Source organism: Streptomyces sp. B3I8 (genome assembly GCF_030816915.1).
GTDB lineage: Bacteria > Actinomycetota > Actinomycetes > Streptomycetales > Streptomycetaceae > Streptomyces.
In genome coordinates this window covers 5145783-5203453 of sequence record NZ_JAUSYN010000002.1, presented here as the reverse complement: position 1 = coordinate 5203453, position 57671 = coordinate 5145783, and the positions used below count along the sequence as shown (strand labels likewise).

Here is a 57671-nt window from a genome sequence, read left to right as displayed (position 1 = left end):
AGACGCCCTGGATCTGGCAGGCCTGCGGGGTGGCGGCGCCGATCTCGGCCTTGAAGACGACCTTGCCGTCCTGGTCGAGCCGGGCGAAGGAGCGGCCGGAGCCCACGAGTTCGGCGACCCGGGCCTGGTAGAGCAGTCCGCCGTCACCGGCCAGCGGGGAGACGCCGACTTCCTCGGTGAACATCGCCACGCACGCCGGGAGAATCGTTTCCATCTCGTCCTTGCGGACGCGGCGGACGAAGGGGTCGGGGGTGACGTCGGCGGGCAACCGGTCGGTGACCATGAGGGGCTGGTGGGCGCGGACCTCGCGGGCCGGGCCCCAGCTCGGCTCCAGCAGCCTCCAGAGCTGGGCGGTGGCCCCGGCGGGGCCCACGAGCGAGGAGCAGCGGCGGCCGGAGCGGCGGGCGCGGTCGGCGAAGGCGCGGACGGCCCTGGGGGTGGCACACAGGGGCACCAGGTTGGCGCCCGCGTAGCAGAGGGAGGTGAGCATGCCGCCCTCGTACCAGCCCCACATCTCGCCACCGAGCCGCCAGGGGTCGAGCCCGGCGACCTGCACGCGGGAGGTCACGAAGGCGTTCGCGACCGGCTCGCGGTCGAGGACGGCGAGCGCGGCGTCCAGGTCTTTCGGTTCGAGGACGCGGGTGGTCGTCTGCGTCAACACGTGCCGATGCCCTCACCCTTGGATCTGCTGATTTTCGCACTTTACCTGGCGGGCATGTGCGACGCCGCCCGGTGGTGGCTGCCTCCGGGCGGCGTGCGGTGAACCGCGTATGGTGCCGGATCGACCGGCGTCGACGACGGATCAGCCGGCGACGGAGACGGAGGGCTCCCCGGAGGCGGCCCCGGCGGCCTCCATCTGCTCGGCCAGCTTCATGGCCTCGTCGATGAGGGTCTCCACGATCTTCGACTCCGGGACGGTCTTGATGACCTCGCCCTTGACGAAGATCTGTCCCTTGCCGTTGCCGGAGGCCACGCCGAGGTCGGCCTCGCGGGCCTCACCGGGACCGTTGACGACACAGCCCATGACCGCCACCCGCAGCGGCACCTCCATGCCCTCCAGCCCGGCGGTGACCTCCTCGGCCAGCTTGTACACATCCACCTGGGCACGACCGCAGGACGGGCAGGACACGATCTCCAGACCGCGCTCCTTCAGGCCGAGGGACTCCAGGATCTGCAACCCGACCTTCACCTCCTCCGCCGGCGGAGCCGACAGCGAGACGCGGATGGTGTCACCGATGCCCTGCGAGAGCAGCGCACCGAACGCGACCGCCGACTTGATCGTCCCCTGGAACGCCGGCCCCGCCTCCGTCACCCCGAGGTGCAGCGGGTACTCGCACGCCTCCGCGAGCTGCCGGTACGCCTCGATCATCACGACCGGGTCGTTGTGCTTGACCGAGATCTTGATGTCCCGGAAGCCGTGCTCCTCGAACAGCGACGCCTCCCACAACGCCGACTCCACAAGGGCCTCCGGCGTCGCCCTGCCGTACTTCTGCAGCAGACGACGGTCCAGCGAACCCGCGTTCACACCGATGCGGATCGGCGTGCCGTGATCCCCGGCCGCCCTCGCGATCTCCCGCACCTTGTCGTCGAACTGCTTGATGTTGCCCGGATTCACCCGCACCGCCGCACACCCGGCCTCGATCGCGGCGAACACGTACTTCGGCTGGAAATGGATGTCCGCGATCACCGGGATCTGCGACTTCCGCGCGATCGTCGCCAGCGCGTCCGCGTCGTCCTGCGTCGGACACGCCACCCGCACGATCTGACAGCCCGACGCGGTCAGCTCCGCGATCTGCTGCAACGTGGCACCGATGTCGGAGGTCCGGGTCGTCGTCATCGACTGCACGGAGACGGGCGCGTCCCCGCCGACCGGCACGGTTCCGACCTGGATCTGCCGGCTCTTGCGGCGTTCGGCGAGTTTGGTCGGAACGGACGGCATGCCGAGTGAAATCGCAGTCATCTGCTGTGCAACCCCAAGTCGTGGACCACCAAGGTGCGGATCCGCGCCGAGGGCGGGGCCGGTCCTGTCCGTGCCGGACCGGTCACATCCGATCCGGTACGGTCCCTTCCGGTCCCGGAACGACGCGATCCAAACCCCGAGATTACGGCACGGCCGGGGGCGCGGGCACATCAGCGTCGGCAAACCCACCGTTCGGATGGTGGCCGGGCACCCGGGGTGCCCGGCCGTCCCCAACGGGAAGTGACTAGGAGATTTTCACCGGGTTGACGACATCCGCCACGAGGACCAGCGCGGTGAAGCAGAGGAAGATCCCCGCCACCACGTACGCCACCGGCATCAGCTTGGCCACGTCGAACGGGCCCGGGTCGGGGCGGCGCAGGACCCGTGCCACATTGCGGCGCAGCGACTCCCACAGGGCGCCCGCGATGTGCCCGCCGTCGAGCGGGAGCAGCGGGAGCATGTTGAACAGGAACAGCGACATGTTGAACCCGGCCACGAGCAGCAGCATCATCGCGATCTGCTGAGAGGGCGGGATGTCCAGGGTGAACACCTCGCCGCCGACCCGGGCGGCACCGACCACACCCATCGGGGAGTCCGGTTCGCGCGGTCCGTCGCCGAAGGCGGCGTCCCACAGGGCCGGGACCTTGCCGGGCAGCGCGACCAGCGACTCGACGCCGTTCCGCATCATGTCGCCCATGCGGTCGACGGACTGGCCGAACGACTGCTTGACGATGCCGGTGGCGGGGGTGAAGCCGAGGAAGCCGGCGTACACGTACTCGCCCTGGACGTAGCCGCCGTTCCCGTCGGTCTTGCTGACCTGGTTCCTGATGAGGTGGGCGTGCAGGTCGACCTGTCGGCCGCCGCGCTCGACGAGGAGGGTGACGTCCTCGCCGGGGTGGTCGCGGATGTCGTTCTGGAGGACCGACCAGTCCGTGACCCGGGTGCCGTTGAAGCCGACGATCTTGTCACCGGGCTGGAGACCGGCCGCCTTCGCGGGGGCGGCGGGGTCGTCCGTGGCGCACTTGGTGCGGTTCTCGCTCTGCTGGATGACGCAGTCGGAGATCTTGCTGACCGATGTCGTCTGGTCCTGGACGCCGAAGGTCATCATCACGCCGAGGAACACCACGACCGCGAGGATCAGGTTCATGAACGGGCCCGCGAACATCACGACGACCCGCTTCCACGGGGCGCGGGTGTAGAACAGCCGCTTCTCGTCGCCGGGCCGCAGTTCCTCGAAGGACTGTTCGCGGGCGTCCTCGATCATGCCGCGCCACGGGGAGGTGGAACGGGCCTCGACCCGGCCGTCGGGTCCGGGCGGGAACATGCCGATCATGCGGATGTAGCCGCCGAGCGGGACGGCCTTGACGCCGTACTCGGTGTCGCCCTTCTTCCGCGACCAGATGGTCGGGCCGAAGCCGACCATGTACTGCGGGACGCGGATGCCGAACATCTTGGCCGTCGACAGGTGGCCCAGTTCGTGCCAGGCGATGGAGATGAGCAACCCGACCGCGAAGACGACTATGCCGAGAATCATCATCAGTGTCGTCATGCACGGGCCTCCGCGGTCGCCGCCGTATGTGCTGTCAGTTCCCTGGCCCGGGCGCGTGCCCAGGTCTCCGCATCGAGGACGTCCGCGACGGTCAGGGAAGTTCCCGTACGCGGTGTGCCGTGCTCCTCGACCACCCTTGTGACCGTCTCCATGATGGCGTTGAACGGCAGGGTGCCGGCGAGAAACGCGTCGACGCACTCCTCGTTCGCGGCATTGAACACCGCCGGAGCCGTGCCCGCGAGTTCACCGACGTGCCGGGCCAGCCCGACGGAGGGAAAGGCCTCGGTGTCCAGCGGGAAGAATTCCCAGGTCGAGGCCTTGCTCCAGTCGAAGGCGGGCGCCGCGTCCGGCACCCGTTCGGGCCAGCCCAGACCGATGGCGATCGGCCCCCGCATGTCGGGGGGCGTCGCCTGCGCGAGCGTGGAGCCGTCCGTGAACTCGACCATCGAGTGAACATACGACTGGGGATGCACGACCACCTCAATCCGAGCGAAGGGAATGTCGTAGAGGAGGTGCGCCTCGATCACCTCCAGCCCCTTGTTGACGAGTGTCGCCGAGTTGACGGTGATGACCGGTCCCATCGCCCAGGTGGGGTGGGCGAGCGCCTCGGCCGGGGTGACGTCGGCCAGTTCCGCCTTCGTACGGCCGCGGAAGGGGCCCCCGGAGGCGGTGACGACGAGCCTGCGCACATCGGCGCGCGTGCCGGCGGCGAGCGCCTGGAAGAGCGCCGCGTGCTCCGAGTCGACCGGGATGATCTGCCCGGGCCTGGCGAGCGCCTTCACCAGCGGGCCGCCCACGATGAGCGACTCCTTGTTGGCGAGCGCGAGAGTGCGGCCCGCCTCCAGGGCGGCGAGGGTCGGGGCGAGCCCGATGGACCCGGTGATGCCGTTCAGCACGGTGTGGCAGTCGGAGCGGGCGAGTTCGGTGGCCGCGTCCGGTCCGGCGAGCAGCTCGGGCAACGGCTCCCCCGCCCCGTACTCGGCCGCCAGCGCCTCGCGCAGCGCGGGGACGACGTCCTCGCGGGCGACGGCGACGGTGCGCACCTTGAGGCGGCGGGCCTGCTCGGCGAGCAGGCCGACCCGCCCGCCGGCGGCGGAGAGCGCGGTCACCCGGAAGCGGTCGGGGTGGCGCAGCACGAGGTCGATGGCCTGGGTGCCGATCGAACCGGTGGAACCGAGGATCACGACATCCCGAACGCCGTCGACGGGGTCGAAGACGAGATGCGGATCGGCGAGGGGGGCTGGACTGTCGCTCATCCCCCCATTGTGGCCGCAAGGGGCCGAGCGGGGGGACCGCGCCCCCGAAGGGACGAAGGGCCACGGCACCGCGGCGCGTACGCGCCCGCCGCGAGGGGCCGATGGGGCGGGGCGGCCGACGGTCCTTCGGCGGGCCGGGGGCCACCAGCGGGGCCGGTGGTCCACCGGCAGGGGGCCGACGGACCTGCGACGGCCGACGGTCCCACGGCGCGAGCCGGTGGGCTCGGACGTGGGGCCCGGCCCCGCGGCGGGTCGCCGGCCGTCCTGCGGCGCGGCCGGTCAGCGGATCGGCCGGTCAGCGGATCGGCCGGCGCACGTTCTCCCTCCGCGACGGACCCGGTGTGGCGTCCGCGATCCACGCCCCCTCCCCCGAGGGGTCGACGACGCCCTCCTCCAGCCACTCGTACGCCCCGGACAGCACCTGCTTCACCACGCGCCGGTCCAGCTCGTCCGTGTTGGCCCACAGGCGGCCGAACAGTTCCTCGACGCGCAGCCGGGCCTGCCGGCAGAACGCGTCGGCGAGTTGGTACGCCTCGCGGCCGTGGTCGCCGTCCGCGCGCAGCCACTCCGCGCGGACGCACGCCGCGCTCATCGCGAAGAGTTCCGCGCCGATGTCCACGATCCGCCCGAGGAAGCCCTGCTTGGTCTCCATGCGGCCCTGCCAGCGGGACATCGCGTAGAACGTGGAGCGGGCGAGCTTGCGTGCGCTGCGCTCGACGTAGCGCAGGTGCGCGGACAGGTCGAGGTGGCCGGCCGGGTGGAACTCGGCGTAGGAGCGCGGCAGTTGGCCGGGGCCGGCGACCAGCTTGGGCAGCCACTTGGCGTAGAAGACACCGGCGTTCGCGCCCGCCCGCGCCTTGTCGGACAGGGACTTGTCCGGATCGATGAGGTCGCCGGCGACCGACAGGTGCGCGTCCACGGCCTCACGGGCGATCAGCAGGTGCATGATCTCGGTCGAGCCCTCGAAGATGCGGTTGATGCGCAGGTCGCGCAGCATCTGCTCGGCGGGCACGCCGCGTTCGCCGCGGGCCCGCAGCGATTCGGCGGTCTCGAAGCCCCGGCCGCCGCGGATCTGGACCAGCTCGTCGGCCATCAGACAGGCCATCTCGGAGCCGTACAGCTTGGCGAGGGCGGCCTCGATGCGGATGTCGTTGCGGTCCTCGTCGGCCATCTGGCCGGCCAGGTCGACGACGGCCTCCAGGGCGAAGCCGGTCGCCGCGATGAAGGAGATCTTCGCGCCGACCGCCTCGTGGTACCCCACCGGCCGGCCCCACTGCTCGCGGACGGACGACCACTCGCGGGCGATCTTCAGGCACCACTTTCCGGCGCCCGCGCACATGGCGGGCAGCGACAACCGGCCGGTGTTGAGGGTGGTCAGCGCGATCCTGAGGCCGGCGCCCTCGGGGCCGATGCGGTTGGCGGCGGGCACCCGGACCCGGTGGAAGCGGGTGACCCCGTTCTCCAGTCCGCGCAGGCCCATGAAGGCGTTGCGGTGCTCGACGGTGACGCCCTCGGAGTCCGCCTCCACGACGAACGCGGAGATGCCTCCCTTGTGGCCCTCGGAGGCGGGCACCCGGGCCATCACCACGAGCAGGTCGGCGACGACACCGTTGGTGGTCCACAGTTTCACGCCGTCGAGGACGTAGTCGTCGCCGTCCGGGACCGCGCGGGTGGCCAGGCGTGCCGGGTCGGAGCCGACGTCGGGTTCGGTCAGCAGGAAGGCGGAGATGTCGGTACGGGCGCAGCGCGGGAGGAAGCGTTCCTTCTGCTCGTCGGTGCCGAACATCTTCAGCGGCTGGGGCACGCCGATCGACTGGTGCGCGGAGAGCAGCGCGCCGATCGCCGGGCTCGCCGAACCGGCCAGGGCGAGCGCCTTGTTGTAGTACACCTGGGTGAGGCCCAGGCCCCCGTACTTGGTGTCGATCTTCATGCCGAGGGCGCCGAGCTCCTTGAGTCCGCGCACGGTCTCGTCGGGGATGCGCGCCTCGCGTTCGATGCGGGCGGAGTCGACCTCGGTCTCGCAGAAGGCGCGGAGGCGGGCGAGGAACTCCTCGCCGCGTGCGGTGGCCTCGGGTGTGGGGGTGGGGTGCGGGTGGATGAGGTCGAGGCGGAAGCGGCCGAGGAAGAGTTCCTTGGCGAAGCTGGGCTTGTGCCAGTCCTGTTCACGGGCGGCCTCCGCCACGCGGCGGGCCTCGGCTTCGGTGACGGTGGGGGTTCGGGGGGTGGGGGTCTGGGGGGTGGTGGGTGCTGCGGACATGAGGGTCACCTCGCCGCGGAGTGGGGGGGGGTGGGATGGGGTGGGGCACGGGGTCGAGCGGTGTGGGGTTACTCGATCGTATGTACCCGGTTTGTCGGAGTGTCACCAGTGGGCGCGGGCCGGTGGGGTGGGTATCGGGGGTTTCCGCCCCCCGTCGTCCCTGTCCTTCCCGGCCCATGGAAACCGCGCCCCCGGGCCCCGAAAGGAGTGCGCGGTACCCGCACCCCCCGGAAGAGTCGAAGCGCTTCGACTCGTATGGACACCGGAGATCCGGGGAGTTATGGTCGGGCCACATCACCTGCCACCGCACACCTGTACGCGCTGTCGAAGCGCTTCGCCTCACTGGAGGACCGGATGGTCACCCTCGCCGAGGTCGCCCAGCACGCCGGAGTGTCGGCGAGCACGGTGAGCTACGTCCTCAGTGGCAAGCGGTCGATCTCCGCCGGGACCCGGCAGCGGGTCGAGGAGTCCATCCGCGAGCTGGGCTACCACCCCCACGCGGGCGCCCGGGCACTGGCGAGCAGCAGGTCGAACGTCATCGCGCTGATGGTCCCGCTGCGTACCGACATGTACGTGCCGGTGATGATGGAGATCGCCATCGCGGTCGCCACCACCGCCCGCGCCCACGGTTACGACGTGCTGCTGCTGACCGGCGAGGAGGGCCCGGACGCGGTGCGGCGGGTCACCGGCAGCGGACTCGCCGACGCCATGATCCTCATGGACGTCGAACTGGACGACGAACGGCTGCCGCTGCTGCGCGAGTACGGCCAGCCGTCCGTGCTCATCGGCCTGCCCGCCGACGCCACCGGACTGACCTGTGTCGACCTGGACTTCACCGCCACGGGCGCGCTGTGCGTGGAGCACCTCGCGATGCTCGGGCACCGCGACATCGCGGTCGTCGGCGAGGCGGCGGCCGTCTACGAACGGCACACCGGCTTCGCGGAGCGCACCCTCGACGGACTGCGCACCCGGGCGGGCGAGTTGGGGCTGCGACTGCTGCACCGGCCGTGCGAGGGCGGGTACGACGCGATGGCCGTGACCCTGGCGCGGATCTTCGACGAGCGGCCGGACACCACGGGGTTCGTGGTGCAGAACGAGTCCGCGGTGGAGCCGCTGCTGGCCCTGCTGCGCGCGCAGGGCCGGGCCGTGCCGGAGGACGTCTCGGTGATCGCCGTCTGCCCGGACCAGGTCGCCGTGCAGGCGTCGGTGCGGCTGACGGCCGTCGCCATTCCGGCGCAGGAGATGGGCCGCCGGGCGGTGGACCGCCTGGTCGCCAAGCTGGAGGGGCGGGACGAGGACGAGGTGGTGCTGCTGGCACCGGAGCTGTCGGTACGGGCCAGCACCGGTCCGGCGCCGTCCGCCACCCGGCGCTGATCCCTCCGGCGCCGTCCGCCACCTGACAAGAACCGGGCCGGCGCTGTATGCCGACGGCACGGGTCGGTCCGGCATGTGTGGCGGGGGGACGGCCGAGGGCCCGGCGTGCGGTTGCCGGGCCCTCGTGGTGCGCCGCATCTCGGCGGGGTGTACTCGGAGGCCGGGTGTGCTCAGAGGGCGAGGCCGGTGAGGACCAGGACCCGCTCGTAGGTGTAGTCCTCCATCGCGAACCGCACGCCCTCGCGGCCGACGCCGGACTGCTTGACGCCGCCGTACGGCATCTGGTCGGCGCGGTAGGACGGCACGTCGCCGATGACCACGCCGCCCACCTCCAACGCACGGTGGGCGCGGAACGCGGCCTGGAGGTCGTGGGTGAACACGCCCGCCTGGAGGCCGTACTTGGAGTCGTTGACGGCGGCGAACGCCTCGGCCTCGCCGTCCACCCTCTGCACGGTGAGGACCGGCCCGAAGACCTCCTCGTGGGCGAGCGTGGCGGTGGCGGGCACGCCGGTGAGGACGGCAGGAGCGTACGAGGCGCCCTCGCGTTTGCCGCCGGTGTGCAGGGTGGCGCCGCCCTCGACGGCCTCCTCGACCCACGTCTCGACGCGCTTGGCCGCGTCCTCGCTGACCAGCGGGCCGACATCGGTCGCGTCGTCGGCCGGGTCGCCGGTGACCTGGGCCTCGACGGCGGCGACGAGGCGCGGCAGCAGCCGGTCGTACACGGCGGCGTCGGCGATCACGCGCTGCACGGAGATGCAGGACTGGCCGCCCTGGTAGTTGGAGAAGGTGGCGATGCGCCGCGCGGCCAGGTCGAGGTCCGCGTCGCTCGCCCAGTCGGCGAGGACGACGGCCGCGCCGTTGCCGCCGAGCTCCAGGGTGCAGTGTTTGCGCGGCACCGAGTCCATGATCGCGTAGCCGACCTTGTCGGAGCCGGTGAAGGAGATGACCGGCAGCCGCTCGTCCTGGACGAGGGCGGGCATGCGGTCGTTGGGCACCGGCAGGACGCTCCAGGAGCCGGCGGGCAGCTCGGTCTCGGCGAGCAGTTCGCCGAGGATCAGCGCGGAGAGGGGGGTGGCCGGGGCCGGCTTGAGGACGATCGGGGCGCCTGCGGCGATGGCCGGGGCGACCTTGTGGGCGCACAGGTTGAGCGGGAAGTTGAACGGGGCGATGCCGAGGACGGCGCCCTTGGGGAAGCGGCGGGTCAGGGCGAGGCGGCCCTGGCCGCCGGCGTCGGTGTCGAGGCGCTGGGCCTCGCCGCCGTTGAAGCGGCGGGCCTCCTCGGCGGCGAAGCGGAAGACGGAGACCGCGCGGCCGACCTCGCCGCGGGCCCACTTGACGGGCTTGCCGTTCTCGCCGGAGATCAGTGCGGCGATCTCCTCGGCGCGGTCGCCGAGGCGGCGGGCGACGTGGTCGAGGGCGGCGGCGCGTACGTGGGCGGGGGTGGCGGCGAACTCGTCCCGGACGGCGTGGGCGGCGGAAACGGCCTCCTCGACCTGGGCGTCGGTCGGCAGGGAGACGGTGCCGACGAGCCGGCCGTCCCAGGGGGAGGTGACGTCGAGGGTGTGCTCGCCGGTGGCCTGGCGGCCGGCGAGCCAGAAGGCGTGGGTGGAGGTCATGGGCGGGGCGCCTGCCTTCCGGGGGACTGGGGTGGGTGTGGGACCACGGTAGGGCGCGGCGGGCCGGGGGTCGTTTGTCCACGGTGGCGGGGTCGGGGGGCACGGTACGCCGGATCGGCGGGGCGCTTTTCCCTCGCCCCCGCCGCCCCTGCCCTTCCCGTCCCATGAGAAGGGCTCCGCCCCTTCGACCCCGGGAGCTCGGGTGGCCGGGGCCGTGGGAGGAGTGCGGCCGGGTGGTGGCTTCTCGCGCGGTTCCCCGCGCCCCTTACGGCGGCGCGGCGGTAGCCGCGCATCGGCACGGGCCCGCGTTCCTGAAGACGGGGCGCGGCCCCGGCCTCGATGGGCGCGGGGAACTGCGCGACCAGCCACGACGCACCCGCGCATGTCCCGCCCACCCGTGCCCCGGCCGGTTTTCTCCCCCGGGGAGGGGGGAAGGGGCGGAGCCCCCTGTGGGAAAGGGAAGGGCAGGGGCGGCGGGGGCGAGGAGAAGGCGCCTCAGTCGGCCGTCGCCGATGTCGCCTTCAGGGCGAGCCACAGTTCCATGCGGACATCGGGGTCGTCCAGGGAGCGCCCCAGGATCTCCTCCACCCTGCGCATCCGGTAGCGCAGGGTGTGCCGGTGCACACCGAGATCCGCCGCCGCCGCGTCCCACTGCCCGTGCCGCGACAACCACGCCCTGAGCGAGGCCACCAGATCCCCCCGCCCCGTCGCGTCGTGCTCGCGCAGCGCCCGCAGGAGCCCGTCCGCGAACGCCCGCACCGCGTCGTCCGCGAGCAGCGGAAGCACGGAACCCGTGGCCATCCGGTCGTGCTCCACGAGCACCCGCCCCCGCCGGCGCGCGACCGCCAGCGCCTGTTCGGCCTGCCGGTAGGCGCCGCCCGCCGCGGTCGGCCCGGCGGGTCCGGACAGCCCCATCACCAGGTCCTCGCCGGCTCCCGCTCCGGCCGCCGGCTCCCGCGCGGCGGCGTACTCCGCGCCTGCCCGCCCCGCCGCCCCGCCGTCCACGGTCAGGACGACCAGCCGCCGCCCCTCGGCGCCCTCCGGCACCGCGAGCACCGGCTCGCCGGCCCGCGCGGCGGCCGACTCGACCGACTCGGCGAGGCCGCCCAGCGGATCGTCGTCGCCGGGGGCGGCGTCCCCGGGCGCCTCGGCGAGGAGCAGCCGGAACGGGGCGTCGAGCAGGTCGCCGTAGAGGTCCCCGGCGACCGCCCGCGCGTGGTCCGGCTCCCCGGCGAGCAGCATGCGCAGCACGGCCGCGCCGATGCGCTGCTCGGCCGGGTGCAGTGAGCGGGAGCGCTCGGTGAGGAGGGTGAGCAGGGCGACCGCGGAGTGCACGGCGTAGCGCTCCGCGGTGCCGGGGGCGGCGGCGGTGCCCACGGCGAGCGCGGCGCGCGGGCGGCGTCCGGTGCCGAGGCTGTGCAGTTCGACGCGGTCCTCGCCGCCGCCCTGGCCGCCGGTGACGACGGAACTGGCCGGCGCGGGCCGCTCGCGCAGCCGTTCGACGTCGGCGGTGAGCCGTGCCGCGCGCCGTCCCGCCCACTCGGGCGCGGCGGCGACGACGGCGCCGGAGGCGTCGTACAGGGCGGCCCATCCGTCGACCTGGCCGGCGAGTGCGATGAGCAGGCCCTCGGGGCCGGTGCCGAGCGCCTGCCTGGTCAGCTCGCGCTGGGCGGCGAAGCCGGCGGTGACGGCGCGGTACTGGTCGGCGGCGATGGCCGCGGAGACGGCCTTGCTGATGGCGAGGAAGGGGGTGCGGCGGGGCACTTCGAGGAGCGGCAGTCCGGCCTCGCGGGCGGCGTCGACCAGGGCCTCGGGGGTGTTCTCGTAGTTGACCCCGACCGCGAAGCCGAGGCCCACGACGCCGGCGCCGACCAGCCGTCCGACGTACCGGCGCATCGTCTCGGGGTCCTCCGCGTCCAGCTTGAGCGCGGTGATCAGCAGCAGTTCGCCGCCCTCCATGTAGGGGACGGGGTCGGCGAGTTCGCTGACGTGCGCCCATCGCACGGGGACGTCGAGCCGGTCCTCCCCCGCGCGCACGGTCAGCTTGAGCGCGGAATGGTGGACGAGCGAGGCGAGCGTGGGCGGCATGGGGCCTTCCGTCGGGTCTGCGGGCGGCAGGCTGAGGGGGCGGGGAGAGGCGCACGCGGGACGGTGCGCGAAGGTGGCCGTACTGTATGAACGGCCACCTTCGATTCTGCCTCACCGTAGGAGTGCCGGGTGGCCGAACATACGTTCCTCCGACCGGCGGGGCGGGCTCAGCTCCGCAGGTCCACCAGGAGCGGCGGCGTGTGCCGGCCCTCGACGTCGATCAGGGAGAGCACCGCGTGCCCGGGCGGCACCGCCTGCGTCAGTTCCGACGCCGACCACCGCTCGCGTTCGACCTGGCGCACGGTGACCGCGTCCGTCGTCACCGCCTTGCCCGTCATCAGCTTGCGCACCTTGTGGATGGCCCGGGTCATCGGCTGGTCGGCGAAGACCGTGTGCTTGGCGACCTCCGTGGTCTCCACCCACTCGGTGCCCCAGGTCTGCGCGAACCGGCTGCCGTCCCAGGTGGTGACGCCGCAGAAGGCCATGCGGCAGCCGACCGCCCCGTAGAGCGGACCGTGCAGGGCCTCGGGGACGTCACCGACGGTGCGCAGGGTGAGCAGGACACCCGCGTGCTGCGAGCGCAGCCGCTGGATGCGGCGCACCGATTCCGTGGTGACCGTGCCCGTGGCGTCGTCCAGGACCAGGCAGGCGAAGTGCGGACGCCGGGTGCGGACGACGGTGTGGAACTGGGCGAGGACGAGGCGGGTGATCAGCCGGCCGGCCTCCTCGTGGCCGCGCTCGGGCAGATCGATCCGTACCCGCAGGGGGTGGTGGGCGATCGCGCGGAGGGAGAAGGGGCGGCCGGGTCCGCCGCCGCCGAAGAAGTCGGCGAACAACGGCCGGTTCAGCAGCGAGAGCCGGTCGGCGAGGGCCCGCCCCGGGTCGCCGGGCATCCCCGTCTGCCGCAGGCGGGCGTCGAGTTCGCGGCGCATGAGGTCGTTCCCGCTCGCGGCGAGCGCCTCCCGCAGCCCGGTCAGCGCGTTCTCCTCCCCCTCCAGCAGTTCGCGCAGCTCCGGCAGGGCGGGGAAGCGGCCGTGCACCGCGCGGAAGGGACCGAGGAGCTGGGCCAGCGCGGTGGCGGCGCTCTGGGCGCTCACCACCTCCAGGTCGCCCACCAGCGCCTCGGCGAGGATCCCGGCCGCCTCGTCCGGGTCGTCGGTCTCGGCGTACGGGTCGAGGTCGTGCACGGAGGAGGGGTCACCGATGCGGACGATCACGTCGAAGGAGTCGTCCGCGCCGAGCGGACTCCCGGCCGCGGAGACCGCGACGACGGCGCAGGACCCGGTGAGCGCCTGCAGCGCGAGCGACTCGGTGACCGGTTCGACGAGGGTGCGGGTCTTGCCGGACCCGGAGGGGCCGACGGCGAGGAGCGAGGTGCCGAGCACGTCCGGGCCGAGGGCCGCGCCGGCCTCCCGGTAGGAGTGCGGGGTGCGTTCGGACTCCGCCCAGCGGCCGATCCGCACCTGGCCGGTGAGCAGGTCGTGCCGGGCGGTGCGGCGCGGCAGGTCCCGGGCGCCGGAGGGGTGTGTCGCGGCGGCGCCGCCCCGGCGCAGCACGCTGTCGCGGAACGCGCCCAGCCCGGCGTCGCGCCGGGCGGTCTCGAAGGCGTGTTCGACGCGGACGCAGTCGACGTCGTTCATCCGCCCGCCGGCGACCTCGGCGGTGAGCAGGTCGGCGATGTCGTACTGGCCCGCGTCGCGCAGCAGGGGCCAGTGGGAGCGGGGGCGGACGACGGGGAGGGCGCCGGGGGCGCTGTCCGGCCCCGGCCGGGCGAGCAGCTCGCGCGCGTAGTCCCGCCAGTTCCCCAGGCGGGCGAACGGCCACACCACGAGCAGCGTGATGACCGTGTACAGCGTGTACGTGAACAGGGCCGAGGCCATGAGCTCGTAGCCGTCGGTGAGCAGTACGAAGAGGGACAGCAGCGGGTCGACGACCGGCACGGCGGACCATCCGACGCCGGGGAACGCCTCGGGGAAGACGAGGCTGAGGGCCACGAGGGCGAGTCCGGCGGAGGCGAGGACGCGTACCGGCGGGGAGAGACGGTCCATGTAGTGGCGGAGGATGGCGCGCCAGCTCCCGAGCATGGCCACGGCGCACACCAGCAGGCCGAAGAAGACCCCGTCGGCGACCACCAGGTAGTGCTCGCCGGGGAGGACTCCCGGGTTCCAGCCCTCGACCGGCCGGGGCGAGGACACCGTGAGCGGCCACCACCAGTCGTTCGGCGAGAACATCCGCAGGATGGTGCCCTTGTACGGCAGGTAGCCGCGCTCCCACATCGACCAGACGCCGATCGCGGCGACGAGCGGGATCAGCAGGCCCGCCACGGTGACCGGAGCGAGCCGTTCCCGGACCTCCTTGGTGCGGTGTCCGAACCGCCAGATCCCGGGCCGCGCGGCCGGCCTGTCCTCGTCGAGCCAGGCGGCGACGGTGGAGGGGGCGCCGGAAGCCTGAGCGGGAACGGGCGGAACACCGGGCGCCGCGCCGGGGTACGGGGACGCACCGGGCGCCGCGCCGGGATACGAGGACGCGACCGGCCCCGTACCGGAGTAAGGGGACGCGCCCGGCCCTGGCCCCGTGCCGGGGTGCGGGGGCACCGCCGGTGCCCGGCTCGGCCGCGGGGGCGTGCCGGGCGGGCCTGCCGGGCGCGGCACGGGGTGGGCCTCCGTGCCCCGCGCGTCCTGGGTACCGTCGCTGTCCATGGCCGTTGCCCCCTGGGTTGCCGCTCCATCCACCATCAGCACGTCAATCTAACGCCCCGCCAGGCGCGGGCCACCGCTCACACCGCCGGGCCCGCGGCCATGTCCACCACGGACAACGGCCGGCGCGGAAAACGCCCACATGGAGCATGCCCACCTCCCGGCCCCGGACCTAGCCTGCGGAAGAAAGAAGCCGCACGTCCGCACACCGCCCGTCGGAGCACGACCACCCTGGAGCCCCCCATGACCGCACTTCCGCAGGAGCGCCACCTCGCCACGGCCATTCCGGGCCCGAAGTCGCAGGAGCTGCAGGCCCGCCGCACGGCCGCGGTGGCCCGGGGCGTGGGCTCGACCCTGCCCGTCTTCGTCACCCGGGCCGGCGGCGGCATCATCGAGGACGTCGACGGCAACCGTCTGATCGACTTCGGCTCCGGCATCGCGGTCACCAGCGTCGGCGCCTCCGCGGAGGCCGTCGTGCGCCGGGCGTCCGCGCAGCTCGCCGACTTCACCCACACCTGTTTCATGGTCACGCCGTACGAGGGGTACGTCGCCGTCGCCGAGGCGCTGGCCGAGCTGACCCCGGGCGACCACGCCAAGAAGTCGGCGCTGTTCAACTCGGGCGCCGAGGCCGTCGAGAACGCCGTGAAGATCGCGCGGGCGTACACCAAGCGGCAGGCCGTCGTCGTCTTCGACCACGGCTACCACGGCCGCACCAACCTCACCATGGCGCTGACCGCGAAGAACATGCCGTACAAGCACGGCTTCGGCCCGTTCGCCCCCGAGGTGTACCGGGTGCCGGTGGCCTACGGCTACCGCTGGCCGACCGGCCCGGAGAACGCGGGCCCCGAGGCCGCCGCGCAGGCGATCGACGAGATCAGCAAGCAGGTGGGCGCGGACAACGTGGCCGCGATCATCATCGAGCCGGTGCTCGGCGAGGGCGGCTTCATCGAGCCGGCCAAGGGCTTCCTGCCCGCGATCCGGCAGTTCGCCGCGGACAACGGCATCGTCTTCGTCGCCGACGAGATCCAGTCCGGCTTCTGCCGCACGGGCCAGTGGTTCGCCTGCGAGGACGAGGGCATCGTCCCGGACCTGATCACCACCGCCAAGGGCATCGCGGGCGGTCTCCCGCTCGCCGCCGTCACCGGCCGTGCCGAGATCATGGACGCCGCGCACGCGGGCGGCCTCGGCGGCACCTACGGCGGCAACCCGGTCGCCTGCGCGGGCGCGCTGGGCGCGATCGAGACCATGAAGGAGCAGGACCTCAACGCGCGGGCCAAGAGAATCGAGGCGGTCATGAAGCCGCGCCTCACCGCGATGGCCGAGAAGTACGAGGTCATCGGCGACGTCCGCGGCCGGGGCGCGATGATCGCGATCGAACTGGTCAAGGACCGCGCCACCAAGGAGCCGGACCCCGAGGCGACCGCCGCGCTGGCCAAGGCCTGCCACGCCGAGGGTCTACTGGTCCTGACCTGTGGCACCTACGGCAACGTGCTGCGCTTCCTGCCGCCGCTCGTCATCGGCGAGGAACTGCTCACCGAGGGCCTCGACATCATCGAGCAGGCGTTCGCGCGCATCTGATCCATGCTCCGCACGTCTGTCGAACCCGTGTCCACGCACGTGAAGAACGTGTGCAAGGTGCATGGCGTCCCGGCTTTCCGGGTGCCACGAGCCCCCCGGCTGCCGTAGGTTCTCCCCAGATGAGAGATACACCCCGTCCACAGGGCACTGTGGACGAGTCCCGGCCGTGGCCTTCCCGGCTTCGACCTGGTCGTGCCCTCGCGCACACACCCGGGGCCCCCGGCCCCGGATCTCCTCACCGATCGGATGGCCGCTCGTCCCACACCCCCCGGGGCGGGCGGCACACCGGTCCGGACGGCCGGCCCGGAACCTCCCCCCCCTGTTCCGGGTCGGCCGGCCTCTTTCCCCCCTCCCTCTCCACCCCTCGGTTCGTCGCGCTGCTCGCCGTCCCGGCCCTGCTGTTCACCCTTCTGACCTGGCAGGTTCTGGTCGACGGCCCCTTGTTGCGCGCCGACGCGCGGCTCAGCCGGACGCTGGTCCACCCCGACCGCCTCTCCGAGCTCCTCTCCGATCTCGGCAATGTCCAGGTCGCCGTTCCGGTGCTCGTGCTGTGCGCGGGGTGGGCCGCGTGGCGGCTCCGCGCCACTGGTACAGACCGGTGGTGGCTGCGGCCCTGTGCCGCGCTGCTGCTGATGGCGGCGGTGCCGGCGGTCGTCGTCCCGTTCAAGAACTGGACGGAGCGGCCCGGTACGCCCGCGGTCCCGGCGGGGACGGGCTACTACCCGTCCGGGCACACGGCGACGGCGATGGTGGCGTACGGGGCGGTGGCCCTGCTGCTCGTCCCACTCCTCACCGCGCGATGGGCACGCCGGGCGACTCTCACCGTGTGCACCGCGCTGACGCTCGGCGTCTCCTACGGGTTGGTGCGCCGGGGGTACCACTGGCCGGTGGACGTGGCGGCGAGCTGGTGTGTGGGGGCGGTACTTCTGATCGGCTTCGCGCGGGTGATCGACGGCCGGTCGCGCCCACGCAGCCCTACGGAGCAAGGGGGCACCCCCAGCCTTCAGGGGCGCGGGGAACCGCGCGAGGAGCCCCACCGGCCGGCGGCCGACAACACACCCCGGGGGTCAGGGGGCGCAGCCCCCGAGGGGCTCGGCGGCCGGCGCTAGGGACTTTCGTCCGGATCAGGCCGGCTGGGAGGCGCGGTGCGTCTTCGACCGACCCGAGCGGGGTCCGGTGCGTGCGGCTGCGAGGCGGAGGAGGGCGCCAGGGCGGAGCCCCGGCAACCGACGACAACGCCGCACAGGCGCGTACCGGCCCCCGCGACGCCGGAATGATCCGAACGAGAGGCCCTAGTAGTGCTTCGTCAGGTTCTGGGCTGTCTGCGGCGGGTTCGTGGGCTGGGCAGGGGTCGTCCGCAGGTGGTGCAGGTACCGGTCCAGCACCTCAGCAGGTCCTGAAGAACGTCGAGGACTTGGTAGAGGGTCAGGCCGGTGTGTGGGCTTTTGGGTCGTGCCGCCGGAGGGTGAGGAAGGCCTGGGCGGCGGTGACGAGGGTGACGTGGTGGTGCCAGCCGCGCCAGGTGCGGCCCTCGAAGTGGTCCAGGCCCAGGCCGTGCTTGAGCTCGCGGTAGTCGTGCTCGATCCGCCGGCGCATCTTCGCCCACCGCACCAGGTCGGTGACGGGTGTGGTGGCGGGCAGGTTCGATATCCAGTAGTCCGTCGGGGTGTCCTGGCCGTCCGGCCACTCGATGAGGAGCGTCTGGACGGGCAGGACGCCGTCCCACCGGTTGCGGCCGCCGCCGGCCTCCTGAGCCGCGGCCAGGGACTGCTTGCCCGCGGGCCGTACTGTCAGGACCGCGAACCGTGAGGTCATCGCGTCTTTGCTGCCCTGCCTCCAGGCCACCTCGGTGAACCGCTCCGCACCCGCCTGTGCGGCGAGGACGCAGACGGCTTGTGGTGGGGTGCGGTAACGGGGAAGGGTGGGTGGTCCGAGCCCGCCATAAGCAGGCTGGTGCGGCACGGCATCCTCGGGGTGGGCGACTTCCTTCCCGTTCAGGGCCAGGACATAGGACAGCCCTCGCGTCTGGAGGCCGAGCCGGAACAGGGTGCTGACGCCGTAGCCGGCGTCGGCGACCACGACCGGAGCCTTCAGCCGCCACTGGGCGAGCGTGTCCAGCAGGCCGAGCGCCAGACGCCACTTCTCCCGGTGCACCACCTCGTCGGGGACTCCTGCCCTGCGGCACCGGTCCGGCTCGTCCGTCCACTCACGCGGCAGATACAACTGCCACTCCAACGGGCACGAGGCGGTGTCGGTGGCGGCATGGACACTGACCGCGACCTGGCAGTTCGCCCGCTTGCCGACCGCTCCGCAGTACTGGCGGGCCACCCCGACCGACGCCTTGCCGCACTTGGGGAACGACACGTCGTCGATCACCCACACCTCAGGGCGGATGGCCTCGCACAACCACTCGGCGATCCGCCGCCTGACCGGTAACGGATCCCACGGCGACTGGTTCACGAACTGCTGCAGGGCCTGCATGTTCCCGTCCGGCAGACGCTCGGCCATCGGCTGGATGGACTTGCGCCGGCCGTCGAGCATCAAGCCTCGCAGATAGCACTCGCCCCACCGCCGCTGATCCCGCCGCGGAAACGACCCGAACACATCGGCAACGAACTCCGCCAACTCGCCCCGGAGCCGTTCCACCTCCCCCAACCTCACTCCAGGAAGCTGCCCACGATCAGCCGAGATCACTCCACGTAACGAAGCACTACTAGCTGTCGAACCCCAGCCCCAGCCGGTCCAGCACCCGCAGCCACCCGTTCCGACGCCCCCCACCCGCGTCCGCCCGTGCCAGCGACCACTTCGTCAACGTGATCCCCGCCCAGGCGAACGGCTCGGGCGGGAACGGCACGGGCCTCCTCCGCACCATCTCCAGTTCCGTCCGCTCCGTCCGCTCCCCCGCCAGCAGGTCCAGCATCACCTGCGCCCCGAACCGGGTCGCGCCCACGCCGAGCCCGGTGTACCCGGCGGCGTACGCCACCCGTCCCCCGTGCGCGGTGCCGAAGAACGCCGAGAAGCGGGAGCACGTGTCGATCGCGCCTCCCCACGCGTGGGTGAAGCGGACGCCCTCGAGCTGCGGGAAGCAGGTGAAGAAGTGCCGGGCGAGTCTGGCGTACGTCGGCGGCCGGTGGTCGTACTCGGCGCGCACCCGGCCGCCGTACGGGTAGACCGCGTCGTAGCCGCCCCACAGGATCCGGTTGTCGGCGGTGAGCCGGAAGTAGTGGAACCGGTTGGCGCTGTCTCCGAGCCCCTGGCGTCCGGTCCAGCCGATCGAGGCGAGCCGGGTGGGATCGAGCGGTTCGGTCATCAGGGCGTAGTCGTAGACCGGCACGGTGTACGGCCGCACCCGGCGCACGAGGCTGGGGAAGACGTTGGTGCCGAGCGCCACCCGCCGGGCGCGCACGGACCCGTAGGGGGTGCGCACGGCCATGCCCGCGCCGTACTGCCGCAGCGTGAGCGCCGGCGTGTGCTCGTAGAGGCGCACCCCCGCATCGAGGCAGGCCCGCTTCAGCCCCCAGGTCAGCCTGGCCGGGTCGACGAGGGCGACGCCGCGCGGGTCGTGCAGTCCGCCGAGGAAGGTCGGCGAGTCGACCCGCGCCCGCACCTGTGCCGCGTCGAGGTACTCCACGCCCTCGTCCAGGCCGTGGCGGCGGGCCTCGGCGTGCCGGGCGCGCAGTTCGGCGGCCTGGTGCGGGGCGGTGGCGACGTCGATCTCGCCGGTGCGCTCGAAGTCGCAGTCGAGGCCGTACCGGGTGACGGCCTCCTCGATCTCGTCGAGGTTGCGCGCGCCGAGTTCCTCCAACCGGTGGATCTCGCGCGGCCAGCGGGCCAGGCCGTTGGCCGTGCCGTGGGTGAGGGAGGCGGCGCAGAAGCCGCCGTTGCGTCCGGAGGCGGCCCAGCCGGTCTCCCGGCCCTCCAGCAGGACGACGTCGCGGGCGGGGTCGCGTTCCTTGGCGAGCAGCGCGGTCCACAGCCCGCTGTAGCCGCCGCCGACGACCAGCAGGTCGCACGCTTCGGCGGTGGTGAGCGCGGGCTCGGGGTCCGGCCGGTCCGGGTCGTCGAGCCAGTACGGGACGGGCCGGGCACCGGCCAGGGACCGGGTCCACGGACCCGTGGCACCGGGGGTCCCGGGGGTCATGGCACTTGGGGCCATGATGTCAACTCCCTACGGAATCACGTGTCTTACGGGCATCCCGGTCGTCGCCGGACGTCTCAGGCGGCACGGCGCCCGCGCCGGTTGCCGACGGCCATCGCGCCCAGCACGCACACCACGGCGACGAGGAACATGGCCGTGCCGATGACGTTGATCTGGACGGGCGTGCCGCGCTGGGCCGAGCCCCATACGAACATGGGGAAGGTGACGGTGGAGCCGGCGTTGAAGTTGGTGATGATGAAGTCGTCGAAGGAGAGCGCGAAGGCGAGCAGCGCGCCGGCGGCGATGCCGGGGGCGGCGATGGGCAGGGTGACCCGCAGGAAGGTCTGCGCGGGCCCGGCGTAGAGGTCCTGGGCGGCCTGTTCGAGGCGGGGGTCCATCGACATCACCCGGGCCTTGACGGCGGTGACGACGAAGCTCAGGCAGAACATGATGTGGGCGATCAGGATGGTCCAGAAGCCGAGCCGCGCGCCCAGGTTGAGGAAGAGGGTGAGCAGCGAGGCGCCCATCACCACCTCGGGCATGGCCATCGGCAGGAAGATCAGGGAGTTGACCGGCCCGCGCGCCCGGAACCGGTAGCGGACGAGGGCGAAGGCGATCATCGTGCCGAGCACGGTCGCGCCGAGCGTGGCCCACACGGCGATCCGCAGGCTCAGCGACAGCGAGCCGCACATCCCGGCGACACCGCACGGCTGCCGCCAGGCGTCGGTGGAGAACTCGTGCCAGGCGTAGTTGTAGCGGCCCTGGGGTGCGTTGAAGGAGAAGACGGTGACGACGACGTTGGGCAGCAGCAGGTAGCCGAGGGTCAGCAGCCCCGCGAGGACGACGAGGTTGCGTCTGAGCCACCGCAGGGGGGCCTTGGGGGTCTTGGATGCTGTGAGAGTTCTGGGAGTCATCTAGACCAGATCCTCCGTCCCGGACCGTCGGATGTAGAGGGTGACCATGATCAGGATCGCGGCCATCAGCAGGAACGACAGCGCGGCCGCCGTCGGGTAGTCCAGGATCCGCAGGAACTGGCTCTGGATGACGTTGCCGATCATCTGCGTGTTGGTGGAGCCGAGCAGTTCGGAGTTGACGTAGTCGCCGCTGGCCGGGATGAAGGTGAGCAGGGTGCCGGAGACGACGCCGGGCATGGACAGCGGGAAGGTGACCCTGCGGAAGGTGGTGAACGGGGTGGCGTACAGGTCGCCGGCCGCCTCGTGCAGCCGGCCGTCGATCCGCTCCAGCGAGGTGTAGAGCGGCAGCACCATGAACGGCAGGAAGTTGTACGTCAGTCCGCACACCACCGCGAGCGGGGTGGCGAGCACGCGGTGGCCGTCGGTCATGCCGAGCCAGTTGGTGACGGACAGCACGTGCAGCGAGTCGAGCGCGCCGACGACGGGGCCGCCGTCGGCGAGGATCGTCTTCCAGGCGAGGGTGCGGATCAGGAAGCTGGTGAAGAACGGGGCGATGACGAGGATCATCACCAGGTTGCGCCAGCGGCCCGCGCGGAACGCGATGAGGTAGGCGAGCGGGTAGCCCAGCACCAGGCAGAGCACGGTGGCGGACGCGGCGTAGAGCACCGAGCGCAGGAACTGCGGCCAGTACGCCTGGAGCGCGTCCCAGTAGGCCGCGAAGTGCCAGGTGACCTGGTAGCCGTCCTCCAGGGAGCCGGTCTGCACGGAGGTGGAGGCCTGGTAGATCATCGGCAGCGCGAAGAACACGCACAGCCACAGGATGCCGGGGAGCAGCAGCCAGTACGGCGTCCAGCGGCCCCGGCGGCGCGGGGGCCGCTCGGTGGGCGGGGCGGGCGCGAGCGGCGGGGGCGCCTCGGTGAGGGTGGTCATCGGGCGGCCGTCCCTTCCCCGCCGGCGGCCGCGTCCTCGGCCGTTCCGGCGAGCGGGGACTGCGCGGCGTCGAGCCCGAAGGTGTGCGCGGGATTCCAGTGCAGGACGACCTCGGCGCCGGGCACGAGGCGGGGGTCACGGTCGATGTTCTGGGCGTAGACCTCGAAGCCGGGGCAGACGGGGCTGTCCACGACGTACTGGGTGGAGACGCCGATGAAACTGGAGTGGGCGATGCGGCCGGTGACGCGGTTGCGGCCGTCCGGGATCGCGCCGGCGTCGTCGGCGTGGGTGAGGGAGATCTTCTCCGGGCGGACCCCGACGAGCACCTTGCCGCCGTTCGCCGTGGGCGCGGAGCAGCGTGCGCGGGGCAGGAAGAGCGTGCGGTCGCCGGCCTTCACCACGAGGTCGTCGCCGGAGGCGGAGTCGGTCTCGGCGGTGATGAGGTTGGAGGTGCCGAGGAAGTTGGCGACGAACGTGGTGCGCGGGTTCTCGTAGAGGTCGGTGGGCGGGCCGAGCTGTTCGACGCGGCCGGCGTTCATCACGGCGACCGTGTCGGCCATCGTCATGGCCTCCTCCTGGTCGTGGGTGACGTGCACGAAGGTGATGCCTACCTCGGTCTGGATCCGCTTGAGTTCGAGCTGCATCTGGCGGCGCAGCTTGAGATCGAGGGCACCGAGAGGCTCGTCGAGGAGGAGCACCTTGGGGTGGTTGATGAGCGCGCGGGCGACGGCGACGCGCTGTTGCTGGCCGCCGGAGAGCTGGTGCGGCTTCTTGCGGGCCTGCTCGCCGAGCTGGACGAGGTCCAGCATCTCGCCGACCTGCTTCTTCACGCTCTTGATGCCGCGGCGGCGCAGTCCGAAGGCGACGTTCTCGAAGATGTCGAGGTGCGGGAAGAGTGCGTAGGACTGGAAGACGGTGTTGACCGGCCGCTTGTACGCGGGCAGACGCGTCACGTCCTGCTCGCCGAGGTGCACGGTGCCGCTGGTCGGCTCCTCCAGGCCGGCGATCATGCGCAGGGTGGTGGTCTTGCCGCAGCCGGAGGCGCCGAGGAGGGCGAAGAAGGAGCCCTCGGGGACGGTGAGGTCGAGCGGGTGGACGGCGGTGAAGGACCCGTAGGTCCTGCCTATGCCGGTCAGGCGGACGTCGCCGCGCTCGCCCGACTTCGTCGTCCCCGTCGTGGCGGTCGTGGTCTTCGTGGTTTTCGTGGTCCTCGTGGTGGTCATGGTGGTCCTCACGCCCCCGTCAGCTTCGCGAACCTGCCTTCGTAGGCGGTCTCTTCCTTCTGCGACAGGGCGCGGAAGGCGTGGGCCCGGGCGGCCGTGACCTTGTCGGGGACGATCAGCGGGTTGTTCGCCGCGTCCTTGTCGAGCTTCGCCAGATACGGCTTCACGCCGTCGACCGGCGTCACGTAGTTGACGTATGCGGCGAGCTCGGCCGCCGGTTCCAGTTCGTAGTAGTAGTCGATGAGCCGTTCGGCGTTGGTCCTGTGGCGCGCCTTGTTGGGAACGAGGAGGTTGTCGGTCGACATCATGTAGCCGCTGTCGGGGACGAGGTAGCCGATGTCGGGGTTGTCGGCCTGGAGCTGGACGATGTCGCCGCCCCAGGCGACGCAGGCGGCCAGGTCGCCCTTGGCGAGGTCGGAGGTGTAGTCGTTGCCGGTGAAGCGGCGGATCTGCCCCTTGTCGACGGCCCGTTGGAGACGGGCGGTGGCCGCGTCGTAGTCGTCGTCGGTGACCTTGGCGGGGTCCTTGCCCATGTCGAGGAGGGTCATCCCGATGGAGTCGCGCATCTCGGAGAGGAATCCGACGCGGCCCTTGAGCCGGCCGTTGTCCAGCAGGTCGGAGACCGACTTCACCTCGATGCCGTCGAGCGCCTTCTTGTTGTAGGCGAGCACGGTGAACACGCCCTGCCAGGGATACGAATAGGCGTGGCCGGGGTCCCAGTCGGGATCGCGGAACTGCGCCGCCAGGTTGGTGTAGGCGTGCGGCAGGTGGGAGGGGTCGAGCTTCTGCACCCAGCCGAGGCGGATCAGCCGGGCGGCCAGCCAGTCGGTGAGGACGATGAGGTCGCGGCCGGTGTCCTGGCCCGCGGCGAGCTGCGGCTTGATCTTGCCGAAGAACTCGTTGTTGTCGTTGATGTCCTCGGTGTACTCGACGGCGATGCCGGTGCGCTTGGTGAACGCCTCCAGGGTGGGCCGGTGCTTGCCGCTGTCGTCGACGTCGACGTACTCGGGCCAGTTGGAGAAGCTGACGGTCCTCTCCTTGGCCGAGTGGTCGTCCGAGGTGACCGTGCCCTGGGTCTTGCCGGCGGCGGGGATGCCGCACCCGGTCAGGGCCGCCGGGCCACCGACCGCGAGCGCGCCGCCCGCGGACGCCCGCAGCAGTGAGCGGCGGGTCAGGGCGGCCCTGCCGCTCACGAAACTGCGCCGCACGGCGGCCACCTGGGTCGGGGACAGGCGGTCGGGCTCGTACTGCTCCATACGTGTGGTGGCCTTCCTGGTCCGGTGGCTGGGGGCGGTGAGTCCGGGGGATCCGGTGGCTTCGGTGATGCGGTGGTCGTCTAGGGCCGGTCTCCGAAGACCGTGCGGTGCCAGTCCTTCCGAGCCACCGCCGTATTGTCGAACATGACGTGTTTGACCTGTGTGTACTCCTCGAACGAGTACGAGGACATGTCCTTGCCGAAGCCGGAGGCGGCGTAACCGCCGTGCGGCATCTCGCTGATGATCGGGATGTGGTCGTTGACCCAGACGCAGCCCGCCCGCAGCTCCCGGGTGGCGCGGTGCGCCCGGTGCACGTCCCGGGTCCACGCGGAGGCGGCCAGCCCGTAGGGGGTGTCGTTGGCGAGCCGCAGACCCTCGTCGTCGGAGTCGAACGGCAGCACGACCAGTACGGGTCCGAACAGCTCCCGCTGGACGATCTCGCTGTCCTGGGCGGCGCCGGTGACAAGCGTGGGCCGGTAGTAGGCGCCCCGGGCGAGAGCGCCGCCCGGGGCCTCGCCGCCGGTCACCACGCGCGCGTGGGCGCGGGCCCGGTCGACGAAGCCGGCGACGCGGTCGCGCTGGGCGGTGGAGATCAGCGGGCCGAGGTCGGTGCCGGGGGCGAACGGGTCGCCGAGACGGACGGTCTCCATGAGGGCGGCGGTCCGGGCGGTGAACTCCTCGTACAGCGGCCGCTGCACATAGGCGCGGGTGGCGGCCGTGCAGTCCTGGCCGGTGTTGATCAGCGCACCGGCGACCGCGCCGTGCACGGCGGCCTCCAGGTCGGCGTCGTCGAAGACGACGAAGGGCGCCTTGCCGCCGAGCTCCAGGTGCAGCCGCTTGACCCCGGCGGTCGCGAGCGCGGCGACTCGCTTCCCGACGGCCGTGGACCCGGTGAACGACACCATCGCCACGTCCGGGTGGGCCACGAGGTGCTCCCCGGCCTCCGCTCCGGTGCCGGTGACGACGTTGATCACGCCGTCCGGAATACCGGCCTCCGTGGCCGCGTGGGCGAAGAGGAGCGAGGTCAGCGGGGTGAGCTCGGCGGGCTTGAGGACGATCGTGTTGCCCGCGGCGACGGCCGGGAGGATCTTCCAGGCGGCCATCTGCAGCGGGTAGTTCCAGGGCGCGACCGAGCCGATGACGCCGACGGGTTCGCGGCGCACGTACGAGGTGTGGTCGCCGGAGTACTCCCCCGCGGCGAGGCCCTGCGGGTGACGGGCGGCGCCCGCGAAGAAGGCGGCGTTGTCGACGGTGCCGGGGACGTCGAACTCGCGGGTCAGCTTGAGCGGCTTGCCGCACTGCAGGGACTCGACGAGGGCCAGCTCCTCGGCGCGGTCGGCGAGCACGGCGGCGAAGCGGTGCAGGGCGTCGGAGCGCTCGCCCGGGGTGGCGCCGGCCCACCCCGGGAGGGCGGCGCGGGCGGCGGCGACGGCGCGGTCGACGTCGGCCGGGCCGGCCAGGGCGAAGCGGTGGATCTCCTCGCCGGTCGCGGGGTCGACCACCGCGTGCTCGCGGCCGGAGGTGCCGTGCGCGGGGGCGCCGGCGAGGTACTGGGCACCGTCCAAGAAACGTTCCCGCACCGTGCGGAGGGCGTGGGCGCGCGGACCGGCCGGGTGCGCTTCGGGGTGTATGTCGGGATGCCGCATACCGCTCTCCTCCGAGTCCCCGCGATGGAATGGCGTGGCCGAATCTCGATATGGGTGCCGATCCTGACAGAGCAAGCTGTCGTCAACAAGTGATTCCGTTGTTGCCTTTTGGTTAAGCGACGGAATCTGTCGAGGAGGCGGGTGCGGGGGCGGCGGAAAGGGGTGGGGAGCCGTCGTGGCTCTCTGCCGGCCGGCCGTGGGCGGTGAGGTGGTCGGCGGGCACGGTGAACCCGGCGGCGTCGCGGCCCGGCCTCTTCATCACGTAGGCGGTGAAGACGACCCGGCAGTGGGCGGCGTACGTCTTGACCTCCCGCGCGGTCTTCAGCGCCTCCTCGAAGGCGGGCCGGACCAGCGCCCGGGTGCTGGTCCTCTCGCTGCGGATCCTGTCCCTCGGGATGCCGTGCCCGGCGAGCGCGTCGAGCGGGGTCGCGTTCCTGCCCGAGGGGGGCACCGCCTTTGAGGTGCCATGGTCGTTCGACGCCGTCATGGCGGATGCGGACGTCAGAGGCGCCCCGAACCGGTCAGCGCTTTCCCTGGAGGCCGGCAAAGTGGCGGTCCGGCCAAGACATCGCAGGTCTACCGCACGGTCCTGGCATAGCCGCCTGCGCTCATGCCGAACCGCCGCCTGAAGTGACGGTTGAGCTGGCTCTGGTCACAGTAACCGAGCTCGGCGGCGGTCTCTGCCACGGATCGTCCCGCGATCAGCATGGACTTGGCGTCGGCCAAGCGCAACAGGGTCCGGTAGTGGTGCGGTGGGACCCCGTAGGCCTGCCGGAAACTCCTGATCAGATGGCGTTTGCTGCAACCGGCGACTGCCGCGAGGTCGTCGAGCTTGATGTTGGAGTCCAGTTGGCTGTGCAGCATCTCTCGTACTCGATCAAGCGCTCGAGGACGAAGTGTCGGACTCGCTGCGTCGGGTGCATCCGCATGCCTGGCGAGCAGGACGTTCAGCAAGTGGATCAGCGACGACTCGAGATCCAACTCGTCCTCGCCGTGCGCCAGATCCCTGTGCAGCGCAGCGATGCCGTCGAAGAGGCCGCGGTCCGAATAGGTCACCTCGTGAAAGCGCGGCCGGCCTGTGCCGAGGGGCATGAGAGCGGCGTCAAGGAACATCAGTTGCACAATGGCCTGGCCGTCAGCGTCGGCTTTGTCCTGTTCGAGGCAGCTCACGACCTCATGGGGCTCGATCACCGTCACCGCGCCAGGAACGGGGGGCCCTTGGGTTCGCCCGAGGTACTGGAAAGGGGGTGCGGAGCCGCCATGCGTGATCTTGACGGTGTACCCGCCGTTCACAGCGGTCGGGAAGTCACCATCGGCCACGCGCACAACCAGGCTCTCGACTCCGAACCGTGCTCTTCGGCGCCCATCGATCGCGGATTCGGCCATGTCATTTTCGCCCTAGTTCGGCTTGTTCGATCGATCTTACAGTTTCCGTCAGGACAAGCGCTTCCGTCGGGCCAGGGAGGCACGACAGTCGAAGGTTGAGCCAGTCGCCCTCCCCCGCCGTCAGACCGCGGGACGAGCACCTGCCGAGATCTGTGCACCACTGCGGGGATCACCGTCCACACCGCCCCAGGTGCCGGGCTGGGGCCCTGAACCATCAGGCTCACGGCCACGACCGCCGATCAAAGGCCTACCGCCAGTTGCGACAAGCGCTATGTCGACACCGACTCTTGAGAGGGCTCCGATGAGCAAACCGTACAGCGACGCCGCCGACATCCCGGTCAACGCGTCGCAACCCGTCCTCACTTACCACCCCGTCACCCTCGACGTTCCCGGCCGGCCCGTGCCGCTGCAGGTCAAGGTGTCGATCCCCGCGAACGGCACCGATCTGCCGCTCATTCTCCTGTCCCACGGGCACGGGCCGGCGAACTTCCTGTCCTCCTACAACGGCTACGGGCCGCTGGCGAACTTCTTCGCCGCCCACGGGTTCGCGGTCATCCAGCCGACCCACCTGGACTCGACGGCCCTCGGTCTGCGCGATACCGACCTCAAGGACGCGCCCCTGTTCTGGCGTGACCGCGCCACCGACATGCACAACATCCTCGACCGCCTCGACGACATCGAGGCCGCCGTCCCCGGTCTTGCCGAACGGCGGATCGACAGGGACCGTGTCGGCGCCGTAGGACACTCCCTGGGCGGCAACACCGTCTCTCTCCTCCTCGGAGCCCGGATGCTGGACCCGGACGACGACCGGCCGAAGGACCTCTCCGACTCTCGTGTCAAGGCGGGAGTGCTCATCGGAGCTCCGGGCATCGGCAACGACGAGCACTTCGCCGAGTGGGCCAGGACGAACTACCCGGTGCTGTATTACACCGACTTCGAGCAGATGACAGGCACCGGCCTGATCATCGTGGGCGATCAGGACCTCAACCCCAACTTCTCCGATCGGCTCAGCTACCGTGCTGACGCCTACTCGGCCAGCCCCGGCGGAAACAAGACCATGGTGACCATGTACGGCGCCGGTCACATCTTCGGTGGCATTTCCGGATACGACGCGGCAGAGACGGACGACGAGAATCCCGAGCGCGTGGCGACCCTGCGGGCTCTCGTGTGGGCCTACTTGCGCAGCCGGCTCTATGCGGCCGACCCGTCCTGGAAGAACGCGGTGAACGCCCTGGAGAACGGTGAGAACCCGATGGCCATGGTCGAAACGAGGTAGTTCCGCGAGGTGGGCGGCGGCGCGAGGGCCGCCGCCCACCGCACCTCAGCGCACCGAGACCTTTCACCCCAGCGCAGATCGCACAGGAGCAACCGCCATGTGGACCACGTTCGCCGCAACCGTCGGCGGAAGCGCCGCCGGCCTCACCGGCCTCACGTTCATCGTTGTCGCCTTCCGCTTCGACGTCGTCGCCACCTCCCAGGAATACCGCAACCGCGCCGCGCAGACCGTCTCCCTGTTCCTGACAACCACAGTCACCGCATCGCTGGTCACCCTGCCGCAGCCGACCTGGGCGCTCGGGGTCGAACTGCTGGTCGCCGCGGCAGCGAGCGCAAGTCTGCTCTCGGTGCTCGACCACGCGGCCCGCCGTGGCACGTCCCACCGTGCGCGGCCCCTCCTCGTCGTCGCGCTCGTCGTGTTCGCCGCGGGCATCGCCGCCGCCGGACTGTTCGCCACTGTCGGCTCCACCGACGGAATGGGCTTCTACGCCGCGAGTGCGCTGCTCGGCCTCACGTGGGGCGTCTACGGGACGTGGGTCTTCCTCACCCAGGCGGGCACAGAGCAGATCAACGCGGCGGCAAATGCGCATGACCAGCCCGGCACCGTGCCGGCCGCCTGACCGGCCCCCGCACAATGAGACGGTGCGGGACCCCGAATCGTTCGGGTCTGCTCGGTGGTCGGTGGTCGGTGGTCCACCTCACCGAACCGGAATCAAGATCGCCCCGCTACCGCTGATTCCCGTTCCGATGTTCCCGAGGGCCCTGCCAGACTCGCCCGCATGACGACGACGATCGCTTCCCGGGACGCCCTGCTGACGGCGGTCCGCGCGGGGGCGCGCGTGAAGTACCTGTACTTCTGGGGCCACCAGGAGCGGCCCGGCGGGCACCTGGGGGCGAGCTGTCTGAGCCAGTGGTGGCCCTCGCCGTTCACCGTGGACGGCGTCGGGTACGCGACGGCGGAGCACTGGATGATGGCCGCGAAGGCCCGCCTGTTCGGCGACGCGGAGGCGGAGCGGCTGGCCCTGGCGGCACCGCACCCGGCGCAGGCGAAGAAGGCCGGCCGGCAGGTGCGGGGGTTCGACGAGGCCGTGTGGCGGCGCGAGCGGTTCCGGATCGTGGTCGAGGGCAGCGTGCACAAGTTCGGGGCGGACGAGGGCCTGCGGGAGTTCCTCCTCGGCACCGGGGAGCGTGTGCTGGTGGAGGCGAGCCCGCTGGACCGCGTCTGGGGCATCGGCCTCGCGGCGGGCGGCGAGGCGGCGGGGGATCCGGAGCGGTGGCGGGGCGGGAACGAGTTGGGCTTCGCCCTGATGGTGGCGAGGGAGCGGTTGCGCGGGTGACGAGCGGCGTCCGCCGGAGGGGGGCGGAATTGGGGGGCGGGGGTTCGTGCGGGCGCGTGGGGGGCTGCGCAGTTCCCCACGCGCACCTGAGGTCGGTGGTCGCCGTGCGTGGGTCGGTGCGGGCCCGTCGGGGCGTTCGCGCAGTTCCCCGCGCCCCCGGGAGGCCCGTGCTCAGCGTGGGGTGGGGAGGGTCAGGGTGGTGTTGTATCCCTCGTCGAGAGGCCAGGGGCTCTCGTCCGTGTCGTCCGGCGCGAGGAAGATGAACAACATCAGGGCCACGCCCAGCAGCGCGCCCACCGCCCCGCAGATGATCCCCGCCAGTGCCTGCCCGGGGTTCGTGGACTCGCCCCGGCCGGCCCGGCGGCGCCCCACGATCCCGAGGATCACGGCGAGCACGCCGAGGAGGATCGAGACCGGCCACAGGCAGAAGATGACCACCGTGATGATGCCGAGCACCAGGGACGCGGTGCTCACCCCGTTCTGGGGGGCGAGCGGCATCCCGCCCCACGGGTAGGCGCCGGGTCCGGCCTGCGGCCCGTAGCCCGGGCCGCCGTAGCCGCCGGCCGCGCCCGGGTACTGCGGGTACCCGTACGGGACCTGGCCGGGGCCTTCGGGCCCCACCGGTGGCGGCGGAACGTACCCGCCGTGCCCGCCGTAGCCGGCGCCGCCGCCCGCACCACCCGCACCCGCGTACGGCGGCGCCGGGTAACCGGCCACCGGCGGCACCGCCGGCCCGGGCGTCGGCATCGGCGCGGGGGCCGGCGGCGGCACCGGGGGTGTGGCAGAGAAGTGCGGCGCGGGGACCGGCGGCATGCCCGCCACCGTGGCCTGGTCGTGCACCGAGTCTGCCGGTGCCGTGCCTCCCGGCAGCGTCGGGGCGGCCGTGTCCGGCGGCAGGCCGATCACGGTGTCCTGCGGAGCCGGCGGCACGCTGGAGCCGGGTATCAGGGCGCCCGGGGCGTCCTCGTCCGCGCGCCCCGGAGCCGTTCCCGCGGGGGGCGCCCAGGCGTGTGCGCCGGGTGCGTCGCCGGCCTTGTCCAGGCGCGGCGCCGCTCCGGGCGCGGGGGACCCGGCGGAGTCCGGCGGCGCCCACGGGTCCGGGGCGGCGGCGTCCTCGGACGTGTGCGACGCCCGCGCGTCGTCGGACATGCTGGGTCCCCTCTGTTGAAACGTTCCGTCATGCTACGGCCAGGGCAACCGTCCCTCGTGGCCGCCGGGGGCGCTCCCTCCTCTCCCCGGCCCGCCGCCTACGATGACCGTCGAGTCATCGATCAGCCGATCACCCGCACCCCGCGCCCCACTGCGGTCTTCCCTTCGCGACCGGCGCAGGCGGTGCGCCGTTCCCCGGGGAGGGACCTTGTCCACCGACCTTCGCAGCACGTCCGGCGCCCGCGATCTGCGGGCCTTCATCGCCGGTCTCCCCAAGGCGGAACTGCACGTGCACCACGTCGGGTCCGCCTCCCCCCGCATCGTCTCGGAGTTGGCCGCCCGCCACCCCGATTCCCAGGTGCCCAGTGACCCCGAGGCCCTGGCCGACTACTTCACGTTCACGGACTTCGCCCACTTCATCCAGGTGTACCTGTCCGTCGTCGACCTGATCCGCACCCCGGAGGACGTGCGGCTGCTGACCTACGAGGTGGCCCGCGACCTGGCCCGTCAGCAGGTCCGCTACGCCGAGCTGACCCTCACCCCGTTCTCCTCGACCGTGCGCCGGGGGATCGACGAGCGGGCGTTCATGGACGCGATCGAGGACGCCCGCAAGTCCGCGGAGGCGGAGTTCGGCACGGTGCTGCGCTGGTGCTTCGACATTCCCGGCGAGGCGGGGCTGGAGTCGGCGGAGGAGACGGCGCGGCTGGCGACCGACGACCGGATCCGCCCGGAGGGGCTGGTCTCCTTCGGCCTCGGCGGGCCGGAGATCGGCGTGCCGCGCCCGCAGTTCAAGCCGTACTTCGACCGGGCGATCGCGGCCGGTCTGCGCTCCGTGCCGCACGCCGGCGAGACGACCGGCCCCGAGACGGTGTGGGACGCGCTGCGCGAGCTGCGCGCCGAGCGCATCGGGCACGGCACCAGCTCGGCCCGCGACCCGAAGCTGCTGGCGCACCTGGCCGAGCACCGCATCCCGCTGGAGGTCTGCCCGACGTCGAACATCGCCACCCGCGCGGTGGCCACGCTCGACGAGCATCCGATCCGGGCGTTCGTGGACGCCGGCGTACTGGTCACCGTGAACTCGGACGACCCGCCGATGTTCGGCACCGACCTCAACACGGAGTACGCGGTGGCCGCGCGCCTGTTGGACCTGGACGAGCGGGGCGTCGCGGCGCTGGCGAAGAACGCGGTGGAGGCGTCCTTCCTCGATCCGGCGGGCAAGGTACGCATCGCGACGGAGATCGACGCGTACCTGAGCGCGTGGGACGCCGCTGTCTGAGGCCCGGCGCGGAACGGCCCGCCGTGCGGCGGGCGGCGTGGGGTACCGGGCGGCGGCCGGTCACAATGGCCGGCATGCAGACCTTCACCGCCGTCGCCCACCGCGGCGATCCCTACCGCTTCCGTGAGAACACGCTCGACTCGCTGCGGTCCGCGCTCCGGCGGGGCGCGGACGCGGTGGAGTTCGACGTGCGGCTCACCCGGGACGGGGTCCCCGTCCTTCTGCACGACGGCACACTGACGCGGCTGTGGGGGCACGACCGACCGCTGGCTTCGCTGTCCGCGGCGGAGGTGCGCGGGCTGACGGACGGCGGGGTGCCGACGCTCGCCGAGGCGCTGGCGGCGACGGCCGACAGCCGCGTGCTGATCGACCTGCCCGGCGCCCCCGACGCCCGGTCGGTGCGGCGGGTACTGGACGTCGTACGGGAGTGCGAGGCGCAGGAGCGCGCGTACTACTGCGCCGGCGCGCCCGCGATGCTCACGGTGCGCTCCACCGACCCGGCCGCCGAGATCGCGCTGACCTGGACATCCCTGGCCCCGCCGCGCCCGGTGCTGCTGGAGGCGGTGCGGCCGCGCTGGCTGAACTACCGGTTCGGCCTGGTCACCCGCGAGCTGGCGGTCCATGTGCACCGGAGCGGCCATCTGCTCTCGGCGTGGACCCCCGACACTCCGCGGTCCATGCGCCGTCTGCTGGCCGCGGGCGCCGACTCGCTCACCACCAACCGCGTCGACGCCCTGCACGCGCTGCGGGAACGCCTCTGAGGGCGCGGGCGGGCGCGGGCGTGAGCGGGGGCGCACGCCCCCGCTCGCCGCGGGTGTCACACGTCGAGCGACGTCATCACGTGCTTCACGCGCGTGTAGTCCTCGAACCCGTACGCCGACAGGTCCTTGCCGTAGCCGGACTTCTTGAAGCCCCCGTGCGGCATCTCCGCCACCAGCGGGATGTGCGTGTTGATCCACACGCACCCGAAGTCCAGCTTCCTGGACATCCGCATGGCCCGCCCGTGGTCCTTCGTCCACACCGACGACGCCAGCGCGTAGTCGACGCCGTTGGCCCACTCCACCGCCTGGTCCTCGTCCCGGAAGGACTGCACGGTGATGACCGGGCCGAAGACCTCCTGCTGGATGATCTCGTCGTCCTGCACGAGCCCGGAGACGACGGTGGGGGCGTAGAAGTACCCCTCGTCGCCCACCTGGTGTCCGCCCGCCTCGACCTTGGCGTGCGCGGGGAGCCGCTCGACGAACCCGGCGACCTGCTTGAGCTGCTGGGGGTTGTTCAGCGGCCCGTACAGCACGTCCTCGTCGTCCGGACGCCCGGTCTTCGTCTCGGCGGCGGCCTTGGCGAGCGCGGCGACGAACTCGTCGTGGATGGCCTCGTGGACGAGCACGCGGGTGGCCGCCGTGCAGTCCTGACCGGCGTTGAAGAACCCGGCGACCGAGATGTCCTCGACGGCCTTGGGGATGTCGGTGTCCTCGAAGACGACGACGGGGGCCTTGCCTCCGAGTTCCAGGTGGACCCGCTTCAGGTCCCGGGACGCGGACTCGGCGACCGACATGCCGGCCCGTACGGAGCCGGTGATGGAGGCCATCGCCGGGGTCGGGTGCTCGACCATCAGGCGGCCGGTGTCGCGGTCGCCGCAGAGCACGTTGAAGACGCCCTTGGGCAGGATCGAACCGATGATGTCGGCGATCAGGACCGTGGAGGCGGGGGTGGTGTCGGACGGCTTGAGCACGACCGTGTTGCCGGCCGCGAGCGCGGGGGCGAACTTCCAGACGGCCATCATCATCGGGTAGTTCCAGGGCGCCACCTGCGCGCAGACGCCGATCGGCTCGCGGCGCACGAAGGACGTCAGTCCCTCCATGTACTCGCCGGCCGAGCGGCCCTCCAGCATCCGCGCCGCGCCCGCGAAGAAGCGGATCTGGTCGATCATCGGCGGGATCTCCTCGGTGCGGGTCAGCCCGATCGGCTTGCCCGTGTTCTCCACCTCGGCGGCGATGAGCTCCTCGGCGCGCTCCTCGAACGCGTCGGCGATCTTCAGCAGGGCCTTCTGGCGCTCGGCGGGGGTGGTGTCCCGCCAGCCGGGGAAGGCCGCGGCGGCGGCGGCCATCGCGGCGTCGACGTCCGCCTGCCCGGACAGCGGCGCCGTCGCGTACGCCGTACCGGTCACGGGGTTGACCACCTCGGTGGTCCGTCCGTCGGCGGCGTCGCGGAATTCGCCGTCGATGTGGTTGCGCAGACGACGCAGTTCGGTGCTCACTGCCGGTCCTCCCGGGGGTTTCGCGTACGGACGGATGTCACGTGTCCGACTTCTCCACGTGTCCATTTGCTGAGACACCCACCCTAGTCGCTGCCTCCGCGTCCTCAACACCCCCACTCCCCTCACGGCTGCGAAATCCGCACGTTCACACACTCCAGACAACGAATTTCATCGATTACGCCTTGCGGAACTGTCGAGACGTCGTGCACAGTGACCCGGTGGCCAGTCGAAGCGCAGAGCACAAGGACCCCTCCCGGGAGCACCGGAACGGCGGCGGCATCCCTCACCTGGACGCCGTCTCCCTCGCCATCGTCGAGCAGCTCCAGGAGGACGGCCGGCGGCCGTACGCCGCGATCGGCAAGGCGGTCGGTCTGTCCGAGGCGGCCGTGCGTCAGCGCGTGCAGAAGCTCCTCGACCAGGGTGTGATGCAGATCGTCGCCGTGACGGACCCGCTCACGGTGGGGTTCCGCCGGCAGGCGATGGTCGGCGTCAACGTGGAGGGGGACGTGGACGCCGTCGCCGACGCGCTGGCGGCCATGGACGAGTGCGAGTACGTGGTGATGACCGCCGGGTCCTTCGACCTGATGGTGGAGATCGTCTGCGAGGACGACGACCACCTCCTGGAAGTCATCAACAAGCGCATCCGGGCCGTCCCCGGCGTGCGCTCCACCGAGAGTTTCGTCTACCTCAAGCTCAAGAAGCAGACCTACATGTGGGGAACCCGATAGCCGTGAGCAGCGACAGCAGCGCCAGCGCCAAGGACCTCAGCAAGTCCGCGTACGACCACCTGTGGATGCACTTCACCCGCATGTCCTCGTACGAGAACGCCCCCGTGCCGACGATCGTGCGCGGTGAGGGCACCTACATCTACGACGACAAGGGCAAGCGCTACCTGGACGGCCTGGCGGGGCTGTTCGTCGTCCAGGCGGGCCACGGCCGCACGGAACTCGCCGAGACCGCGTTCAAGCAGGCGCAGGAGCTGGCGTTCTTCCCGGTGTGGTCCTACGCCCACCCCAAGGCCGTCGAGCTCGCCGAGCGGCTGGCCGGGTACGCGCCGGGCGACCTGAACAAGGTCTTCTTCACCACCGGCGGCGGCGAGGCGGTGGAGACCGCCTGGAAGCTGGCCAAGCAGTACTTCAAGCTGACCGGCAAGCCCACCAAGCACAAGGTGATATCCCGTGCCGTGGCCTACCACGGCACCCCGCAGGGTGCCCTGTCCATCACCGGTCTGCCCGCCCTGAAGGCGCCCTTCGAGCCGCTCGTCCCGGGCGCGCACAAGGTGCCCAACACCAACATGTACCGCGCTCCGCTCTTCGGGGACGACCCCGAGGCGTTCGGCCGCTGGGCCGCCGACCAGATCGAGCAGCAGATCCTCTTCGAGGGCCCGGACACCGTCGCCGCCGTCTTCCTGGAGCCGGTGCAGAACGCGGGCGGCTGCTTCCCGCCGCCGCCCGGCTACTTCCGGCGGGTGCGTGAGATCTGCGACACCTACGACGTGCTGCTCGTCTCCGACGAGGTCATCTGCGCCTTCGGCCGGCTCGGCACGATGTTCGCCTGCGACAAGTTCGACTACGTACCGGACATGATCACCTGCGCCAAGGGCATGACCTCGGGCTACTCCCCCATCGGCGCCTGCATCATCTCCGACCGCCTGTCCGAGCCGTTCTACAAGGGCGACAACACCTTCCTGCACGGCTACACCTTCGGCGGCCACCCGGTCTCCGCGGCGGTCGGGCTGGCCAACCTCGACCTGTTCGAGCGGGAGGGCCTCAACCAGCACGTCCTGGACAACGAGGGCGCCTTCCGCGCCACCCTGGAGAAGCTGTACGACCTGCCGATCGTCGGCGACGTCCGCGGCAACGGCTTCTTCTACGGCATCGAGCTGGTGAAGGACAAGGCGACCAAGGAGACGTTCGACGCGGAGGAGACCGAGCGCGTCCTGTACGGCTTCCTCTCCAAGGCCCTGTACGACAACGGCCTGTACTGCCGTGCCGACGACCGCGGTGACCCGGTCGTCCAGCTCGCCCCGCCGCTGATCTCCGACCAGTCCACGTTCGACGAGATCGAACAGATACTGCGGGGGGTCCTGACGGAGGCATGGACGAAGCTGTGACCGGACGCCGGGCGGCCTGCGGCGCCGAACGCCGCCGGGCACCGGGCACCGGGCGGCACCGCGTGCCGGGCACCGGCCGGGCGTCGGGCATATCGTCGTCCTGAATGATCAACATCGGCCCCTGGTCACCCGTTCGAGTGGGAAACGGTGACCCGGGGCCGTGTGCCGTCCGGCCTCCCGCCACGAGGCCGCCTAGCGTGCCAGTGACCGATCGGCCCTGTCTTCGTTCCCCCGGAAGAGGGACCCCCAGGAGGGGCCCGGACGAGGGACCCGGCAGCGGGAGACGCCCGAAGACCCGGCCGGGACAGCGGATCTGAAGCGAGGTGTACGCGATGGTGGCCCCGCCGGACAACGACGTGCTCTGGGCACGCGCCCTGCACTTCCAGCACAACGGTTCACCAGCCCTGACCGGCGTCTCGCTAGGCGTGCGCGACGGCGAGATCCTGGCCGTCACCGGCCCGCGCGGCAGCGGCAAGACGACCCTGCTGAGCTGCCTGTCCGGACTGCTGCCGGCGCAGAGCGGCGAGATCTGGTTCAACAGCCGGCCGATGCACACGATGCGCCCGATGCGGCGCGAACGGCTGCGCCGGGAACGGTTCGGCTGGATCGACCCGGTGCCCCACCTCGTCCCCGAGCTCAACGTCTGGGAGAACGCCGCCCTGCCGCTGATGCTGCGCGGCGTCGGACGCCGCGCCGCCCGGACCACCGCCCGCGAATGGCTCGAACGGCTCGACATCGGCACGTGCGCGCACAGACGCCCGCACGTCCTGCCGGTCGCCCAGCGGCAGCGGGTGGCCATCGCCCGCGCCCTGGCCGCGGCCCCCACGGTCCTCTTCGCCGACGAGCCGACCGCCTCGCTGCACCGGGCCGACCGCGCCCATGTGCTGCGCACCCTCACCGCGGCGGCCCGCTCGCACGGCATCACGGTCGTCCTGGCCACGACCGAGCCCGAGACGGCGGCGCTCGCCGACCGTTCGGTGGCGCTCCTGGACGGCCGTTGCGTGCAGACCGTCCACCTGCCGCCCGCCGCGGAGCCGGAAGGCCGGGCCGCGTGCTCGCTCTCCGTCTAGCCCGCCGGGCACACGTACTGGTCCAGGTCCGCAGACTGCTGGTCGTCGCCGCCTCGGCGGCGACCGGCTTCCTGCTGCTGTGCGCGTTCGGGTACGCCCTGGCGCACCCGGGGGCCGCCGCCCCGGCCGCGCTGCGGCTCGCGTGGTGCGCGGTGCCGGTCGCGGCCACGGTGCATCTCGCCGTCGCCGTCGCCCGCGCGGACCCGGGCACCCGGCCGCGCCCCGGGCTGTCGGCGGTCGGCCTGGGACCCGGCCGGCTGAGGGTGTTCTCCGTCCTCGTCACGGCCCTGTCCTGCGCCCTGGGTTCCGCCGCCGCCCTCCTCCTCTTCCTGCACCTGCGCGGCGACCTGCCCGGCGCCCCGCCGCGCGGGGCCCTCGCCGACGCCCTGGCGGCGGGTCTCCCGCTGCCGCTCCCGGCGACGGCGACCCTGCTGGCGGTGGTCCCCCTGGCCGCGTCGGCGGCCGGCGCCCTGACACTGCGCCCCCGCGAGGACGTACGCCCGGACGTGCTCCGAGAGGTGCGCCCGGACGTGGCGACGGACCCCGGCGCGGAGCCGGCGCCAGGTGACCGCCGGGCGGCGAAGGCCCGTACGGCGCTGCCGGGGCAGGGCACCTCCCCGGCGGACGCCGGCACCGCCGCCGTCCCGGCCCCGTCCGGTCTGCCGTGGGGCGTCGCCGTCATCGCCGCCGGCCTGACCACCGAGACCTATGCCGCCCGGGACCCGGGCACCGGGCGGTTCGACCTCCCCGGCGACCTCGTGGTCGGTTCCGCCGCCGTGCCGGCCGGCTGGGCGCTCACCGCCGTCGGCCTCGCCCTGGCCGGGCCCGCGCTCACCCACCTGTGCGGCCGCCTGCTGCAGGCGGCCCGCCCGGGAGTCCTGCGGCTGCTGTCCGGCCGTGTCCTCCAGGAGGAGGCGGGGCGCATCGGCCGTCCCCTCGGCGTGGTGTGCGCGGTCGCCTCCGGCGCGTACGCCACCGCGCGCCTGTACGCCGAGGCGCACGACGCGCACCCCTCCTTCGGGCCCCTGAGCACCCTCGGCGCGCTCGTGGTGGCCGGCTGCGCCCTCGCGACGCTGGTGACGGCGGCCGTCGAGGCCCGCCGGGACCGGACCGACACCACCGCCGCCCTGCTGCGGATCGGCGCCCCGGCCACCCTCCTGCGGGCCGCCGCGCTGCTGCGCACCGCCGCTCTCGTTCTCCTCCTCACCCCGTTGACCTGGCTGGTCGCCGAGCTGGCCGCCCTGCCGCTCACGCGCTGAACGGCAGGGCCCCACGGCCGCCGGAGAATGTGCCCCGGCGGCCGATGAGTTCCGGGGTCCCTTCCGGTCTGCCCCTTCACAAGGACGACGCTCCACCGCACCCCCGTGGGAGGACCACCGTGTACCAGCAGATGATCTTCGTGAACCTGCCCGTCGAGAACGTCGACACCTCGAGGAAGTTCTTCACCGAGCTCGGCTACACGATCAACCCACAGTTCAGCAACGAGGACTGCGCCTGCGTGGTGATCAGCGACACGATCATCGCGATGATGCTCAGCAGGAAGCGGTACGCCGACTTCACCAAGAAGGAGATCGCGGACGCGACGCGCAGCAGCGAGGTGCTGCTGTGTCTGAGCGCGGAGAGCCGGGAGAAGGTGGACGAGCTGGTCGAGAGGGCGCTCGCCGCGGGAGGCACGGACAACGACGACACCCAGGACCACGGCTTCATGTACGGCCGCTCGTTCGACGACCCGGACGGCCACTCCTGGGAGGTCGTGTGGATGGACCCGACGGCCGTCGAGGGCTGATCGTGGAGGGCCGGTCGTCGAGAGCCGGCATCCGGAGAATGGTTGCCGGCCCGTTCGGGTGAGGGGCGCCCTAGCATGGGCTGGTGCATCCGACACACGATCAGCCGTTCGACGGCTCCCACGACCGCGAGATCGAGACACTCACCGAGTTCGACGAGGTGGTCGCCGCCGGCCGCCCCCTCGCCCGGCACCGTGTGCAGTCCGTCGACCTGACGGGCCGTACGGAGGTTCTGCTCGCCCAGGACTGCGCCGGCGCCGTCTTCCTCGGCTGCCCGATGACCCCCGACGCGGCCGCGCACGTACGGGCCTCGGGGGCGCTGGTCTTCCCTCCCGTCCCCGGCCTGCCGTTCGACCCGTACCGGGGCCTGGTGTACTCCCCCGACGAGCTGTACGACGGCCTGGCCGCCGGCGGCTACGAGGTGACGCCGGACGCCCGTGCGTACGCCTGGTTCCAGCGCACGAAGGCCGACGGGGACGTGTTCGCGTCGATGCTGCGCGCCGTCCACGACGACGCGGTCTCCGACGCGCTGGACGAACTCCTCACCGGCGCCCGGGTGGTGGGCGTGATGGGCGGCCACGCGATGGCGCGCGGTACGTGGGCGTACGCGGGCGCGGCGCGACTGGGCCGGGAGCTGGCGCGCGCCGGGCTCATGGTCGCCACCGGGGGCGGCCCGGGCGCGATGGAGGCCGCGAACCTGGGGGCGTACGCGGCGCCCTTCGCGGACGCGATGCTGGACGAGGCGCTCGAACTGCTGGGCAAGGCACCGTCGTTCGTGCCGTCGGTCGGGGACTGGGCGGGCGCCGCCTTCGAGGTGCGCGGCCGTCGTCCCGGCGGCGGGGCCTCGGTGGGCATCCCGACGTGGTTCTACGGTCACGAGCCGCCCAACGCGTTCGCCACGCATGTGGCCAAGTACTTCGCCAACGCGACCCGGGAGGACGGTCTGCTGGCCCGTTCGAACGCCGGTGTGGTCTTCCTGCCGGGCGCGGCCGGTACCGTACAGGAGATCTTCGACAACGCGACGCCCAACTACTACGAGTCGCGGGGCGAGCCGACGCCGATGGTGCTGGTCGACCGGGCGCACTGGACCGAACACCTGCCGGCGTGGCCGTTGTTGCGGGCGCTGGCACGGGAGCGGTCGATGGAGGCGCGGATCGCGCTCGTGGACTCCGTGGAGGAAGCACCGGCGGCGCTCAAACGTATGAGCGGTTAATAAGCGGGCAAAGTCCGGGGTGAGGCCGGGCATATGCGTTGACAGGTCTTACGTGACGCTTATAAACCTGTGAGCCACTCGGGGATCCTGTGACGACCCGCTACCGTGGCAGCGTCAAATCCCCGTTCACCCCCCGCAGTTGCGCATCCCGTGAAGGGCACAGTGGCCATCTTGTCCAAGTCGTCCACCTCATCCGCCTCGTTCATATCCCGCCGCACCACGGCACGCGCCGCCCGCGTGCTCGGTGTCGCGTCCGCCTCGGCGGCGCTCGCGCTCGGTGTCGCCGGAACGGCGGCCGCCTGCAACATCAGCGAGTTCTCCGCCGTCGCCAAGTGCGACGGCGACAAGGGTGTCATCGCCGTCACCGACGTCGACGCGTCCGGCACCCCGGTGACCGTCTCCGTGTTCCTGGAGAACAACGGCGCCGACCAGAAGAAGATCGGCGAGAAGACCGGCGTCAAGGGGTCCCGCGAGGGTGTCACCGTCACCTTCGACGAGGACTGGAAGGCGAACGCCACCTACCGCGTCCACGTCAAGGCCGACAACGGCGCCGTCGACGAGGACATCAAGGGCAATCTGACGACGCCGGGCACCGCCTGCGCCTCCGACACCGGCACCACGCCGTCGAAGCCCGCCTCCCCGAAGCCGTCGGACACGGCGGACAAGCCGTCGGGCGACACCACACCCGCGGCCACCCCGTCGGACTCGAAGGCGGCGGAGGACACCACCGCGCCGGCCGCCGGTGCGGGCAGCGACAACGGCCCGTCGCCCGCGGCCGTCGGTGAGTCCAACCTGGCCGAGACCGGCGCCAGTTCGAACACCCCGATGATCGCCGGCATCGCCGCCGCGCTGGTCGTCGTCGGTGGTGGCGCGGTGTTCTTCGGGATGCGCCGCCGCGGCGCCTCGAAGGCCGGCTGACGCACGCGCAGCACCGGTTCGCGGTGACGGCCCGTCCCCTCGCGGGGGCGGGCCGTTGCCGTGTCCGGCGTACCCCGGCCTGTTCGAGGGTGTTCAGCCGAGCACGACGGTCTCCGCGGCGTCGAACATGACGCCGACCTCGCTGCCCACCTCCGGGGCGTCCCGCAGGGCGCAGGCCGCCTCCAGGCGGGGCGCCCCCTCGGGGCGGAGGTGGACGGAGACGTGGGTGCCGCGGAAGGTGTGGGCGGTGACGGTGCAGGGCAGGCCCTCGGCACCGGTCACCAGCCGTACCCCGGCGGGCCGCACGAGCAGTGTGCCGGGGCCCTGCGGGGAGCCGTCCGGCACGGGGAGCTTGCCCCAGGGGGTATCGGCGGCCCGGCCTGTGACGGTGGCCGGGACGACGTTGTCGAAGCCGAGGAAGCGGGCGACGAACGCGTCGGCGGGGTGCTGCCACACCTGGAGCGGGGTGCCGGACTGGGCGATGCGGCCGTCGCGCATGACCACGACCCGGTCGGCGAGCGCGAACGCCTCGCCCTGGTCGTGGGTGACGGCGAGGACGGTGGTGCCGAGCCGGGCGAAGAGTTCGCGGAGTTCGACGACGAGGCGTGTCCGCAGCGAGCGGTCGAGCTGGCCGAGCGGTTCGTCGAGCATGAGCAGCCTGGGGCGGGCGGCCAGCGCGCGGGCGAGGGCGACGCGCTGCTGCTCGCCGCCGGACAGCACGGCGACCGCCCGCCGTTCGGCGCCGGGCAGCCCGACCAGCTCCAGCAGCTCCCGCACCCGCGCGGCCCGTTCGCTCCTCGCCATGCCGTGCATGCGCGGTCCGAAGGCGACGTTGCCGCCGACGTCGTGCTGCGGGAAGAGCTGGTGGTCCTGGAACATGAGGCCGACCTGGCGCCGGTGCGCGGGCACGGCGGCCTGGTCCCGCCCGTCGAGCAGCACGCGGCCGGCGTCCAGCGGCTGGAGTCCGGCGACCGCCCGCAGCAGGGTGGACTTGCCGCTGCCGCTGGGGCCGAGGACGCACACGATCTCGTGGTCGGCGACGTCCAGGTCGACGGCGTCGAGCGCGGGCCGTCCGCCGAAGCGGACGCTCGCTCCCGTGAGGCTCAGCAGCATCAGAACTCCCCGCTCCGGTCGGTGCGCAGCCGCTCCAGGACGAGCAGGGCCGTCGCGCACACCACCATCAGGATCGTGGACAGGGCCATCGCCTGCCCGTAGTTGAGCTCGCCGGCCCGGCCGAGCAGCCGGGCGACGGCGACGGGCAGGGTGGGGTTGTCGGGCCGGGCGAGGAACACGGTCGCCCCGAACTCCCCCAGCGAGACGGCGAACGCGAATCCGGCGGCGACCAGCAGCGCCCGCCGCACCAGCGGCAGGTCGACCTCCCGCCACACCCGCCAGGGGGAGGCGCCGAGCACGGCCGCGGCCTGCCGCAGCCGGTCGTCGACCGCGCGCAGCACCGGCAGCATGATGCGCACCACGAAGGGGACGCCGACCAGGGCCTGCGCGAGCGGCACCAGCAGCCAGGAGGAGCGCAGGTCCAGCGGGGGTTCGTCGAGGGCGATGAGGAAGCCGAAGCCGACGGTGACGGCGGAGACGCCGAGCGGCAGCATCAGCAGCGCGTCGAAGCCCCGGACGAGCCGTCCGGCGTCGCGGCGGGCCAGCGCCGCGGCGGCGAGCCCGCCGATGACGAGGGCGACGACGGTGGCGGCGACGGCGTAGCGCAGTGAGATGCCGACGGCGTCGATCGGCGGGACGAGGAAGGTGCCGCCGTCCTCGCGGGTGAGCGCCTTGTAGTAGGCGAAGCCGGGCGCGTCCAGGGAGCGCTGCACGAGCACGGCGAGCGGCAGTACCAGCAGCAGGGCGACGGTGGTGAGGACGCCGGCGAGCAGCGCCCACTGTCCGGCGCCGCGCGGGCGACGGGCGGTACCCGAGGCGTCCACGAGTCGCAGCGCGGTCTCCCGGCGGCGCACGGTCCAGGCGTGCACGGCGAGGATCGCGCCGACGGCGGCGAACTGGACGAGGGTGAGGACGGCGGCCGTGGACAGGTCGAAGATCTCGGAGGTCTGCCGGTAGATCTCGACCTCCAGGGTGGCGAAGGTGGGGCCGCCGAGGATCTGCACGATGCCGAAGGAGGTGAAGGTGAACAGGAACACCATGAGCGCGGCGGCGGCCACGGCCGGGCCGAGCGCGGGCAGGGTGACCGTGCGCCAGGCGGTGAACCGGGAGGCGCCGAGCATGCGTGCGGCCTCCTCCTGGCGGGGGTCGAGCTGTCCCCACAGGCCGCCGACGGTGCGTACGACGACGGCGTAGTTGAAGAAGACGTGCGCGAGCAGGATCGCCCACACGGTGGTGTCCAGCCGCAGGCCCCACAGCTCGTCGAGGAGTCCCCCTCGGCCGACGAGGGCGAGGAACGCGGTGCCGACGACGACGGTCGGCAGCACGAACGGCACGGTCACCACCGCGCGCAGGACGTTCCGGCCGGGGAAGTCGAAGCGCGCGAAGACATATGCGCCGGGGAGCGCGATCACCAGGGTGAGCGCGGTGGAGGCGAGCGCCTGCCAGGTGGTGAACCACAGCACGTGCCGGATGTCGGACTGCCCGAGGACGTCCGCGATCCGGCCGAGCTGCCAGCCGCCTTCCGTCCGCAGGCCGCGGGCGACGATCGCGGTGACCGGGTAGGCGAAGAACACCGCGAAGAACGCGACGGGCGTGGCCATCAGGCCGAGCCGCGCCGCGGCACGCCGACGGCGGTCGCGGTGGTCCCGGCGGCCCGGGGCGGGTGCCGCGGGAGTCGCGTCACCCGCCCCGGTCGCGCCGGTCGCCGCTGCCGCGTCGGTCGCGCCGGTCGCCTTGGTCACTTCAGTACGAGCGAGGTCCACGACTTGACCCACTCGTCGCGGTGGTCGGCGATTTGACCGGGTGCCATGGTCTTCGGGTTCTTGGCGGCGGGCCCGAACTCGGCGAACGCCTCGGGCACCGTGGCGCCGTCGACGACCGGGTAGACGAACATGTTGAGCGGCATGTCCTGCTGGAACTCCTTGGTGAGCAGGAAGTCCAGGAGTGCCTTGCCGCCCTTGGTGTTGTGGGCGTGGTTCAGCAGCCCGGCGAACTCGATCTGCCGGAAGCAGGTGCCGTCGGCGACGCCGGTGGGGGCGGTCTTGGGCTGCGGGTCGGCGTAGACGACCTCGGCGGGCGGGGAGGAGGCGTAGGACACGACGAGCGGGCGGTCCCCCTTGGCCTTCTTGCCGCCGGCCGAACCGGAGAACTCCTCGTTGTATGCCTGCTCCCAGCCGTCGACGACCTTGACGCCGTTGGCCTTGAGCTTCTTCCAGTAGTCCTGCCGGCCGTCGCCGTACTGGGCGGCGGTGCCGAGGAGGAAGCCGAGGCCGGGCGAGGAGGTCGCGGCGTTCTCGGTGACGAGGAGGTTCTTGTAGCGCGGGTCGGCGAGGTCGGCGAAGGAGGTGGGCGGGGCCAGCTTGTGCGCCCGGAAGTACGCCTTGTCGTAGTTGACGCAGATGTCGCCGTAGTCGATGGGCGTGACCCGGTGCTTGCCGTCGAGCCGGTAGGCGGCGCCGACCTTGTCGAGCCCCTTGGCCTCGTAGGGCTGGAACAGGCCGTTGTCGAGGGCGCGGGAGAGCAGGGTGTTGTCGACGCCGAAGAAGACGTCGCCCTGCGGGTTGTCCTTGGTGAGGATCGCCTTGTTGACGGCCTGCCCGGCGTCGCCGTCCTTGAGGACCTTGACCTTGTAGCCGGACTTCTTCTCGAAGTCCTTGAGCACGTTCTTGGAGACGGCCCACGAGTCGTGGCTGACGAGGGTGACGGTCCTGGAGCCGCCGGACGCGGAGTCGCCGCCTCCGGACGACGAGCCGCACGCGGACAGCGTGAGAAGGCCGAGGCCGACGACGACGGCCACCATGCTCTTGGTGTGCACTGGATTCCTCCTGGAGTGGACCAGGAGAAGACGCGGCCCTGTCCGGACCCGACCCGCCCGTGGGGCGGCGGCGGGCCCGGACAGGGCGCAACAGCTCGAGTGACGACCGATCTCCCTACCCAGAATGACCTGGGCGAGGTTCAGAGGGTCTGCGGCCCGGTTGCCGCACTCTCAGCGCTGTGGCGCTCCCCTGTCGGAATATGAAGATGTGTATGGCTGAAAAGACTACCGTCTGTCCGTAAGCCTACCGTTCGGTGGCCGCGAGCTGACCGCAGGCGCCGTCGATCTCCTGGCCACGGGTGTCCCGGACGGTCACCGGAACACCGTGGGCGGCGATCGCCTCGACGAACGCCTTCTCGTCCTCGGGCCGCGAGGCGGTCCACTTCGAGCCGGGCGTCGGGTTGAGCGGGATCAGATTGACGTGAACCGGGCGGCCCTTGAGCAGCCGGCCGAGCCGGTCGCCGCGCCACGCCTGGTCGTTGATGTCGCGGATGAGGGCGTACTCGATGGACAGCCGCCGCCCTGACCTGGCCGTGTACTCGAAGCCGGCGTCGAGGACCTCGCGCACCTTCCACCGCGTGTTGACGGGGACGAGGGTGTCACGCAGTTCGTCGTCGGGGGCGTGCAGGGAGATCGCGAGCCGGCACTTGAAGCCCTCGTCGGTGAACCGGTGGATCGCCGGGACGAGGCCGACCGTGGAGACGGTGATGCCGCGCTGGGACAGCCCGAGGCCGTCCGGCTCGGGATCGGTGAGGCGGCGGATCGCGGCGACGACCCGGTTGTAGTTGGCGAGCGGTTCGCCCATGCCCATGAAGACGATGTTCGACAGCCGGGCCGGGCCGCCGGGGATCTCGCCGTCGCGCAGGGCGCGCATGCCGTCGACGATCTGGTGCACGATCTCGGCGGTCGACAGGTTGCGGTCCAGGCCCGCCTGCCCGGTGGCGCAGAAGGGGCAGTTCATGCCGCAGCCCGCCTGCGAGCTGATGCACATGGTCACCCGGTCCGGGTAGCGCATCAGCACCGACTCGACGAGCGTGCCGTCGAACAGCCGCCACAGCGTCTTGCGGGTGGTGTCCTGGTCGGTCGACAGATGCCGGACGACCGTCATCAGCTCCGGCAGCAGCGCCTCCCGCAGCCGGGGGCGGGAGGCGGCGGGGATGTCCGTCCACTCCTGCGGGTCGTGCGCGTACCGCGCGAAGTAGTGCTGGGAGAGCTGCTTGGCGCGGAACGGCTTCTCGCCGATCGCGGCGACGGCCTCCTTGCGCTCGGCGGGCGACAGGTCGGCGAGATGCCGCGGCGGCCGCTGCGCTCCGCGCGGTGCGGCGAAGGTGAGTTCGCCGGGGGCTGGACGTGCCACGGTCGGGTGACTCCTCAAGACGACAGGGCCCTGGCCACCCGCCTGCGCGGGGAGGACGGCATGACGTTGCCGACGCCAGGAACTCTCGGGGGACGGCCCTCGTGAGGGCCGGGGACAAACCGGAAGGGCTCGCGGCACACGCCGCGAGCCCTTCCAGAGTACCTGCTCGCCGTCAACCCGAGCCGACGAAGGCCACCAGCAGCAACCACACCACGGGAGCCGTCGGCAGGAGCGAGTCCAAGCGGTCCATGATGCCCCCGTGCCCCGGGAGCAGCGTGCCCATGTCCTTGATGCCCAGGTCGCGTTTGATCATGGACTCGCCGAGGTCGCCCAGCGTGGCCGTGGCCGCGACCGCGAGACCGAGCAGCAGACCCTGCCACCACTTCCCGTCGTCGACGAGGAAGTGCATGCACAGCGCGCCCGCCACCATCGCGAAGGCGATAGCGCCCATCAGGCCCTCGCGGGTCTTGCCGGGGCTGATCCGCGGGGCCAGCTTGTGGCGGCCGAACCGCCAGCCGACGGCGTAGGCGCCGGTGTCGCTGACCACCGTCAGTATCAGGAACGTCAGCACCCGCCAGGGGCCGTCGTCCGCGGCCAGCATCAGGGCGACGAACGTGGCGAGGAACGGCACGTAGAACGCGGCGAACACACCCGCGGTGACGTCCTTGAGGTAGTCCTCCGGCGGCTGCGTCATCCGCCACACCAGCACCGCGAGCGCGGTGAGCGCCATCGCCACCCAGGCGCCCTGCGGGCCCCGCAGATAGCCGGCGACGACCATCGCGGCCCCGCCGAGCGCCAGCGGAACCAGGGGCGCGCGGATGCCCTTGCGCTCCTGCAGCCTGCTGGTCAGCTCCCACAACCCCACCACGACGGCGACCGCGACGACGCCGACGAACACGGCCTTGACGAAGAACAGTGACGCGACCACCACCGCGCCGAGCCCGACGCCGACCCCTATGGCCGCGCCCAGGTCACGGCCCGCACTCTTCTTCTGCGGCGGGCCCGACGAGGGCGCGGGCGCCGGCTGCGCGGCGGCTGGCTCGGGCATGGGCTCCGGCTTCTGCGACTGGGCCCCCGGGTACGGCTGGGCACCGGGGGGCGGCGGGGTCCCGTACGGCGCCTGCGGCGGGGTCCCGTAGGGCGTCTGCGGCGGGGCCGGGTGGTGGAACGGGGGGCCGCCCGGTGCGGCGGACCCCCGGCCGTCCTGCTCCCCGCCGTGTGCGGGTACGTCGGGCACGATGGGCATGGGCCGAGTCTGCGACGGACCGTGGGCGTCCCGCGCGTCGTGGACGGGACCCGCCGGGCCGGCTCCCTGGAAGGGGCCCCGGTCGGACCGCCCCCCGTACCCGGCCTGCGGCGGCGCCCCCCAGGATGAGTCGTTCATCAGACCTCGAGCAGCTCGGCTTCCTTGTGCTTGAGCAGCTCGTCCACCTGGGCGACGTACTTGGCGGTGGTGTCGTCGAGCTCCTTCTCCGCACGGCGGCCCTCGTCCTCGCCGGTCTCGCCGTCCTTGATCAGCTTGTCGATGGCGTCCTTGGCCTTGCGACGCACCGAACGGATCGAGATCTTGGCGTCCTCGGCCTTGGTCCTGGCGACCTTGATGTAGTCCCGGCGGCGCTCCTCGGTCAGCTCCGGGAACACCACGCGGATGATATTGCCGTCGTTGCTCGGGTTGACGCCGAGGTCGGAGTCGCGGATCGCCTGCTCGATGTTGCGCAGCGCGGTCTTGTCGAACGGGGTCACCACGGCCATGCGCGGCTCCGGCACGGAGAACGAGGCCAGCTGGTTGATCGGCGTCGGCGCCCCGTAGTAGTCGGCCACGATCTTGTTGAACATCGCCGGGTGCGCACGGCCGGTGCGGATCGCGGCGAAGTCCTCCTTGGCGACCACGACGGCCTTCTCCATCTTCTCCTCGGCTTCGAGGAGGGTCTCTTCGATCACCACTTGCTCCTGCGTGTCTTGAGTGGGCCCGGCGTCTGATCCTGGTCGGGACGGCGGCCGGCTTGAGTCGCGTCTTCCTGCTGTTCCTGCACGGTTCCCGACCGGCAGGACATTGTCCATCCCCCGGCCCGGGCCGCCTCCGTCAGCTCCGGCTGTCCTGCTCACCCACCAGGGTGCCGATCTTCTCGCCCTTGACGGCACGGGCGATGTTGCCCTCCGTCAGCAGCTCGAAGACCAGGATGGGCAGCTTGTTGTCCCGGCACAGCGTGATCGCGGTGGCGTCGGCGACCCGCAGGTCCCGGGTGATGACCTCGCCGTAGCTGAGCGCGTCGAACTTGACCGCGCCGGGGTTGGTCTTCGGGTCGGAGTCGTAGACCCCGTCCACGCCGTTCTTGCCCATCAGCAGCGCCTCGGCGTCGATCTCCAGGGCACGCTGGGCGGCGGTGGTGTCGGTGGAGAAGTACGGCATGCCCATCCCGGCGCCGAAGATCACCACACGGCCCTTCTCCAGGTGCCGCACCGCGCGCAGCGGAATGTACGGCTCGGCGACCTGCCCCATGGTGATGGCGGTCTGCACCCGGCACTGGATGCCCTCCTTCTCCAGGAAGTCCTGGAGGGCGAGGCAGTTCATGACCGTGCCGAGCATGCCCATGTAGTCCGAGCGCGCCCGGTCCATCCCGCGCTGCTGGAGCTCCGCCCCGCGGAAGAAGTTGCCGCCCCCGATGACGGCGGCGATCTGCGCGCCGTCCCGCACCACGGCCGCGATCTCCCGCGCGACGGCGTGCACCACGTCCGGATCGACGCCGAGCCCACCACCGCCGGAGAACGCCTCCCCGGACAGCTTCAGCAGATACCGGCCGCGCACTTTGCCGCCGTCGTCGCTCTTCTCGGCCTTGGTGGTCATGGGAATCTCGCCTCTTTTACGTGTCACACATACGAAGAAGGCCATTGCCGGCGGGGGCGTGGTTCGCTTCCCATGCGCGGCAATGGCCTCCTCGTCAGTCAGATGTGCTGTCGTCCGCGACGCGCGTGTGCGGGGCGGCGCCGGCCGGTGTCCCGAGGTACATCCCGGGACACCGGGGGCGCCGACGCCACGCACGACACGACGGCACGGACGGCCGCTCTCGACCCTATAGGGCTCGCGCCCCCGTCGCGGTACGGACTCAGATGCCGACCTTGATGCGCGTGAAGCGCTTCAGGGTGACACCGGCCTCGTCCAGGACCTTCTGGACCGACTTCTTGTTGTCCAGCGCGTACGGCTGGCCGAGCAGCGTGGCGTCCTTGAAGAAGCCGTTGACGCGGCCCTCGACGATCTTCGGCAGGGCCGCCTCGGGCTTGCCCTCGGCGCGGGTGGTCTCCTCGGCGATCCGGCGCTCGGCCTCGACGACCTCGGCCGGGACGTCCTCGCGGGAGAGGTACTTCGGCGCGAACGCGGCGATGTGCTGGGCGACGCCCTTCGCGACGTCCGCGTTCTCCTTGTCGAGCTCGACAAGGACACCGATCTGCGGCGGCAGGTCCGGCATCGTGCGGTGCATGTACGCCGACACGTAGCCGTCGGAGAACCGCGCGAAGCGGTCCAGGACGATCTTCTCGCCCAGGTTGGCGTTGGCCTCGTCCACGTACGCCTGGACGGTCTTGCCGGCCTCGATCTCGGAGGCGAGCAGCGCCTGGAGGTCCGCCGGGGAGGTCTTCGCGACGTGGTCGGCGATCGCCTTGGCCACCGACTGGAACTTCTCGCCCTTGGCGACGAAGTCCGTCTCGCACTTCAGCTCGACCAGGACGCCGGAGGTGTTGTCGTCGGCCAGGACGGAGACCACCGCGCCGTTCTCGGCGGAGCGGCCCTCGCGCTTGGCGACGCCCTTCTGGCCCTTGATGCGCAGGGCCTCGACGGCCTTGTCGACGTCGCCCTCGGCCTCGTCGAGCGCCTTCTTGCAGTCCATCATGCCGGCGCCGGTGAGCTCACGGAGCTTCTTGACGTCGGCGGCGGTGTAGTTCGCCATCAGTCTGTGAATCTTTCTCGAAGTCTGGAAGATCGACGGTCGGCGGGGTCCGCGGTCCACACCTCGGGGCGTGCCGCGTGGGCGCCACCGGCCTACGGGTGAACGGCGGGAGCGGAGATCGTGTCACCGCTCCCGCCGTCAACGCCTGGACAACCGGACGACCGGACGCGCACCGGGCGAGTGCCGGGCGCGTCCGGGTCGCCGCGTCAGGCCTGCTCGGCCTCGGCGGCCGGAGCCTCGGTGGCGGGGGCCTCGGCGGCAGGGGCCTCCTCGGCGGGCTTCTCCGTCTCGGCGGCCGGGGCCTCGGCGGGCTTCTCGTCCTCGGCGGCCGGAGCGGCGGCCTCGGACTCCGCCTTCTTCTCGCCACCCTCGAGCAGGTCGCGCTCCCACTCGGCGAGCGGCTCTCCCGCGGCCTTCTCGCCCTTGTTCTCGGCGGCGCCGGACCGGGAGATGAGACCCTCGGCGACGGCGTCCGCGATCACGCGGGTGAGCAGGGTGACGGAGCGGATCGCGTCGTCGTTGCCCGGGATCTTGTAGTCGACCTCGTCGGGGTCGCAGTTGGTGTCCAGGATGGCGACGACCGGGATGTTGAGCTTCCGGGCCTCACCGACCGCGATGTGCTCCTTCTTGGTGTCCACGATCCAGACGGCGCTGGGCACCTTCTGCATCTCGCGGATACCGCCGAGGGTCTTCTCCAGCTTCGCCTTCTCGCGGGAGAGGACCAGGAGCTCCTTCTTGGTGAGGCCGGAGGCGGCCACGTCCTCGAAGTCGATCTGCTCCAGCTCCTTGAGGCGCTGCAGCCGCTTGTAGACGGTCGAGAAGTTGGTGAGCATGCCGCCCAGCCAGCGCTGGTTCACGTAGGGCATGCCGACGCGGGTGGCCTGCTCCGCGATGGCCTCCTGCGCTTGCTTCTTCGTACCGACGAACATGACCGTGCCGCCGTGGGCGACGGTCTCCTTGACGAACTCGTAGGCGCGGTCGATGTACGACAGCGACTGGAGCAGGTCGATGATGTAGATGCCGTTGCGCTCCGTGAAGATGAACCGCTTCATCTTCGGGTTCCAGCGACGGGTCTGGTGACCGAAGTGGACGCCGCTCTCCAGCAGCTCCCGCATCGTGACGACGGCCATGGCCGCACTCCTCGAATTTCTCGGTTGTGCCGCGGATGCCGGACAGCACCCGCGCCTGACGCCCGCGGTGCGCCCTGCCGCGAAGGACCGAGGGGCGCTGACACGGACCGTTGCCGGATCGCGTGCTGGGGCGTGCGAAGTCGACCCGGTGGCCCGGGTCGCCACCTGAAGTGTACGGGACCCGCGGAGCGCCGGGTGACGCCGCTGTGCACAACCCGGGTGACGCCAGTTGTCCACGCCCGGGTGACGGCGGTGTCCACAACCGGTGAGTTGTCCACAGGCTCCAGCAGGAATCCGCGCGCCCCGCCAGGCTTGTCCCATGCGAACGAAGCACGACACGGGGGCCGGGGCAGGGGCTGAGCCAAGGGCAGGGGCAGGGGCCGATACGGGGACCGCCCCGAGGTCCGGTGCGCGGACGAGACGGCGGACGGGCACGCGCCGGACGGCGCTGTGGGCGGGACTGCTGCTGGCGACCATGGCAGCGGCGGTGCCCGCGGGGGCTTGGGCGGGGGGTGTGGGGAGGGGTGGGGGCGGGGTGGGGGGTAGGGGGGAGGGGGCCCCACCCCCCACGTCCGCGTCACCGCCGGTCACGCCCGGCGCCCCTGCTCCTGTCCCTGCCCCTCCCCCCGTCCCCGCCCTCGCCCGTATGTGGCCGGTCGGGGTGCGGCCGGCCGTGTTGCGCGGCTGGGAGCCGCCGGCGTCCGCCTACGGGCCGGGGCACCGGGGGGTTGATCTGGCGGCGGCGCCGGGCTCCCCGGTGCGGACGGTCGCGGCGGGGCGGGTGTCCTTCGCGGGGACGGTCGGCGGGCTCGGGGTCGTGTCGGTGGAACTGGCGGGGACCGGCGCCCTGCCGCTGCGCACCACCTTCCAGTCCGTGCGCGCGTCCGTGCACAAGGGCGACGAGGTCGCGCCGGGTGACGTGGTGGGCTTCCTGTCGGAGCCGGGCCCACGGCACTGCGCCAGGGGCTGTCTGCACTGGGGTCTGCGCCGGGGCGAGACCTATCTGGACCCGCTCTCCCTGATGCCGCCCTGGCTGCTGCGCCGAGGGCCGTCCCGGCTGCTGCCGGTGCCCGACGCGCCGTGAACGGCGACCGTCCGCACGGCATCCGCCGGGCGGCGTCGGGGCGCGGCGGGCGTCGGTCCCGGCGGGGCCGGGTCCCGCGGCGGGCGTCGGTCCGGGCTCAGCCCCGGACACCGCGCAGGGCGAGGGCGACCGCGGCGTCGGCGATCGTCTCGGGGTCCTCGACCGCGCCGAACTCGACCCGGCGCACGGCCGCGTCGACGATGCCCTGGAGCAGCATGGCCGCCATGCGGGGCTGCGCGTGTCCGAGGGCGGAGAGGGCCTCGACGACCATGGTCACGAGTCCGCCGTGGGCGGCGCGGATCTTCTCCCGGGCGCCGGCGTCGAGTTCGCTGGCGGAGATGGCGACGACGGCGCGGTGCCGCCGGTCGCCGACGAGCGCGAGTTGCCGGCGTACGTATGCCTCGACCTTGCTCTCGGGGGTGCCGGCGCGTTCCATCGCGGCCTGGACGTCGGCCGCCCAGACGGGGAAGTCGGCCTCGCACAGTTCCTCGACGACGGCGGCCCGTGAGCGGAAGTACTCGTAGACGGAGGAACGGGCCAGTCCGGTGCGCTGGGCGAGGGCGGGGAAGGTCAGTGCCTCCGTTCCGCCTTCGGAGAGCAGGGAGCGTGCCGCGTCCAGCAGGGCGGCTCGCTGCATCGACCGGTGCTCGGCCACGGAGGCCGCTCGAATCCTTGGCACGTACCCACTGTACGGAGGGACGACGGCGGGCGGCAGCCGCCCGGCTCACACTCGCGGGCGGTGCCGTCGGGGCGGGCCGGCCGGGTCACCGGCCGAAACCGGCCAGTTTGGCCCTGAGTTGCAGGACTGATTTGGTGTGGATCTGGCTGACGCGGCTCTCGGTGACACCGAGCACGTTGCCGATCTCGGCGAGGGTGAGTCCTTCGAAGTAGTACAGCGTGACGACGGTCTTCTCGCGTTCAGGGAGGGCGTTGATGGCCCGGGCGAGGAAGCGGCGCAGTTCGCGGTCCTCGACCACCTCGACCGGGTTGTCCGCGGTGGTGTCCTCCAGGGTGTCCATCAGGCTGAGGCCGCCGCCCTCGCCGCCGATGTGCAGGATTTCCTCGAGGGCGACGACGTTGGCCAGGGAGAGCTGGCTGAAGACGGCGTGGAGGTCGTCCACCCGGATGCCGAGTTCGGCGGCGACCTCGCTCTCGGTGGGGGTGCGTCTGAGCCGGGCCTCCAGCGTGGTGTAGGCCCGTTCGACGTTGCGCGCCTTCTGCCGTACGGAGCGGGGGATCCAGTCGAGTGCGCGCAGTTCGTCGATCATGGCGCCGCGGATGCGGGTGATGGCGTAGGTCTCGAACTTGATCTCGCGGCCGATGTCGTACTTCTCGATGGCGTCGATCAGGCCGAACACCCCGGAGGAGACGAAGTCGGCCTGTTCGACGTTGGGCGGCAGGCCGACGCTGACCCTGCCTGCCACGTATTTCACGAGCGGTGAGTAGTGCAGGATCAGTTGTTCCCGCAGCCGCCCGTCCCCCGTCTCCTTGTACGTCCGCCACAACTCGTCGAGTGTCGAGGGAGCGGGCGGGCGCACGGTGCCGCCGTCACGGGCGGCTGGGGGGATGGCCGCCCGGTCGGACCCGGAGGTGTGCTGGGGCATTCGTCGCCTTGTGCCGTTCTGCCGTGGACCGTGCGGCCTGGGCGCCGCCGGTCACGTGCCGGGGTGTTCTGTCGTTGTCGCCGAGTGCTGTCTCGTGGTGCTCCGTCAATGCCGGATCCTTGTGAGCGTAGCGTGACTGGACCGTCGCAGTGCGCGAAGGGCAGTGGATCACCCCTGCGCGAAGGTGTCGCGCCGAACGCGACGCGTGTCCCCTTCGTTCACGGACCGTGACGTTCGAAGGTGTGGGGTGACGCGAAGTGCCGAGGTCGTCGGGGGTCCTGCGGACGGCCGGACACTCTCGGTCAGACCGGGTGGGGTCGGGGGCGGCCGGATGTCATGGCCTGGTGTGTCAACTTCCAGACGTTGCCGTGTCTTTCGACGAAACCAAGTGAACGGAGTTCGTACAGTTTCCCGACCGCGTCGTCGGGTGTCGTGCGTGCCTCTCGGGCGATGTCGTCGGCGGTGGCGGTGGAGCGGGCGGGCAGCGCGGCCAGGATCTGGGCGGTTTCCGGGTCGAGCAGGTCACGTGGGAGGACGGGGCCGTGTCTCTCGGGGGCGAGTTCCCCCATGTCGCCGACGAGTTCGACGATGTCGGCGGCGTCGGAGACGAGGACGGCGTCCCGGCGCAGCAGTTCGTGCGCTCCGGCGGAGAGTGCGCTGGTGGCGGGGCCGGGGACGCCCATGGTGTGGCGGCCGAGCCGGGCGGCGGCGCGGGCCGTGACGAGGGCGCCGCTGCGGTGGGCGGCCTCGACGACGACGGTTCCCCGGGTGAGTGCGGCGATGACGCGGTTGCGCAGGATGAATCTGCTGGGAGTGGGGTGCTCGCCGGGTGGCAGTTCGCCGATGACGAGTCCTTGTCGCGCGATTCGGGTGAGCAGTGCGGTGTGTCCGCGTGGGTAGGGCCGGTCGACGCCGCAGGCGAGGACGGCGACGGTGGCGCCGCCCGCGGCTAGGGCGCCGCGGTGGGCGGCGCCGTCGACTCCGTAGGCGCCGCCGGAGATGACGACCCAGCCGCGTTCGGCGAGTTGGGCGGCGAGGGTGGTGGCCATGTGGGCGCCGTACTCGGTGCAGGCGCGTGCTCCGACGACGGCGACGGAGCGCAGGGCCCACATACGGAGGCTGGGGGTGCCGCGGACCCAGAGTCCGACGGGCCGTGCGTCCGCGAGGTCGTCTAGTTGTGCGGGCCATTCGAGGTCGCCGGGGCGGACGAAGCGCACGCCGGCGTCGCGGGCCGTGGCCAGGTCGTCCTCGGGTGTGGCCCGGCGTGCGCGGGCGAGCAGTCCGGCCCACCGCTTGTCGGAGGCGCCCGGCAGTGGTGCGCCACCCAGTTCGAGGTGTGCGGCGACGTGGGCGGCGCCTCGTTCGCGGAGCCAGCGGCCGGCCGTCTCGTCGCCGGGTTCGACGACGCGGCTGAGGAGGACCCGGGCGAGCAGATCCGGGTCGGTGGTGTCTCCGTTCCCGGGCCGGGGGTCCGGCGGGGCGTCGCCGGCGGCTTCCCGGCTGATGTCCGGGCTGGTGTTCCGGCTCTCCGGGGCGGGCGGTGGTGTGCTCATGCGCCGGCTCCGATGGTCATCGGGACGCCGCGTGGGACGCCGGTGCGCAGTTGGAGGGCGAGGCTGACGTCGGTGACGCCGGGGCGGTCGTGGCCGGTGAGATCGGCGACGGTCCAGGCGACGCGCAGGACGCGGTCGATGCCGCGTGCGGTGAGCGTGCCGCGTTCGAGTTGGTGCTCGGCTTCTTCCATGGCGCCGGGTACCGCGTGCCACCTGCTGCGCAGTTCACGGCCGGGGATCTCGCTGTTGGTGCTCCAGGGGGTGCCGGTGAGGCGGGCGGCCGCGCGTTCGCGGGCGGCGTGCACGCGGCCGGCGACGGTGGCCGTGGCCTCGCCGCGGGCGTCGAGGTCGGTGAGCTGGGAGCGGCTGACGGGGTCGACCTCGACGCGCAGATCGACGCGGTCCAGGAGTGGTCCGGAGAGCCGGGCCTGATAACGGCGGATCACGGAGGGTGGGCATTCGCACTGGGTGTCGCGCGGGGAGAAGCGGCCGCAGGGGCAGGGGTTGGCGGCGAGGACCATCAGGAACTTGGCCGGGAACCGTACGACGCCGGCGCTGCGGGCGATGACCACGTGCCCCGATTCGAGGGGCTGGCGCAGTGCGTCGAGTGCGTGGCCGCTGAACTCCGGGGCCTCGTCAAGAAAGAGGACTCCTCGATGGGCGAGGGAGACGGCGCCGGGGCGGGCGATGTTCTGGCCGCCGCCGACGAGGGCCTGCATGGTGGCGGAGTGGTGGGGTGCGCAGTAGGGGGCGGTGTCGACGAGGGGTTTACCGGCGGGCAGGAGACCCGCGACCGAGTGGACGGCGGTGACTTC

The 57671-nt window shown here is 72.0% G+C and carries 48 protein-coding genes and 1 riboswitch (2 of these 49 cut by a window edge); of the genes, 16 read left to right on the top strand and 32 right to left on the bottom strand.

Annotated elements, in window-relative coordinates:
• From QFZ64_RS25365 to QFZ64_RS25345, 5 genes are all read right to left on the bottom strand, one after another.
• A protein-coding gene (locus tag QFZ64_RS25365) for a GNAT family N-acetyltransferase (protein WP_307069461.1) crosses the window boundary here: on the bottom strand, nucleotides 1-661 show its 5' portion. Its footprint begins 188 nt before the window's first position; only the first 661 of its 849 coding nucleotides appear in the window; the start codon lies at nucleotides 659-661; its stop codon lies beyond the left edge, outside the window.
• Nucleotides 662-802: 141 nt separating this feature from the next.
• Complete coding sequence (gene ispG / locus QFZ64_RS25360; RefSeq protein WP_307069458.1) at nucleotides 803-1960, bottom strand: flavodoxin-dependent (E)-4-hydroxy-3-methylbut-2-enyl-diphosphate synthase; 1158 nt, start codon at nucleotides 1958-1960, stop codon at nucleotides 803-805.
• Nucleotides 1961-2204: 244 nt separating this feature from the next.
• Nucleotides 2205-3497 carry an RIP metalloprotease gene (locus QFZ64_RS25355; RefSeq protein WP_307071859.1) on the bottom strand — a complete coding sequence of 431 codons (1293 nt, stop codon included), beginning with the start codon at nucleotides 3495-3497 and terminating at the stop codon, nucleotides 2205-2207.
• A gap of 8 nt (nucleotides 3498-3505) precedes the next feature.
• On the bottom strand, nucleotides 3506-4765 hold the full coding sequence (gene dxr, locus QFZ64_RS25350) for a 1-deoxy-D-xylulose-5-phosphate reductoisomerase (RefSeq protein WP_307069457.1): 1260 nt from the start codon (nucleotides 4763-4765) through the stop codon (nucleotides 3506-3508).
• 295 nt (nucleotides 4766-5060) lie between these two features.
• On the bottom strand, nucleotides 5061-7022 hold the full coding sequence (locus QFZ64_RS25345; protein WP_307069455.1) for an acyl-CoA dehydrogenase family protein: 1962 nt from the start codon (nucleotides 7020-7022) through the stop codon (nucleotides 5061-5063).
• 354 nt (nucleotides 7023-7376) lie between these two features.
• On the opposite strand from QFZ64_RS25345, the gene QFZ64_RS25340 reads away from it, so the two are divergent.
• A complete protein-coding gene (locus QFZ64_RS25340; RefSeq protein WP_307071858.1) occupies nucleotides 7377-8396 on the top strand; it encodes a LacI family DNA-binding transcriptional regulator in 1020 nt (339 codons plus the stop codon).
• Nucleotides 8397-8566: 170 nt separating this feature from the next.
• On the opposite strand, the gene QFZ64_RS25335 is transcribed toward QFZ64_RS25340, so the two are convergent.
• From QFZ64_RS25335 to QFZ64_RS25325, 3 genes are all read right to left on the bottom strand, one after another.
• A complete protein-coding gene (locus QFZ64_RS25335; protein ID WP_307069453.1) occupies nucleotides 8567-10012 on the bottom strand; it encodes an aldehyde dehydrogenase family protein in 1446 nt (481 codons plus the stop codon).
• Between the two features lie 495 nt (nucleotides 10013-10507).
• On the bottom strand, nucleotides 10508-12100 hold the full coding sequence (locus QFZ64_RS25330; RefSeq protein WP_307069451.1) for a PucR family transcriptional regulator: 1593 nt from the start codon (nucleotides 12098-12100) through the stop codon (nucleotides 10508-10510).
• A 167-nt stretch (nucleotides 12101-12267) separates the two neighbouring features.
• Nucleotides 12268-14799, bottom strand: coding sequence for an ATP/GTP-binding protein (locus tag QFZ64_RS25325; RefSeq protein WP_307069449.1), 2532 nt, complete (start codon nucleotides 14797-14799; stop codon nucleotides 12268-12270).
• 240 nt (nucleotides 14800-15039) lie between these two features.
• Between QFZ64_RS25325 and gabT the strand changes: the two genes are divergently transcribed.
• A complete protein-coding gene (gene gabT / locus QFZ64_RS25320; RefSeq protein WP_307069447.1) occupies nucleotides 15040-16374 on the top strand; it encodes a 4-aminobutyrate--2-oxoglutarate transaminase in 1335 nt (444 codons plus the stop codon).
• Nucleotides 16375-16817: 443 nt separating this feature from the next.
• On the top strand, nucleotides 16818-17483 hold the full coding sequence (locus QFZ64_RS25315; RefSeq protein WP_307069445.1) for a phosphatase PAP2 family protein: 666 nt from the start codon (nucleotides 16818-16820) through the stop codon (nucleotides 17481-17483).
• A 316-nt stretch (nucleotides 17484-17799) separates the two neighbouring features.
• Here the strand turns inward: QFZ64_RS25315 and QFZ64_RS25310 are convergent, their stop codons facing one another.
• The 9 genes from QFZ64_RS25310 to QFZ64_RS25270 all read right to left on the bottom strand — a co-directional run bounded on the left by QFZ64_RS25310 (nucleotide 17800) and on the right by QFZ64_RS25270 (nucleotide 27867).
• Nucleotides 17800-19035 (bottom strand): IS701 family transposase, encoded by a 1236-nt coding sequence (locus QFZ64_RS25310; RefSeq protein WP_307069443.1) that lies wholly within the window; start codon nucleotides 19033-19035, stop codon nucleotides 17800-17802.
• A gap of 52 nt (nucleotides 19036-19087) precedes the next feature.
• Complete coding sequence (locus QFZ64_RS25305) at nucleotides 19088-20530, bottom strand: FAD-binding oxidoreductase (protein WP_307069441.1); 1443 nt, start codon at nucleotides 20528-20530, stop codon at nucleotides 19088-19090.
• 59 nt (nucleotides 20531-20589) lie between these two features.
• A complete protein-coding gene (locus QFZ64_RS25300) occupies nucleotides 20590-21426 on the bottom strand; it encodes an ABC transporter permease (RefSeq protein ID WP_307069439.1) in 837 nt (278 codons plus the stop codon).
• A complete protein-coding gene (locus tag QFZ64_RS25295; protein ID WP_307069437.1) occupies nucleotides 21427-22356 on the bottom strand; it encodes an ABC transporter permease in 930 nt (309 codons plus the stop codon).
• Complete coding sequence (locus QFZ64_RS25290; protein WP_307069435.1) at nucleotides 22353-23579, bottom strand: ABC transporter ATP-binding protein; 1227 nt, start codon at nucleotides 23577-23579, stop codon at nucleotides 22353-22355. Before QFZ64_RS25290 ends, QFZ64_RS25295 begins: the two co-directional genes overlap by 4 nt.
• An 8-nt stretch (nucleotides 23580-23587) precedes the next feature.
• Nucleotides 23588-24835, bottom strand: a complete 1248-nt coding sequence (locus tag QFZ64_RS25285; protein ID WP_307069433.1) for a PotD/PotF family extracellular solute-binding protein — start codon at nucleotides 24833-24835, stop codon at nucleotides 23588-23590.
• Between the two features lie 80 nt (nucleotides 24836-24915).
• Nucleotides 24916-26481 (bottom strand): gamma-aminobutyraldehyde dehydrogenase, encoded by a 1566-nt coding sequence (locus QFZ64_RS25280; RefSeq protein WP_307069431.1) that lies wholly within the window; start codon nucleotides 26479-26481, stop codon nucleotides 24916-24918.
• Between the two features lie 112 nt (nucleotides 26482-26593).
• On the bottom strand, nucleotides 26594-26968 hold the full coding sequence (locus tag QFZ64_RS25275; RefSeq protein WP_307069430.1) for a hypothetical protein: 375 nt from the start codon (nucleotides 26966-26968) through the stop codon (nucleotides 26594-26596).
• A gap of 89 nt (nucleotides 26969-27057) precedes the next feature.
• Nucleotides 27058-27867 (bottom strand): AraC family transcriptional regulator, encoded by an 810-nt coding sequence (locus tag QFZ64_RS25270; protein ID WP_307069429.1) that lies wholly within the window; start codon nucleotides 27865-27867, stop codon nucleotides 27058-27060.
• A 301-nt stretch (nucleotides 27868-28168) separates the two neighbouring features.
• On the opposite strand from QFZ64_RS25270, the gene QFZ64_RS25265 reads away from it, so the two are divergent.
• From QFZ64_RS25265 to QFZ64_RS25255, 3 genes are all read left to right on the top strand, one after another.
• Nucleotides 28169-29143 carry an alpha/beta fold hydrolase gene (locus QFZ64_RS25265; protein WP_307069427.1) on the top strand — a complete coding sequence of 325 codons (975 nt, stop codon included), beginning with the start codon at nucleotides 28169-28171 and terminating at the stop codon, nucleotides 29141-29143.
• A gap of 97 nt (nucleotides 29144-29240) precedes the next feature.
• Nucleotides 29241-29762: a hypothetical protein gene (locus tag QFZ64_RS25260; protein WP_307069426.1), complete on the top strand. Its 522-nt coding sequence runs from the start codon at nucleotides 29241-29243 to the stop codon at nucleotides 29760-29762.
• A gap of 159 nt (nucleotides 29763-29921) precedes the next feature.
• Entirely contained in the window at nucleotides 29922-30479 is a 558-nt protein-coding gene (locus QFZ64_RS25255) for an NADAR family protein (protein ID WP_307069424.1), read from the top strand.
• A 171-nt stretch (nucleotides 30480-30650) separates the two neighbouring features.
• On the opposite strand, the gene QFZ64_RS25250 is transcribed toward QFZ64_RS25255, so the two are convergent.
• Nucleotides 30651-31628: a DUF4190 domain-containing protein gene (locus tag QFZ64_RS25250; protein ID WP_307069422.1), complete on the bottom strand. Its 978-nt coding sequence runs from the start codon at nucleotides 31626-31628 to the stop codon at nucleotides 30651-30653.
• 103 nt (nucleotides 31629-31731) lie between these two features.
• On the opposite strand from QFZ64_RS25250, the gene QFZ64_RS25245 reads away from it, so the two are divergent.
• The gene (locus QFZ64_RS25245) at nucleotides 31732-32904 is read left to right on the top strand and encodes an adenosine deaminase (protein WP_373430661.1); all 1173 of its coding nucleotides are present in this window, start codon (nucleotides 31732-31734) and stop codon (nucleotides 32902-32904) included.
• Between the two features lie 74 nt (nucleotides 32905-32978).
• Nucleotides 32979-33665, top strand: a complete 687-nt coding sequence (locus tag QFZ64_RS25240; protein WP_307069418.1) for a glycerophosphodiester phosphodiesterase — start codon at nucleotides 32979-32981, stop codon at nucleotides 33663-33665.
• 56 nt (nucleotides 33666-33721) lie between these two features.
• Here QFZ64_RS25240 and QFZ64_RS25235 read toward each other — a convergent pair whose 3' ends face one another.
• The gene (locus QFZ64_RS25235; RefSeq protein ID WP_307069416.1) at nucleotides 33722-35161 is read right to left on the bottom strand and encodes a gamma-aminobutyraldehyde dehydrogenase; all 1440 of its coding nucleotides are present in this window, start codon (nucleotides 35159-35161) and stop codon (nucleotides 33722-33724) included.
• Between the two features lie 203 nt (nucleotides 35162-35364).
• Between QFZ64_RS25235 and QFZ64_RS25230 the strand changes: the two genes are divergently transcribed.
• The 7 genes from QFZ64_RS25230 to QFZ64_RS25200 all read left to right on the top strand — a co-directional run bounded on the left by QFZ64_RS25230 (nucleotide 35365) and on the right by QFZ64_RS25200 (nucleotide 42259).
• The gene (locus tag QFZ64_RS25230) at nucleotides 35365-35889 is read left to right on the top strand and encodes an Lrp/AsnC family transcriptional regulator (protein WP_307069415.1); all 525 of its coding nucleotides are present in this window, start codon (nucleotides 35365-35367) and stop codon (nucleotides 35887-35889) included.
• The gene (locus QFZ64_RS25225) at nucleotides 35874-37274 is read left to right on the top strand and encodes an aspartate aminotransferase family protein (protein WP_307069413.1); all 1401 of its coding nucleotides are present in this window, start codon (nucleotides 35874-35876) and stop codon (nucleotides 37272-37274) included. Before QFZ64_RS25230 ends, QFZ64_RS25225 begins: the two co-directional genes overlap by 16 nt.
• Nucleotides 37275-37606: 332 nt before the next feature.
• Entirely contained in the window at nucleotides 37607-38344 is a 738-nt protein-coding gene (locus QFZ64_RS25220) for an ABC transporter ATP-binding protein (protein ID WP_307069411.1), read from the top strand.
• Complete coding sequence (locus QFZ64_RS25215) at nucleotides 38326-39603, top strand: hypothetical protein (RefSeq protein ID WP_307069408.1); 1278 nt, start codon at nucleotides 38326-38328, stop codon at nucleotides 39601-39603. Before QFZ64_RS25220 ends, QFZ64_RS25215 begins: the two co-directional genes overlap by 19 nt.
• A gap of 119 nt (nucleotides 39604-39722) precedes the next feature.
• Entirely contained in the window at nucleotides 39723-40130 is a 408-nt protein-coding gene (locus QFZ64_RS25210; RefSeq protein WP_307069406.1) for a VOC family protein, read from the top strand.
• An 83-nt stretch (nucleotides 40131-40213) separates the two neighbouring features.
• Nucleotides 40214-41341: an LOG family protein gene (locus QFZ64_RS25205; RefSeq protein ID WP_307069404.1), complete on the top strand. Its 1128-nt coding sequence runs from the start codon at nucleotides 40214-40216 to the stop codon at nucleotides 41339-41341.
• 162 nt (nucleotides 41342-41503) lie between these two features.
• Entirely contained in the window at nucleotides 41504-42259 is a 756-nt protein-coding gene (locus tag QFZ64_RS25200) for an LAETG motif-containing sortase-dependent surface protein (RefSeq protein ID WP_307069402.1), read from the top strand.
• A 93-nt stretch (nucleotides 42260-42352) separates the two neighbouring features.
• On the opposite strand, the gene QFZ64_RS25195 is transcribed toward QFZ64_RS25200, so the two are convergent.
• From QFZ64_RS25195 to rpsB, 9 genes are all read right to left on the bottom strand, one after another.
• Nucleotides 42353-43372 carry an ABC transporter ATP-binding protein gene (locus tag QFZ64_RS25195; protein WP_307069401.1) on the bottom strand — a complete coding sequence of 340 codons (1020 nt, stop codon included), beginning with the start codon at nucleotides 43370-43372 and terminating at the stop codon, nucleotides 42353-42355.
• Nucleotides 43372-44973 carry an iron ABC transporter permease gene (locus tag QFZ64_RS25190; protein ID WP_307071857.1) on the bottom strand — a complete coding sequence of 534 codons (1602 nt, stop codon included), beginning with the start codon at nucleotides 44971-44973 and terminating at the stop codon, nucleotides 43372-43374. The genes QFZ64_RS25195 and QFZ64_RS25190 overlap by 1 nt, the downstream gene beginning before the upstream one ends.
• A 137-nt stretch (nucleotides 44974-45110) precedes the next feature.
• Nucleotides 45111-46172, bottom strand: coding sequence for a thiamine ABC transporter substrate binding subunit (locus QFZ64_RS25185; protein WP_373430772.1), 1062 nt, complete (start codon nucleotides 46170-46172; stop codon nucleotides 45111-45113).
• 109 nt (nucleotides 46173-46281) lie between these two features.
• A riboswitch (TPP riboswitch) is annotated at nucleotides 46282-46389 on the bottom strand.
• Nucleotides 46390-46431: 42 nt separating this feature from the next.
• A complete protein-coding gene (gene rlmN, locus QFZ64_RS25180; RefSeq protein WP_307069397.1) occupies nucleotides 46432-47544 on the bottom strand; it encodes a 23S rRNA (adenine(2503)-C(2))-methyltransferase RlmN in 1113 nt (370 codons plus the stop codon).
• 172 nt (nucleotides 47545-47716) lie between these two features.
• Entirely contained in the window at nucleotides 47717-48928 is a 1212-nt protein-coding gene (locus QFZ64_RS25175; RefSeq protein WP_307069393.1) for a phosphatidate cytidylyltransferase, read from the bottom strand.
• Nucleotides 48928-49485, bottom strand: coding sequence for a ribosome recycling factor (gene frr, locus QFZ64_RS25170; protein ID WP_307069391.1), 558 nt, complete (start codon nucleotides 49483-49485; stop codon nucleotides 48928-48930). The genes QFZ64_RS25175 and frr overlap by 1 nt, the downstream gene beginning before the upstream one ends.
• Nucleotides 49486-49627: 142 nt before the next feature.
• The gene (gene pyrH / locus QFZ64_RS25165) at nucleotides 49628-50389 is read right to left on the bottom strand and encodes a UMP kinase (RefSeq protein WP_307069389.1); all 762 of its coding nucleotides are present in this window, start codon (nucleotides 50387-50389) and stop codon (nucleotides 49628-49630) included.
• Between the two features lie 259 nt (nucleotides 50390-50648).
• Nucleotides 50649-51485, bottom strand: coding sequence for a translation elongation factor Ts (gene tsf / locus QFZ64_RS25160; RefSeq protein WP_307069387.1), 837 nt, complete (start codon nucleotides 51483-51485; stop codon nucleotides 50649-50651).
• A gap of 206 nt (nucleotides 51486-51691) precedes the next feature.
• A complete protein-coding gene (rpsB, locus tag QFZ64_RS25155) occupies nucleotides 51692-52615 on the bottom strand; it encodes a 30S ribosomal protein S2 (RefSeq protein WP_307069386.1) in 924 nt (307 codons plus the stop codon).
• Between the two features lie 646 nt (nucleotides 52616-53261).
• On the opposite strand from rpsB, the gene QFZ64_RS25150 reads away from it, so the two are divergent.
• Nucleotides 53262-53699 carry a murein hydrolase activator EnvC gene (locus QFZ64_RS25150; protein WP_373430660.1) on the top strand — a complete coding sequence of 146 codons (438 nt, stop codon included), beginning with the start codon at nucleotides 53262-53264 and terminating at the stop codon, nucleotides 53697-53699.
• 97 nt (nucleotides 53700-53796) lie between these two features.
• On the opposite strand, the gene QFZ64_RS25145 is transcribed toward QFZ64_RS25150, so the two are convergent.
• The 4 genes from QFZ64_RS25145 to QFZ64_RS25130 all read right to left on the bottom strand — a co-directional run.
• Nucleotides 53797-54354, bottom strand: coding sequence for a TetR/AcrR family transcriptional regulator (locus QFZ64_RS25145; RefSeq protein ID WP_307071856.1), 558 nt, complete (start codon nucleotides 54352-54354; stop codon nucleotides 53797-53799).
• 109 nt (nucleotides 54355-54463) lie between these two features.
• Entirely contained in the window at nucleotides 54464-55303 is an 840-nt protein-coding gene (whiG, locus tag QFZ64_RS25140; protein WP_307069381.1) for an RNA polymerase sigma factor WhiG, read from the bottom strand.
• 302 nt (nucleotides 55304-55605) lie between these two features.
• Nucleotides 55606-56856 (bottom strand): DNA-processing protein DprA, encoded by a 1251-nt coding sequence (gene dprA, locus QFZ64_RS25135; RefSeq protein ID WP_307069379.1) that lies wholly within the window; start codon nucleotides 56854-56856, stop codon nucleotides 55606-55608.
• Nucleotides 56853-57671 carry the 3' portion of a YifB family Mg chelatase-like AAA ATPase gene (locus QFZ64_RS25130; RefSeq protein WP_307069377.1) on the bottom strand. 807 nt of this gene lie beyond the right edge of the window, so only the last 819 of its 1626 coding nucleotides appear in the window; its start codon lies off the right edge, out of view; its stop codon occupies nucleotides 56853-56855. The genes dprA and QFZ64_RS25130 overlap by 4 nt, the downstream gene beginning before the upstream one ends.

Coding starts and splice junctions, on each gene's coding strand:
- QFZ64_RS25330 (WP_307069451.1), bottom strand. CDS start 12,100: ATGCCGCCCACGCTCGCCTCGCTCGTCCACCATTCCGCGCTCAAGCTG.
- dprA (WP_307069379.1), bottom strand. CDS start 56,856: ATGAGCACACCACCGCCCGCCCCGGAGAGCCGGAACACCAGCCCGGAC.
- QFZ64_RS25255 (WP_307069424.1), top strand. CDS start 29,922: ATGACGACGACGATCGCTTCCCGGGACGCCCTGCTGACGGCGGTCCGC.
- QFZ64_RS25245 (WP_373430661.1), top strand. CDS start 31,732: ATGACCGTCGAGTCATCGATCAGCCGATCACCCGCACCCCGCGCCCCA.
- QFZ64_RS25265 (WP_307069427.1), top strand. CDS start 28,169: ATGAGCAAACCGTACAGCGACGCCGCCGACATCCCGGTCAACGCGTCG.
- QFZ64_RS25345 (WP_307069455.1), bottom strand. CDS start 7,022: ATGTCCGCAGCACCCACCACCCCCCAGACCCCCACCCCCCGAACCCCC.
- QFZ64_RS25195 (WP_307069401.1), bottom strand. CDS start 43,372: ATGCTGCTGAGCCTCACGGGAGCGAGCGTCCGCTTCGGCGGACGGCCC.
- QFZ64_RS25185 (WP_373430772.1), bottom strand. CDS start 46,172: ATGGTGGCCGTCGTCGTCGGCCTCGGCCTTCTCACGCTGTCCGCGTGC.
- QFZ64_RS25270 (WP_307069429.1), bottom strand. CDS start 27,867: ATGGCCGAATCCGCGATCGATGGGCGCCGAAGAGCACGGTTCGGAGTC.
- QFZ64_RS25305 (WP_307069441.1), bottom strand. CDS start 20,530: ATGGCCCCAAGTGCCATGACCCCCGGGACCCCCGGTGCCACGGGTCCG.
- QFZ64_RS25340 (WP_307071858.1), top strand. CDS start 7,377: ATGGTCACCCTCGCCGAGGTCGCCCAGCACGCCGGAGTGTCGGCGAGC.
- pyrH (WP_307069389.1), bottom strand. CDS start 50,389: ATGACCACCAAGGCCGAGAAGAGCGACGACGGCGGCAAAGTGCGCGGC.
- whiG (WP_307069381.1), bottom strand. CDS start 55,303: ATGCCCCAGCACACCTCCGGGTCCGACCGGGCGGCCATCCCCCCAGCC.
- QFZ64_RS25285 (WP_307069433.1), bottom strand. CDS start 24,835: ATGGAGCAGTACGAGCCCGACCGCCTGTCCCCGACCCAGGTGGCCGCC.
- ispG (WP_307069458.1), bottom strand. CDS start 1,960: ATGACTGCGATTTCACTCGGCATGCCGTCCGTTCCGACCAAACTCGCC.
- tsf (WP_307069387.1), bottom strand. CDS start 51,485: ATGGCGAACTACACCGCCGCCGACGTCAAGAAGCTCCGTGAGCTCACC.
- QFZ64_RS25275 (WP_307069430.1), bottom strand. CDS start 26,968: ATGACGGCGTCGAACGACCATGGCACCTCAAAGGCGGTGCCCCCCTCG.
- QFZ64_RS25325 (WP_307069449.1), bottom strand. CDS start 14,799: ATGGACAGCGACGGTACCCAGGACGCGCGGGGCACGGAGGCCCACCCC.
- QFZ64_RS25190 (WP_307071857.1), bottom strand. CDS start 44,973: ATGGCCACGCCCGTCGCGTTCTTCGCGGTGTTCTTCGCCTACCCGGTC.
- QFZ64_RS25290 (WP_307069435.1), bottom strand. CDS start 23,579: ATGACCACCACGAGGACCACGAAAACCACGAAGACCACGACCGCCACG.
- gabT (WP_307069447.1), top strand. CDS start 15,040: ATGACCGCACTTCCGCAGGAGCGCCACCTCGCCACGGCCATTCCGGGC.
- QFZ64_RS25295 (WP_307069437.1), bottom strand. CDS start 22,356: ATGACCACCCTCACCGAGGCGCCCCCGCCGCTCGCGCCCGCCCCGCCC.
- QFZ64_RS25355 (WP_307071859.1), bottom strand. CDS start 3,497: ATGATGATTCTCGGCATAGTCGTCTTCGCGGTCGGGTTGCTCATCTCC.
- QFZ64_RS25150 (WP_373430660.1), top strand. CDS start 53,262: ATGTGGCCGGTCGGGGTGCGGCCGGCCGTGTTGCGCGGCTGGGAGCCG.
- dxr (WP_307069457.1), bottom strand. CDS start 4,765: ATGAGCGACAGTCCAGCCCCCCTCGCCGATCCGCATCTCGTCTTCGAC.
- QFZ64_RS25280 (WP_307069431.1), bottom strand. CDS start 26,481: ATGCGGCATCCCGACATACACCCCGAAGCGCACCCGGCCGGTCCGCGC.
- QFZ64_RS25300 (WP_307069439.1), bottom strand. CDS start 21,426: ATGACTCCCAGAACTCTCACAGCATCCAAGACCCCCAAGGCCCCCCTG.
- QFZ64_RS25175 (WP_307069393.1), bottom strand. CDS start 48,928: ATGAACGACTCATCCTGGGGGGCGCCGCCGCAGGCCGGGTACGGGGGG.
- QFZ64_RS25240 (WP_307069418.1), top strand. CDS start 32,979: ATGCAGACCTTCACCGCCGTCGCCCACCGCGGCGATCCCTACCGCTTC.
- QFZ64_RS25250 (WP_307069422.1), bottom strand. CDS start 31,628: ATGTCCGACGACGCGCGGGCGTCGCACACGTCCGAGGACGCCGCCGCC.
- rpsB (WP_307069386.1), bottom strand. CDS start 52,615: ATGGCCGTCGTCACGATGCGGGAGCTGCTGGAGAGCGGCGTCCACTTC.
- QFZ64_RS25335 (WP_307069453.1), bottom strand. CDS start 10,012: ATGACCTCCACCCACGCCTTCTGGCTCGCCGGCCGCCAGGCCACCGGC.
- QFZ64_RS25220 (WP_307069411.1), top strand. CDS start 37,607: ATGGTGGCCCCGCCGGACAACGACGTGCTCTGGGCACGCGCCCTGCAC.
- QFZ64_RS25260 (WP_307069426.1), top strand. CDS start 29,241: ATGTGGACCACGTTCGCCGCAACCGTCGGCGGAAGCGCCGCCGGCCTC.